Raw genomic sequence first — 57671 nt, forward strand, 5'->3', positions numbered from 1 at the left:
GCGCTGCGCCGGCGCCAAGACCGACAATGACGCGATCCGTAAGCAGATCCACGAGCGGCCGCCGCTGGTGCTGTTCGGCAGCTACAATGAGCGCATGTATGCGGCGGAAGCGGGCAATCGCGCGATCTACATCCCGGCCTCGTTCCCGGGCACGGTGATCCGCCGCCACACCGGCACGCCGTTCATGGGCTATGCCGGCGCGACCTATGTCCTGCAGGAGGTCTGCAACGCGCTGTTCGATGCGCTGTTCAACATCCTGCCGCTCGCCACGCAGCTCGATCAGATCGCGGCGACGCCGGCGCGGCTCGAGCGCGAGCTGCCCTGGGAAGACGGCGCCAGGCTCGCGCTCGATCGGATCATCGAAACGCAGCCGGTGCTGGTGCGGATTTCCGCAGCCAAGCGGCTGCGCGATGCGGCCGAGCGCGGCGCGCGCCAGGCCGGACTCGACAAGGTGACGGAAGACGTTCTCGCGCGCGTGCGGCTGCAGCTCGCAACAGGCCAGGCCGCATGAGCGCGATGGGGTAGAGCGAAGGGAGAGGGACGATGTCGTTATACGAGCGCATGGATCGTGACGTCGCGCCGAGATCGCGCGAGCGGATCGAGTATCTCCTGGTCTACGCAATGTGCTTCGCCGTGCTGATGGTCGAGGGCGTGCTGCGCCGGATCGGCTCGGTCATCACCGGCCACCGGCCGGCGCCGCTCGGCGCCATCATCGGCGAGGCGAGGATCAAGGCCGCGAACTGCGCGACCTCGTCCTTCATGGGGCTGTGAGTTCGAGGGCTGCCGGCTGAGCCCTGCGTGCTCTCTCAAGGAATTCGTGCGGCTCGCCGCACGGATGTCATCCCGGCGACGGGATGGCGCTTCGACGCTGCTCATTCCGGTGAGCGGCATCCGGCCGAAAGGCCAACACCAGGAGGTACCACTATGGTGGACGTACCAAACAAGGGAGGCTCTCTGTCGGGGCTGACCGAAGCGGAGGCTAGGGAATTCCATAGCATCTTCATGACGAGCTTTGTGGTCTTCACGGCGATTGCGATCGTCGCCCACATTCTCGCCTGGATGTGGCGTCCTTGGCTGCCCGGGCCGACCGGCTACAAGGCAGCGGCGCTGGATGGGGTGACCCACTACGCCAATATCGTGCTCTCCTACCTGACCTGACCGAAAGGAGAAAACTATGTGGCGCTTGTGGTTGTTGTTCGATCCCCGCCGGGTTCTCGTGGCTCTCGGCATCTTCCTGTTCGGACTGGCATTGGTGATTCACTTCATCCTGCTCAGCACGAATCGGTTCAACTGGCTGGAGGGACCGCGCGCTGCGAAGACGTCGTCGATCTCCGATCCGGCGACCCCGGTGAAGCTCACCTAACAGCTTCGCGTGACCCAAGGGAAGCGGGCGTGCGTCGGCGACAGACCTCGTTCGCCCGCTTCCCAAATATGGCCGTCAATGAATGCGCGGCCTGACGACATGACGATACGACACGCAGCATATCGAGCGACGGGCAGCGGAGGCAGGACCGATGGCAATGCTCAGCTTTGAACGAAAATACCGCGTCCGCGGCGGCACGTTGATCGGCGGCGACCTGTTCGATTTCTGGGTCGGACCATTCTATGTCGGCTTCTTCGGCGTGACGACGATCTTCTTCACGTTCGTCGGCGTGGCGCTGATCCTCTACGCCACGGCGCTCGGACCGACGTGGAATCTCTGGCAGATCAGCATCAATCCGCCCGACGCCAAATACGGCCTGTCATTCGCGCCACTCACCGAGGGCGGCTTCTGGCAGCTCATCACGGTGTGCGCGCATGGCGCCTTCGTCTCCTGGGCGCTGCGCGAGGTCGAGATCTGTCGCAAGCTCGCGATCGGCTATCACGTGCCTGTCGCCTTCGGCTTTGCGATCTTCGCTTATTTCACGCTGGAGGTGATCCGTCCGGTGCTGATGGGCTCGTGGAGCTACGCCTTCCCCTACGGCATCATCACCCATCTCGACTGGGTGTCGAACACCGGCTATCAGTTCGGCAATTTCCACTACAATCCCGCGCATATGATCGCGATCACGTTCTTCTTCACGACGTGTCTTGCGCTCGCGCTGCACGGCGGACTGATCCTGTCGGCCAGCAACCCCGGCCGTGGCGAGGAGATGAAGTCGCCGGAGCATGAGAACACGATGTTTCGTGATCTCATCGGCTATTCCGTCGGCACCCTCGGCATCCACCGCGTCGGGCTTTTCCTCGCGCTGTCCGCTGTGTTCTTCAGCGCCGTCTGCATCGTCATCTCCGGTCCCGCCTGGCTGCTGCCGGAAGGCAATGCCTGGTCGGATTGGTGGGAATGGTGGCGCAGGGTTCCGATCTGGTCGCCGCCGCAATGAGTTCAAGGAGAGGTCGTCATGGCCCAATACCAGAACATCTTCACGCAGATCCAAGTTCGCAGTAAGATCTATCCGGGCATTCCGATCGAGCCCGGAATCTGGGAGCGGCTCGGCAAGGGCAGCTTCAACTACTGGTTCGGCAAGATCGGTGACGCCCAGGTCGGCCCGGTGTATCTCGGCTTCCTCGGCCTTGCCTCGCTGATGACCGGCTTCGTCGCGATCGAGATCATCGGTCTCAACATGCTGGCCTCGGTGAACTGGAGCCCGCTCGAGTTCATTCGCCAGTTCCCGTGGCTGTCGCTGCAGCCGCCGGCGCCGGAATACGGCCTGCAGATCTTCCCGCCGCTGCAGGAGGGTGGCTGGTGGCTGATGGCTGGCTTCTTCCTGACGACGTCGATCCTGTTGTGGTGGGCCCGCACCTATCGCCGCGCCCGCGCGCTCGGCCTCGGTACGCACGTCTCCTGGGCGTTTGCGGCGGCGATCTGGCTCTATCTGGTGCTCGGCTTCATCCGGCCGATCTTCATGGGGAGCTGGAGCGAGGCGGTGCCGTTCGGCATCTTCCCGCACCTCGACTGGACCAACAATTTCTCCATCACCCACGGCAACCTGTTCTACAATCCGTTCCACATGCTCTCGATCGCCTTCCTGTACGGATCGGCGCTGCTGTTCGCGATGCATGGCGCGACGGTGCTGGCGATCAGCCGCTACGGCGGCGAGCGAGAGCTCGAACAGATCGTCGATCGCGGCACGGCGTTCGAGCGTGGTGCGCTGTTCTGGCGCTGGACGATGGGCTTCAACGCGACCGCCGAATCGATCCATCGCTGGGCCTGGTGGTTCGCCGTGCTTTGTCCCTTGACCGGCGGCATCGGCATCCTACTCTCGGGCACAGTGGTCGACAGCTGGTTCGACTGGGGCGTGAAACACGGGCTGGCGCCGATGCGCTGAAGTCCCTGCAGGTCGAGACATGTTGGACAGAGTTGAGCAGATTGAGATGGCCGGGTGCAGCACGCGCCCGGTCAGTCTTTTGGAAGCGATGCGCGAACGGACCAAGGCGCTGCATGTGACGGCGGAGCGGACCGGGGTCGTCGCCGAGCTGTTGCGCGGCCGCGGCACGCGGCAGGCCTATGCGTTGCTGTTGCGCAATCTATTGCCGGTCTATGAGACGTTGGAGGCCGAGCTTGTCCGCCACCAAAGCTCGCTTGTGCTGAGCCGCATCGTGCGGCCGGAGCTGCATCGCAGTCCGGCGATCAAGGCCGATCTTGCGACGCTCGATGCGACCGGCCTGCCGCTGTTGCCCGAAGCGATCACCTATGTCGGCGCCATCAAGAAGGCGGGATCGGGCTCGGGCCATCCGCTTCTGGCCCACGCCTATACGCGCTATCTCGGCGATCTCAGCGGCGGCCAGATCATCAAGAAGATCCTCGCGCGGTCGCTCGCACTGCCGCCGGAGGCGCTGTCGTTCTACGAGTTTCCTGAGATCGCAGACATTCGGCGCTTCAAGGACGCGTACCGCGACGTGCTGGAGCTGGCCGGCGCTGCGATGGCCGATCCCGGCGCTGTCGTCGAAGAGGCGGCCACGGCGTTCAAGCTGAACATCACGCTGTCGGAGGCGCTGCAGGCCGCGGCGGGGCTCGGCGCCTGAAGATCAGCGCCACACGCCGCGGGACTTGCCTTCACTCCTCGCTCTGCGAGCGATACCACACCAGGTGCTCGAGGATGCCCAGCGTCCGCGCGGTGGAATTCCGGATGCTCTCCAGCATCTCGGGCATGCCGCCCGCTTCGGCGCCATGCGTCACTTCGAGCGCGGCGAGCTGCGCATTCTCCACCGTCGAGGCCGCCAGTTCCTTGTAGATCAGGCTGGCGCGCTGATCGAGCCGAAGACTCGGCCGCCGCGCGCCATCTATCTCCTCCTGGAAGCGCGCGCGGGCCGCCTCGGCCGTCTTGCGTTCCGTCAGGTCTGAGAAGATCAGCACGAAGCCGAGGACGCGGTCGTAGGGCGCAATGACTGGGTCGGCGCGCACCATCAGCGGTCGCTGCGAGGCCGCGCCGCTCAGCGTCAGCTCGCCACGCCAACTGCGCTTGTTGCGCATGAGGTCGTCGAGATTGGCGCGGAATTCCGCCGGGGCCGCGAAGTAGCTGCCGAGATCGCGCAAATGCGGAATGTGCGGATGCGAGGCGCGCAGCTGCTGCTCGAACGCCTCGTTCATGAGCAGGATGCGACCTTCGACATCGGCGATGATCACCGGTTGCTCCGACCGCAGCACCTGGGCGCTGATCGTGGCAAGCTGGTCCTGCGCAATCACCATGCGCACCGAGCGAAGCTGCAGCGCGACGTCGGCCACGGTCTCGCTGATCAACCGCGCCGAGGCCAGCTCGGCCGGTGACCATGGTTCCGACTTGCCTTCGACCAGCTGGTGCCATTGCGCGAAGGAGCGGCGCGGCGACAGATCCGATGGGTCGTCGCCGATGATGACCGCCTTGAGCGGATCGCCGCCCCAGGTCACCGTCCTCACCTGTTCAGGCCTGAACCAGAGCAGGTACTCGCCCTCGCTCGCCGAAAGCGGAGCTGCGATCAGGCCGCTCGCAATCGGGCGGAGATCCATGAAAGACGGTTCGTCCAGCGTCAGCGCGGCCGTCACCGTCAGAGCTTGCGGCGCCGGCTCCGTCGTCTTGCGCCGGCGATCGAGCCAAGCGGCGAGATCGCGGATGCGCTGCGTCGATGGAACGTCGCCGGCGGTGGTGACCTGGCCTTCGAACAGCAGCGCGGCGCCGGTCGCGCCGAGCGGCTGCAGCAGCGACTGTGAGCCGTCGAACAACGCCGCCTGCCATTCGCCGTCCCGCGAGACCGCCTCGACCAGCCGCTGCTCGAGCCGGCGGACGACCAGCTCGGACTGGCTCTGCGCGAAACTTTCGAGCGCAGCGATCCGGATCGCGCAGGTCTCGGCCAGCGCCTCGCAGGCCGCGCGGATATCGAACGGCACGAAGCGCGGCTCGTAGTGATGACAGGCGACCAGGCCCCAGAGCCGGCCGCTGACGATCAGCGAGCACACCAGCGTGGCGCCCACGCCCATGTTCTGCAGATATTTCTGATGAATGGGCGACATGCTGCGCAGGCAGCTCAGCGACATGTCGAGGTCGCGCCCGTTCAGCGGCGAGATACGCGGCTGCAGCGGCACCGGTGTGTAGTTGACGTCGACCAGCAGGCGCACGCGGTTGCGCTCGTAGAGGCGGCGTGCGATCTGCGGAATGTCCGAGGCGGGATAGCGATTGCCGAGAAAGGCTTCGAGCTCGGGCCGCCGCCGTTCCGACAGCACCTCGCCATGGCCCTCGTCGTCGAAGCGGTAGACCATGACGCGGTCGTAGCCGGTGATCTCCTTGAAGATGGTCGCGGTCTCGTCGCTGAGGCCGAGCAGGGACGAGGCAGAGGTGATGCGATGGAAGGCGCCGTCGAGCGCAGGCGCGATGTTGGTCGTTTTCGTCGCCGGTTCCAGCTCGATGATCAGCCCGCCATTTGATGGGCGGTGAATTGTACAGTCGACGCGCCGCGGCGGCGTCCCCACCGCGCAGCGTAGGGTCATCGGCGCCAGATGCAGCGGGCCGTTCAGATGCGGCAGGATCTGCAGCGCCAAGTCGCCGCCGAGATCGCGCAGCGGACGTCCGACAACCGAATTGGTGTTGAGGAAGGCCGCCGCATTGGTGCTGGCCTGGATGACGAGATTGTCGGGCTCCTTGACCGCCAGCAGGATGCCATGCGGCTGGATCGAGCCTGCGAGATGAATCTGTTCGCGCTCGCAATTCGCAAGAGTAGCGTGGCCGAAGGCTGGCGTCGTCAGCGGAACGGGCAACTAGCTCCCCTTTTCGGTTTCCTCGCCGTTTTCTTCGAGTTGGCTCAGATTATACCGATCAAGCTTGGCGTAAAGGCTCTGGCGGCTGAGGCCGAGAATTTCGGCGGCCGAGGTCCGGTTCCCATTGGCCAGCTCGAGCGCGGCGCGGACGTAGTGCTGCTCGACGACCTCGACCGTACTCCTCACGAGATCGCGCAGCGGTGTCTTGCCGACCGATTCGTTGAGGCCGGCGAGCGCTGCTCGCAGATTGTCATGCTCCCCGGTCGGCGACAACCGCCTCGCAATGTTGCGCAGAACGAGGCCGATCCGGCGCTGGCCGTCCTGGCCATGCGCCGCGGCCGAAATCTCGACCTCCGTCTCGGTGCCAAGCTCGCCCTGGATGGTGGTCGACAGCAGCCGAACGGTTCCATGGCGCTCGACATTGGAGATCAGAACCGAGAGGTCGGCGCCTGGCCGCGTCAGCCAGCGGCTCAGCTTTTCGCCGACGAGCGCCTCTTTCGATCCGACCTCGACCAGCTCCAGGAATGCGCGGTTGGCGCGCGTGATGGCGCCGGTGACGTCGATGCTGATGACGGCGTCCGGAAGGTTGTCGATCAGCCGTTCCGGATCGTCCGACACCGGGCCGCGCTGCATGGACTTGCCGATCGGTGCCATCTGCAGCAGGAACATCGGTGCGTTGTCGCTGGTCATCAGCGATCCCCGGAGCATCCAGGGCGCGGCGTCCTCGCCGAGATGGATCACGATGCCTGGCGCCTTGCCCTGGTCGCGGACCCGCCGCAGCATGAGCTCGACCGGCTCGCGGTCCTTCTCCGGAATCTCGTGCAGGAACTCGCGGCCGACCAGATTGTCGCGGCGCCGGTTCGATACGCCGAGCGCGGCGGCTGCCGTTCGGTTGGCCTCGACGATACGCAGATCCGAGACCTTGGTTAGCAGTACCGCCTCGTTGGAATCCTCGATCACCAGCCGGTAGCGCGTCTCGATCTCGCGCAGGCGCCAATAGTCCCGCTCGATGGTCTGCTGCGCCGAGATCAGCCGGGCCTGCAGCTCGGCCACCGCCTGCAGGTTCTTGCCGATCGCCAGCATGCCGGCGCGGCCACCGAGCAGCACGGTGGTGAATTCCATCGGCAGCTCCAGGCCGCTGGGGAACCGCTGGGTGATCTGGCGAAAGGCGGAAATGCCGGTGCGCTTGGTGTCATGCATGATGCGCTCGATCTTCTCGCTCGCATCATCGACGATCTCCGACCAGAGGCGGCCGAGCCAAGCGTCGACATTCTCTGCAGACATGGATGGGGACAGCGTTGCCTCGCGGATCACGCCGTCCATGTCGAGCAGCAACGTCACGTCGGGTCGTGGACCGTGAAACTCGGCCATGGTCTTGGCACCCGTTGGATACGCTCGCTAGGATTGCGTCGCCGTCACTTGGCGCGCATTTTGAAGGTGCCGCGCCGCATCCCGCTAACGTATTGAGAGTCTTGGATATGTCGTTAGCCCACGCAGGGCCCTCAGTGTCAAGGCTTATTTACGAGCATGCAACTTTCGTTGGTATTCCTGCGCCTATTGCATGATCGAAGTGCGACTTAAGCGCCCAGTTTTGTCGTGCTTGTGAATGACAGTCGATCCTGACACTGATAGCTGTAAGGAGCAATTACGTGCATTAACAACCAAGACTATTGGGAGGATCAGGAATGCTCAGAGCGGGTGTGGTTGCGATGGCTCTTACGGTAACATCTGCTGGTGCCGGCTTTGCGCTCGACGGCGGCGACCCGGCGAAAGGCGAACAGATCTTCAAACAATGCATGACCTGCCATCGCATCGGACCCGACGCGAAGAACGCTGTCGGCCCGGTGCTGACCGGCGTCGTCGGGCGCGCCACCGGGACGTATCCAGGCTTTGCCTATTCGGACCTCAACAAGCACGCTGGCGAGGCCGGCTTGGTCTGGACCGAGGACAATATCTTCGAGTACCTCCCCGACCCCAGCGCCTTTCTCAAGAAGTATCTGACCGAGAAGGGCAAGGCGGACCAGGCCACCGGCTCCACCAAGATGGTGTTCAAGCTCGCCAACGAGCAGCAGCGCAAGGACGTCATCGCCTATCTGAAGACGTTCTCCGAGAAGAAGTGATCGAGGGCAGGACGGCGCTCAGGTCCTGAGCGGCGAGCCATCCACACACATGTGTCGTCCCGGCGAACGCCGGGACCCATACCGCGTGATCTTTCTTGAGGCGCGCTGCGCGTTGAAGCGCAACAGATCTCGGCCTGAGGTTATGGGTCCCCGCTTTCGCGGGGACGACGGCTTCGGGTGCCGTCGGCAGCCGGGCATGGGTGAGAGCGTCCCGCCGTCGGCAGAGCGCCTGAAACGACTATCCACTAAGAAGACTATCCACTCAGAAGACTATCACCGCCACCGCTGCCGGAGATCGGCGGCGTTGGCGATGCCGGAGGCGGCGAGGCAGCCTGCGAGCCAGAACCACGGCGCCCCGGTCAGAGCGCAGCGCACAGCGAGCAGCAGGAACACCCCGGCGAGCAGATTGGGCAGCAAGGCCCGCGGGCTGATGCCGCGCCGGCGCCGCCGCCAGATCCATGTCACGGCGATCAACTCCAGGGCGACGACCGCGAGTATCAGATCGACCAGATGCGGACTGCGAAACAGCTCATCCATTGCCCGAGTTGCTACGCCGCCTTCGCGAGCCCGGTGAGGTGGGCGATATTCTTGAAGAAGATCCGGACATGCGACAGCGGCTTGGCCCGCACCAGTTCCTTGTTCATGTAGGCGTCCCAGGTCAGCTGCTGGACGTCGCGGTCGCGGCAGATGGCGACGAAGCGCTCGCGGCGGGCGTCGTTCGTGTACCAGTAGCGCTGCATCATGCCGAGGATGAAGAACACCGCGCCATGCTTGCGCATGAAAGTCTTGCGGGCGGTTGCGAGGGCCGCGGCATCTCTCGTCTTCAGAAACAGCGCCACCGCTTGCGCGGCGGCGCGACCGCCGGCCATCGCATAATAGATGCCTTCGCCGGAGGCCGGCGCCACCACGCCGGCGGCATCGCCGGCGAGCACGACGTCGCGGCCATTGTCCCAGCGCGACAGCGGCTTCAGCGGGATCGGCGCGCCTTCGCGACGGATCGTCTCCAGATCGTCGAGCGCGGCCGCTTTCCGGAACTCGGCGACCGAGCCGCGCAGTGAAAAGCCCTTGCAGGCGCTTCCGGTGCCGATGCTGGTGGTCGGACCGTGCGGGAACACCCAGCTGTAGAAATCGGGGGAGAGCTTGCCGCGATAGACGACGTCGCAGCGGGTCGCGTCGAACACCGGGTGGCTGCGATCCGGCGAGCGGATAATCTCGTGATAGGCGAACACGTAGCGGATCTCACGGACTTCCGGGATGCATTGCCGCGCCACCGCCGACACCGCGCCATCGGCGCCGATCACGGCGCGGGCACGCACGCTGTCCTCGCGCACGCTGCCGTCGTCCATGCGACGCTCGTAATGCATCACGGCCGTACCATCGGCCTCGCGGGCTAGTCTATTGAACGTGCCGGTGCGGCGGACCGCGCCGCCCTCGGCGGCGCGCTGGCGCAGCCATTCGTCGTAATGCTCGCGATCGACCATGCCGACGAAGCCGCCGTCGATCGGCATGTCGACGTCCCTGTTGCTCGGCGACACCATGCGGGCCGACGAGATCCGGGCGACCAGCAGATGATCGGGGATCTCGAACTCGGCGATCAGCCGGGGCGGAATGGCGCCGCCGCACGGCTTGATGCGGCCGGCTCTGTCGAGCAGCAACACATGGTGGCCCTGGCGAGCCAGATCATTGGCGGCGGTCGCGCCGGCGGGGCCGCCGCCGACGACCACCACGTCGAACGTCTCGGAGGAGGACGAGGGGTTCATCGCTAGGCTCCTTGGTTGGCCGGCTGCGCCGGAAGCGTCGATGTCTGCGTGCGCGGACGCTTGATCCAGATCGCCAGCCAGGCGGAGAGCACGAACAGCGCCGCTTCGGCGGCGAATACCGTCGCATAGGCGGAGGCGGTCGAGGGCATGAAGTGGCGCGCGGCGTCCGCGGCGGCCGTGCCGACGAAGCCGCCGATGCCGAACGAGATCGCCTGCGAGGCGCCCCACAGCCCCATGCGCGTGCCCTCGCGATTGTCGCGGCCCTCGCTGACCATGTTCATCATCGCGCCGATCGCCGCGATGGCGTAGACGCCGTTGGTGATGCCGAGCAGCAGCACCGAGCCGCGCAGCGGCCATGACGGGCCGACGGTCGCGGCGGTGGCGAGGCTCAGCAGCGCCAGTGCCGAGGCGAGGCAGCCGCCGATGATCCAGGGCTGCGGCCGCGTCCGCCAGTCCGCGCGCAGGCTCGCCAAGGCCGGCATCAGGATCATGCCGATCAGCGCGCCCATGTGCTGCACGGACGAGAGCTGCGTGGTCTGGCCCGGCGTCATGCCGAACACGCTGCCGGCGAACGGCTCCAGGATCAGGTCCTGGGCGCTGTAGGCCAGCATCGAGACGAAGATGAAGATCGCGAAGCGCCGCGCCTGCGGCTCCCGGCAGATCTCGCGGAAATCCTCCATGAAGCCGCCGCGCTCGGCCTTGGCGGCGGACGCCTCGGCGGAGATCTCCGGCTGCTCGATGCCCCAGACGCCGAGCAAAGTCAGCACCATCGCGATCGCCGAAACGGCGCCGGAGACCAGTATCAGCCGCTCGCCGGAGAATGGATCGAGCGCCTTGCCGGCCACGGCCGTGGTCACGATGAAGCCGGCGATCATCATGATCCAGGCGATCGAGGCGGCGGCGCTGCGCCGCTCCGGCGCGGTGCGCTTGGCGAGCAGCACCAGGAGCGAGGTGCCGGCAGCGCCGACGCCGATACCGATCATGATGAAGGCGATCACGGCGACGACCAGGCCGAGCACGAGCTGGCTCGCCATCAGCGCGGTGGCAACGGCCGCGAGCAGGCCGCCGGCCGCGAGCACCGCCATGCCGCCGACGATCCAGGCAAAGCGCCGTCCGCCGACATCGGAGCCGTGGCCGAGCCAGGGCCTGAGCACCTGCATCGCATAATGGATCGCGACCAGCAGGCCGGGGATCATCGCCGGCAGCGCCAGCTCGATGACCATCACGCGGTTCAAGGTCGAGGTCGTCAGCACCACGACCGCGCCGAGCGCAGTCTGGACCAGGCCGAGCCTGACGATGCCGAACCAGGAGAGCGGGGAGGGCGCGGCGCCGATCATGCCGACATCCCCGCCAGCGCAAAGGCCGTGACCAGCATGCCGAGGACATAGAGCAGCACGCCGGTCCCGTTGTACCAGGGCGCAAGCGCGCGCGGGTCGGTCATCAGCCGCCGCATCAGCACCAGCTGGGCCGCGATCAGCACCGCGATGATCGCGGCATGCAACGGGCGGCTCCAGGCCACGAGCAGCGCGAGCACCGCGATTTGGGCCAGCGCCATGGTGATGCAGGCGAGGCGCGCGGCGCGCTCGGCGCCGAGCAGCACCGGCAGCGAGTTGACGCCGCTGACGCGGTCGCCGCCGATCGACTTGAAGTCGTTCAGGGTCATGATGCCATGGGCGCCGGCGCTATACAGCAGCGCGATCGCGAGCACCTGCCAGGAGGGCGCCTCTGCGCTCATGATCGCAGCGGCCGTGATCCAGGGCAGGCCCTCGTAACACAGGCCGACCGCGCTATTGCCCCACCAGCCGTTCTGCTTCAGCCGGATCGGGGGCGCGCTATAGGCCCACGCCAGCGCAAGCCCGAGCGCCGCTGCGGCGAAGCCCCAGGTGCCGAGCAAAGTGGCGACGCCGAGCGACAGCACGGTCCAGATCAGCGCGACATAGAGGCCCCAGCGCCCGGGAATGCGGCCCGACGGGATCGGCCGGTGCGGCTCGTTGAGCGCATCGACATGGCGGTCGAACCAATCATTGACCGCCTGGCTGGTGGCGCAGACCATCGGTCCGGCCAGCACGAGGCCGGCGACCACGATCGGCCAGCGCGGCGCCAGCGCTGCGCCGGACGAGACGACGCCGCAGCCGAATGCCCAGATCGGCGGAAACCAGGTAATCGGTTTCAACAGCTCGAGAACGGCCGCGGGCTGGATCCGGGGAGCAAGCGGGGCGGGCGCGATCTCGGTCATGGCTGCTCTTCCACTATTCCAACTGGCTGTCTTCTTCGCTCGGCTCGGCGAGGCCGTAGCGCCGCAGCTTGACGTAGAGGCTCTGCCGGCTGAGCCCGAGCATCTCGGCCGCGGTGGCGCGGTTGTCGCCGGTCAGCTTGAGCGCGGTCTCGATGCACATTCGCTCGATCACATCGGTGGTCTCGCGCACGAGCTCTTTCAGCGGCACCCGGCCGATCAGCTCCGCGAGCTGCTCGCGCGAGCGCGGAATGTAGCCGTGGTCGCCGCCGTCGCTGGAGATGCGCGGGCCGACATTGCGGATGGTGAAACCGAGCCGGGCCTGGCCGGGTGCGCCGACCGTGGTGGCGGAAATTTCGACATCGACCGGCGAGCCATGCTCGCCGCGGACGACGCTGGAGAACAGCTTCACGCTGCCGTGCTGGCGCAGATTGGTCAGCATGACCGAGAAATCGATCGCCGACTTGCCGATCCAGCGGTCGATGGTCTCGCCCAGGATCTGATGCATGTTCTCGATCTGGGCGAGTTGCAGGAAGGTGGCGTTGGCGTGCAGCAGTCTGCCGTCCATGTCGGTGATGACGAAGCCGTCGGGCGCCGATTCGACGAACTGCACCAGCTGGGTGTTGACGTCGGACGCCTTGGCGATGGCTGGCTGCGTGGACTGCGGCGAGAACCGCAGCAGGAACAGCGACGAAGTATCCTGGCGGAAGAAGGTGCCGTCGAGCAGATATTCGCGGCCGCCGTCGAGCGTGATCTTGGCGCGCTCGATCTTGCCCTGGGAGCGAATCGCCAGCGACAGCGATTGCGACAGCGCGTTGTCGTCGATCAGCAGGGCGTCGGGAAACAGCTTGCCGATCAGATTGGCTGCGCCATGGTCGAGCAGGGCGGCTGCGGCGGGGTTGGCCTCGACGATGCGATGGCTGACCGCGTCGATGATCAGCACCGGCTCGGAGGTGATCTGGAACAGGATCCGATAGCGCGATTCGGCGTTGCGCATGCGCGAGTAGTCGCGCTCGATCGCCACTTGCGCCTCGATCAGCTTCTGCTGGAGCGCGGCGGTGGCGCGGACATCGCGACCGACGGCGATGAAGCGGGCCGCGCCCTTGATCGCCACGACCGCGAACAGGATTGGAATGTCAGGCCCGCGCGCGGCCGGATAACGCACCTCGCGCCAGCGCGACACCTTGCGCTGGGAGGCTTCGGCGAGCAGCAGCTCTGGCTTGGTCTGGCTTTCCTCGGACACTGTTGCTTGCCAGGATCTGCCGATCCACTCGTCTGTGTTTCTCAATTCAAGCGGTAGACCGGCTTGTTGAAAAGCCAGGTCCTGAATGTTGCCGTCGGCGTCGAGCGCGAGCGCAATGTCGGACGCTGCGGCCACCAGCATGGCCGCGACATCCGCATTGAGATCGCCAAGCGACTCTTTTGGAGCTCTGAACGCCCTCACCAACGCCGTTGTCCTCCCAATCAAGGAGCCCTCGCGCGGCAAGTCTCGTTCCAGCATTCATCTTCACTGCACCCTCAGCTATCGCCGTTCGGTCAGAAGACTGACGACGTGCCGGGCTTGCGAAGCCTCTCTGCTCAGATCGGAGACGACACCGTCGCCGCCGACCAGGAGAACGAGTTCAGGCCGTTCAATAAACGCAGGACCGCAGACCAGCACGCCGATGTCCTGGTTCGAGGACTCGCGCCGGACCATCCTTATGTTTGAGGCGAGATCGTCAAGCTTCTTGTCGCTCGTGGCGAAAAACTCGACGACGTTGAACCATTGCGTGCGAAGCGCCTCGACGAAACCGCGGTCGGTTGTATCGGGCTCGATCCATGTCTCGAAACCGTCGCGACGGAAGAATTCGCTCGCCAGCACGAGGCCGAACATCATGTGGCCCATTTCGCGCCGATCGCCGGGCGCCGTCGTCAACAACACGCGCAGGCCGGTCGGTGCCACTGCGAGCTCGGCGCAGAAGGCCGGGCTGAAATGGCGCAGCAGCTGCTGCAGCCGCCACAGCGCCAGCGTGATGTCGGCGAAATCGCGCTCGTCGTCGGCCCAGAGATGCCGCAGATGGTTCGCGGTCGGCACCAGCAGATCGAGATAGATCCGCTCCAGCGTCTCGCCATGGTCGCGATGCGACTGGATACAGGCGACCGCGCGATCATCATCCGCGTCCAGCACCAGTTCGGCAAAGTCGGCGGCTTCCTGCGCCGAAGCGGTGATGATCGCGGGCACGCGCTCGATGGCTGCGGCGTGGGCCATCACGAGCCGCGGAATGATCTCGGCTTCGATCGCGTCGTTGAGTTGCGGATGACGCGTGCTCTGCAAGGGCACGCTGATGCGCGGCGGCGCCGGCGGGTGAAAGCCGGATTGTCCCCGCTTCGTCCGGAAGCGGGCTCGTGGAAATCGGGCTGTCTCATTGAGCTCGGTCATAAGCGCCTCCCCTCCATATGAGCGCACGTCACTCGTTGCGTCAATATTATTTGACGTCAATTTTGATTGACACTCTTTCTGCCCAGGTCTAGCGTTTCCTCATCGGGCTCGCACTCGGGGATTTGCGATGCGCCACCTGCGAACTGCACAACGTAGCGTTGATCAAACCGAGTGCGGTGCACCAATAATGTCCCTGTGGTTGTCGTCATCGCAGCACCGGGAACTGGTGTTGTCAAATCATCTTTACACATCGTGTGACGCGCAATTCACGTCTGCCGCTGATCCGTCGCTGTGGAGTCAACTCTGCTTCACACCTCGGTCCGCGCCGCGTGCAAAGCGGCAACCGCTTTACACCGCTGAGGAAAAGCGCAGACGCGACGCCACGCCATGGACCCTGGTGCAGGGCGTTCTGGCGCCGCTGCAGTTCCTCGTTTTCCTGATCAGTCTCGGATTGGTGGCGCGCTATCTCGCGACCGGCGAGGGCCTGTGGCTCGCCACCGCCTCGGTCGTTCTGAAGACGGCGCTGCTCTACACCATCATGATCACCGGCTCGATCTGGGAACGGGTCGTGTTCGGGCGCTATCTGTTCGCACCGGCCTTCTTCTGGGAGGACGTGTTCTCGATGCTGGTGATCGCGCTGCATACGGCCTATCTCGCCGCGATCATTGGTCACATCGGCACGGCGCAGCAGCAGATGCTGCTGGTGCTCGCCGCCTACGCGGCCTATGCGATCAACGCTACCCAATTCCTGCTCAAGCTGCGCGCGGCGCGCCTGCAGGAGCAGGCGATGGCGCAGGCTGGTGCGGAGCGCGCGTCATGAACGCTCATGCGCAGGCCTGTGCCGTGACATCAGCCGCTTCGCCGGACGGCGTGCTGCGCGAGCGCGGCCAGCGCGAAGTGTTCTGTGGATTGACCGGCATCGTCTGGCTCCACAGGAAAATTCAGGACGCCTTCTTCCTCGTTGTCGGCTCGCGCACCTGCGCGCATCTGATTCAGTCGGCCGCCGGCGTGATGATCTTCGCCGAGCCGCGCTTCGCCACCGCCATCATGGAGGAGCGCGATCTCGCCGGCCTGGTCGACGCCAATGACGAGCTCGACCGCATCGTCACCCAGCTCCTGGCGCGGCGGCCGGAGATCAAGCTGCTGTTCCTGGTCGGCTCCTGCCCGTCGGAGGTGATCAAGCTCGATCTGTCGCGCGCGGCGCTGCGCCTGTCGCAGCGCTTCTCGCCCGGCGTCCGCGTGCTCAACTACTCCGGCAGCGGCATCGAGACGACGTTCACCCAGGGCGAGGATGCCTGCCTCGCATCATTGGTGCCGGTGCTGCCGGCGGCGGATCGCTCGGCGCGGCCGTCGCTGCTCGTGGTCGGCGCGCTGGCGGATGTCGTTGAGGACCAGTTCAAGCGGACCTTCGCCGCGCTCGGCATCGACCAGGTCGCATTCCTGCCGCCGCGGCGCTCGTCGGAACTGCCGGCGATCGGCCCGGAGACACGCGTGCTGCTGGCGCAGCCGTTCCTCGGCGACACCGCGCGCGCGCTCGAGGAGCGCGGCTGCCGCCGCATCGCGGCGCCGTTCCCGCTCGGCGGCGAAGGCACCGCGTTGTGGCTCGCGGCCGCGGCCGACGCCTTCGGCGTCTCGCACGCCCATGTCGAACGGACCATCGCGCCGCTCAAGGCGCGAGCGGAGCGGGCGCTGGCGCGCTATCGCGCGCAGCTCGCCGGCAAGCGCGTGTTCCTGTTTCCGGATTCGCAGATCGAGATCCCGCTGGCGCGTTTCCTGTCGCGCGAGATCGGCATGGAGCTGGTCGAGGTCGGCACGCCCTATCTGCATCGCGATCATCTTGCTTCCGAGCTGGCGCTGCTGCCGGGTGGCACGCAACTCAGCGAGGGCCAGGATGTCGAGCGGCAGCTCGATCGTTGCCGTGACGCGCGTCCCGATCTCGTCGTCTGCGGGCTCGGCCTGGCCAATCCGCTGGAGGCCGAGGGGCTCACGACGAAGTGGTCGATCGAGCTGATCTTCACGCCGATCCAGGGTTTCGAGCAGGCCGGCGATCTCGCCGAGCTGTTCGCGCGGCCGTTGCTGCGCCAAACCAGATTGGCGGTGTGAGATGCAGCTGTCGGTCTGGACATATGAGGGCCCCCCGCATATCGGCGCGATGCGCATCGCGACGGCCATGCGCGACGTGCACTACGTGCTGCATGCGCCGCAGGGCGACACCTACGCTGATCTGCTGTTCACGATGATCGAGCGCCGCGACCGTCGGCCGCCGGTCACCTACACCACGTTCCAGGCGCGCGATCTCGGCGGCGACACGGCTGACCTGCTGCAGAGCGCGGTGCGCGCCGCCTATGAGCGCTTCCAGCCGCAGGCGATGCTGGTCGGCGCGTCCTGCACCGCCGAGCTGATCCAGGACGATCCCGGCGGGCTCGCGCAGGCCTTGAAGCTTCCGATTCCGGTGATCCCGCTCGAACTGCCGGCGTATCAGCGCAAGGAGAATTGGGGCGCCTCGGAAACGTTCTACCGGATTGTACGGGCGTTGGCTGCGTCTTCCGCTGATGGCTCCCCCCGCCGTGAACGGGAGGCGGGCGCTCGTCCAGTCTGCAACCTGCTTGGTCCGACGGCGCTCGGCTTCCGTCACCGCGACGACCTCGCGGAAGTGACCAGGCAGGTTGTGGAGCTCGGCATCGAGATCAACGTCGTCGCGCCCTGGAACGCGACGCCGGCCGATCTCGCCCGCCTGCCGCAGGCCGATTTCAACATCGTCCTGTATCCCGAGATCGCGCTGACGACAGCGCAGTGGCTCCACCGCCAGTTCGGCCAGCCCTATACGCGCACCATTCCGATCGGGGTCGGCGCGACGCGTGACTTCATTGCGGAGGTTGCGGCGCTCGCCGGTGTCGATGCATCGCCGGTCCTGGCGCGCAGCCAGAGCCGACTGCCATGGTATTCGCGCTCGGTCGACTCGACCTATCTCACCGGCAAGCGCGTCTTCATCTTCGGCGACGCGACTCATGCGGTCGCCGCGGCGCGCGTCGCGACCCAGGAGCTCGGCTTCGAGGTCGTCGGTCTCGGCACCTATGCCCGCGAATTCGCCCGCGAGATCCGCGAGGCTGCGGCCGTCTACGGCGTCGAGCCGTTGATTACCGACGATTACCTGGAGGTCGAAGCCCGCGTCGGCGAGCTGCGGCCGGAGCTCGTGCTCGGCACGCAGATGGAGCGCCATATCGCCAAGCGGCTCGGCATTCCTTGCGCCGTGATCTCGGCGCCGTGCCATGTGCAGGATTTCCCGGCGCGCTACTCGCCGCAGATGGGCTTCGAAGGCGCCAACGTGCTGTTCGACACCTGGGTGCATCCTTTGATGATGGGCCTGGAGGAGCATCTGCTCGGCATGTTCCGCGAGGACCACGAATTCGCCGATCACGCGCCCTCGCATCTCGGCGCCGCATCCGCCGCGCCGGCACCCGCGCCGTTGCGCGTCGTCGAGACCGTCACCTCGACCGAGCTCGCCTGGGCTTCCGATGCCGAGCGCGAGCTGACCAAGATTCCCTTCTTCGTGCGCGGCAAGGCCCGCCGCAACACCGAACGCTTCGCGCGCGAGCGCAACGTCAATCTGATCACACTCGAGACCTTGTACGATGCCAAAGCGCATTTCGGTCGCTGACGTCACACCCATCCGGGTGGTGATCGTGACGATGGACAGCCATCTCGCCTCGGCTGCCGTGCGCGCGCGCACGACCCTGCGGGCGGAGCTGCCGGGCCTCGATCTGAAGGTTCATGCGGCCGACGAGTGGGGCTGCAATCCGACAGCGCTGGAACATTGCCTTGCCGACATCGCCACCGGCGACATCGTCGTCGCGACCATGCTGTTCATGGAGGATCACATCCAGCCGGTGCTGCCTGCGCTGCAGGCCCGCCGCGACCATTGCGATGCGATGATCGGCTGTCTCTCGGCCGGCGAGGTGGTGCGCCTGACCCGTCTCGGCAAGCTGACGATGGCGGGCTCGGCCACGGGCGTGCTCGGCCTCTTGAAGCGTCTGCGCGGCAGCAGCCGGCCCGGTGGCGCCTCCAGCGGACAAGGCCAGATGAAGATGCTGCAGCGGATGCCGCGGCTGCTGCGCTACATCCCCGGCACCGCGCAGGACCTGCGCGCCTACTTCCTGACGCTGCAATATTGGCTCGCCGGCTCCGAGCAGAATTTTGCGAACATGGTACGCTATCTCGTCGGCCGCTACGCCGACGGTCCGCGTGCCTCGCTGCGCGGCAAGCTGAGTGCGGCCGAGCCGGTGACCTATCCGGATGTCGGCCTCTATCATCCGCGGCTGCCGCAGCGGATCGTGGAGCGGGCGGACCAGTTGCCCGCACTGGCGAAGCCGGTCGGCCGCGTCGGCGTGATCCTGATGCGCTCCTATCTGCTCGCCGCCAACACCGCGCATTATGATGGCGTGATCGCGGCACTTGAGGTGCGCGGGCTCACGGTCGTGCCGGTGTTCGCCTGCGGCCTCGATTCGCGCCCGGCGATCGAGGCCTATTTCCAGAAGGACGGCGTCGCGGCCGTCGATGCCGTGGTGTCGCTCACCGGCTTCTCGCTGGTCGGCGGGCCCGCCTACAACGACGCGCGCGCGGCCGAAGAGGTCATGGCCGGGCTCGACGTGCCGCTGATTGCGGCGCATCCGCTCGAATTCCAGACCGTCGAGCAGTGGCACGCCGATGCGCGCGGCCTGACGCCGGTCGAAGCCACCATGATGGTCGCGATCCCCGAGCTCGACGGCGCGGTCGGTCCGACCGTGTTCGGCGGCCGCTCGGCGATGGCCGATGCCGGCCGCGACATGGCCTCGCTGCCGGAGCGCGCGGCCCAACTCGCGGCGCGTGTCGGCCGGCTGGTCGAGCTGCGCCGCTCGGCGCGGGCGGAGCGCAAGATCGCAGCTGTTCTGTTCAACTTCCCGCCGAATGGCGGCGCGGCCGGCACGGCCGCCTATCTGTCGGTGTTCGAGTCCTTGCACAATGTGATGACCTCGCTGCGCGCGGCGGGCTACACGATCGACGTGCCGGCCTCGGTCGATGAGCTGCGTGCGCGGGTGCTGAAGGGCAATGCCGAGCGGTTTGGCACGGCGGCCAATGTCGCGGCGCGCATTCCAGTCGACCAGCATGTGCGGCGCGAGCGGCATCTCGCCGAGATCGAGAAGCAATGGGGCCCGGCGCCCGGCCGCCATCAGAGCGACGGTTCCAGCCTGCTGGTGCTCGGCGAGCAGTTCGGCAACCTGTTCGTCGGCCTGCAGCCCGCCTTCGGCTACGAGGGCGATCCGATGCGGCTCTTGTTCGAGCACAGCTTCGCGCCGACGCATGCGTTCGCGGCGTTCTATCGCTGGCTGCGTGAGGATTTCCGCGCCCACGCGGTGCTGCATTTCGGCACCCATGGCGCGCTCGAATTCATGCCGGGCAAACAGGCCGGCCTGTCGGCCGAGTGCTGGCCGGAGCGGCTGATCGGCGACCTGCCGAACTTCTACATCTATGCGTCGAACAACCCGTCCGAAGGCGCGCTCGCCAAGCGTCGCGGCGGCGCCACGCTGATCAGCTATCTCACGCCGTCGATCACCAGCGCCGGCCTCTACAAGGGGCTTGCCGACCTGAAGTCGTCGCTCGACGCATGGCGCAATCTGTCGCCGGATGCGACCGAGCAGGTGCGCGCGGACAGCGCCGCGCTGATTCAGGCGCAGGCGGCTGCGGTGGATCTCGCCGTCGCCGAGCCGGTCTGGGGCGATGAACGCGACGCGCAGATCGCATCGCTCTCGGCAAGTGTGCTGGAGTTGGAATATTCGCTGATCCCGCACGGCCTGCACGTCGTCGGCTCGCCGCCGCCCGAGGCGCAGCGCGCCGAGCTGCTCGACCTCGCCGGCATCACCGATGTTGGCAAGCGCGCCGAGCTCGACCGGCTGCTGGCGACGGATAGCGAGACACCGGCGATCCTGCACGCGCTCGACGGCGGCTACATTCGTCCAGTGCCGGGCGGCGATCTCTTGCGCAACACCGACGTGCTGCCGACCGGGCGCAACCTGCATGGCTTCGATCCGTTCCGCATTCCCAGCGCCTTCGCGCTCAAGGACGCCGAGCGCCAGGTCGCGCGGCTGCTCGCGCGCCATGCCGGCGAGGGCCATGGGCTGCCGGAGACGATCGCGCTGGTGTTGTGGGGCACTGATAATCTCAAGACCGAGGGGGGCCCGATCGCGCAGGCGCTGTGGCTGATGGGCGCCGAGCCGCGCCACGACTCCTATGGCCGTCTCTGCGGCGCCAGGCTGATCCCCCTGGAGCGGCTCGGCCGCCCGCGCATCGACGTCGTGATCACGCTCTCCGGCATCTTCCGCGACCTGATGCCGCTGCAGACCAGGTTGCTCGCCGAAGCCGCGCTGCTCGCGGCCTCTGCCGACGAGCCAGCCCAGGCCAACTATGTGCGCAAGCACGCGCTCGCCTTCCAGGCCGCCCACGGCGGCGAGCTCGCGGATGCGGCGCTGCGCGTGTTCGGCAATGCCGAGGGCGCCTATGGCGCCAATGTGAACCAGCTGATCGACTGCGGCGCATGGACCGACGAGGACGAACTCGCTGACGTCTACACGCGGCGCAAGGGATTTGCCTACGGCACCGACGGGCGCCCCGTACGCCGAGATGCGCTGCTCGGCCATGTGCTCGCCGGCGTCGATGCCGCCTATCAGAACGTCGATTCGGTTGAGCTCGGCGTCACCACCATCGATCATTATTTCGATACGCTTGGCGGCATCAGCCGCGCGGTGAAGCGCGCCAAGGGCGAGGCGGCGCCGGTCTATATTGGCGACCAGACCCGCGGCGAGGGCACGGTGCGCACGCTGTCGGAGCAGGTCGCGCTGGAGACGCGCACGCGCACGCTCAATCCGAAATGGTACGAGGCGCTGCTCGCCCATGGCTATGAGGGCGTGCGCCAGATCGAATCGCACGTCACCAACACGGTCGGCTGGTCGGCCACCACGGGCCAGGTTGCACCCTGGGTCTATCAGCAGATCACCACGACCTTCGTGCTCGACCCCGCGATGCGCGAGCGGCTCGCCTCGCTCAATCCGGCTGCGTCGGCGAAGATCGCCAACCGCCTGATCGAGGCGCATGAGCGCAATTACTGGACCCCGGACCCCGACATGCTCGACGTGCTGCGCAAGGCCGGTGAAGAGCTCGAAGATCGCCTCGAAGGCGTAGGAGTTGCCGCATGAACGTGACCTTGAGACCGCCGCTGACAACCGCGCCGCGACGCCCCGATGGCGCCGGCAGCGTCCAGGTGCAGCTCGATCCGAACGTCGTCATCGGCACCGCCAAGGTGTTCTCGGTGTATGGCAAGGGTGGCATCGGCAAGAGCACGACGTCGTCGAACCTTTCGGTCGCGCTGTCCAAGCTCGGCAAGCGCGTGCTGCAGATCGGCTGCGATCCCAAGCACGACTCCACCTTCACGCTGACCAAGCGGCTGGTGCCCACGGTCATCGACATCCTCGAGCAGGTCAACTTCCACGCCGAGGAGCTGCGCCCCGAGGACTTCGTCTATCAGGGCTACAATGGCGTGATGTGCGTGGAGGCGGGCGGTCCGCCGGCCGGCACCGGCTGCGGCGGCTATGTCGTTGGCCAGACGGTGAAGCTGCTCAAGGAGCACCATCTGCTCGAGGACACCGATGTGGTGATCTTCGACGTGCTCGGCGACGTCGTCTGCGGTGGCTTCGCTGCCCCCCTGCAGCATGCCGACCGCGCGCTGATCGTGGCCGCGAACGATTTCGACTCGATCTTCGCGATGAACCGCATCGTGGCGGCGATCCAGGCCAAGTCGCGCAACTATCCGGTGCGGCTCGGCGGCGTCATCGCCAACCGCAGCGCCGCCACCGACCAGATCGACAAGTTCAACGAGCGTGCCGGCCTGAAGACGGTGGCGCACTTTCCCGATCTCGACGTCATCCGCAAGAGCCGGCTGAAGAAGTGCACGCTGTTCGAGATGGAGCCCTCGCCCGACGTCGAGCGCGCCCAGAACGAGTATCTGCGCCTCGCGGCGTCGCTGCTCGCCGGCGTCGAGCCGATGCAGGCGGTGCCGCTCAAGGACCGCGACATCTTTGATCTCCTTGGCTTCGATTGAGTGGGGCTACGCGATGACGACAGCGGAATATCTCGCCCGCCGCAGTGAAGTGGAGACCTATTTCGACCGCACCGCGGTCGCCGCCTGGACGCGGTTGACCTCCGATGCGCCGGTCGGCCGCATCCGCGCCACGGTGCGCGCCGGCCGCGACGAGATGCGGCGGACACTCTTGTCCTGGTTGCCGCTCGATCTGCGTGGCGCGCGGCTGCTCGATGCCGGCTGCGGCACCGGCAGCTTTTCGATCGAGGCGGCGCGCCGCGGCGCCGAGGTCGTTGCCGTCGACATCTCGCCGACCCTGATCGAGATCGCACAGCGCCGGCTGCCCGACGACATCAGCCGAAATGCGATCCATTTCGTCGCCGGCGACATGCTCGATCCCCGGCACGGTGGCTTCAACTTCGTCGTGGCAATGGATTCGTTCATTCACTACCGCGCCGAGGATGCCGTGCGGATCGTGGCTGGTCTGGCCGCGCGCACCTCCGAATCCATTTTGATGACCTACGCGCCTCGGACGCCGCTGCTCGCCGTCATGCATGCGGTCGGCGGCGTGTTTCCGCGCGGCAATCGCGCGCCGGCGATCGAGCCGGTTACGGAACAGAAGCTGTACCGCCTCATCGCCGATCACCCAGATCTCGCCGACTGGCGCTGCGCCCGCAACTGCCGCATCGCCAACGGCTTCTACATCTCGCAAGCGCTGGAGCTTCGCCCGTCATGAGCGCGCGCGCACCATCGCTGCTGCAACTGTGGACGCGGCTGTCGTCGCGCTATCTGCCGTTTGCGGATGCCGCCTCGACCGAACTGCCGCTGTCGCGCCTGATGCGGCTGTCGCTGTTCCAGGTCTCGATCGGCATTTCGGTGGTGCTGCTCAACGGCACGCTCAACCGCGTCATGATCGTCGAACTCGGCGTGCCCTCCTGGCTGGTCGCCACGATGGTGGCGCTGCCGCTGGTGTTCGCGCCGCTGCGCGTGCTGATCGGCTTCAAGTCCGACCATCATCGTTCGGTGCTCGGCTGGCGCCGCGTCCCTTACATCTGGATGGGAACCCTGCTGCAGTTCGGCGGCCTCGCGATCATGCCGTTCGCGCTGCTGCTGCTGTCGTCGGGCGATGCGCCGGGCCAGGTGATCGCCGGCCGCATCGGCGCGGCGCTGGCCTTCCTGCTTGTCGGTGCCGGGCTGCACACCACGCAGACCGCGGGCCTGTCGCTCGCCACCGACATCGCACCCGAGCACTCGCGGCCGCGCGTCGTTGCGTTCCTCTATGTGATGCTGATGTTCGGCATGATGGCGAGCGCGCTGACCTTCGGCGGGCTGCTCGCCGAGTTCAGCGAGATGCGTCTGATCCAGGTGATCCAGGGCGCCGCGGTGACCGAGATGGTGCTCAATGTCATCGCGTTGTGGAAGCAGGAGGCGCGTGATCCGTCGCGCACCTCGGCTGCCCGCGAGCGGCCGCGCTTCGGCGATTCCTGGCGTCACTTCCGCGAGGCCGGCGGCTCGCTGCGCGTGCTGGTCGCCGTCGGGCTCGGCACCGCGGGCTTTACGATGCAGGACATCCTGCTCGAACCCTACGGCGCCGAAATCCTGCATCTCACGGTCGGGGAGACCACGGCGCTGACCGCCTTGTTCGCGGCGGGCACGCTGGTCGGCTTCGGCCTTTCGGCGCGCCGTCTCGGCAAGGGCGCCGATCCATATCGGATCGCGGCGCTCGGCGGGCTCGTCGGCCTGTTCGCCTTCTCCTGCGTGATCTTCTCGGCGCCGCTGGCCTCGCCCTTGCTGTTCCGGATCGGCACGACGGCGATCGGCTTCGGCGGCGGTCTGTTCGCGGTGGGCACGCTGACGGCGGCCATGGCGCTCGTGCAGAACGGCGAGAGCGGGCTTGCGCTCGGGGCCTGGGGCGCGGTGCAGGCGACGGCCGCCGGCGTTGCGATCGCCGGCGGTGGCGCCATTCGCGATGTGATGTCGCAGCTCGCGCTGGATGGCCGTCTCGGCGTCGCTCTGGCGGGGCCGGCGACCGGCTACAGCATCGTCTACCACATCGAGATCGGCCTGTTGTTCGTCACGCTCGCGGTCATCGGACCGCTGGTGCGGCGCCACGCGCCGTCATCGCCACAACAGTTGCAATTCGGAATAGCTGAATTTCCAGGTTAGCCCAGTCGGGGAGGAAACCATGCAGACGTCTTTCACGAGCTACATCGATGTCGCCCAGGTGGTACTTTACGGGTTTTGGATATTCTTCGCGGCCCTGATCTTCTACCTGCGCACCGAGGACAAGCGCGAAGGCTATCCGTTGCAGTTCGAGGGCCGGATCGGCCGGCAGACCGCATCGAGCGGTCACGGCTTCCCGACGCCGCCGTCGCCGAAGACCTATCACATGCATGGTGGGCGCACCGCGACCCTGCCGAACCGGGACAATGACCGCGCCGATGCGCCGGTGACGCCGATGTATTCGTGGCCGGGCACGCCCTATCTGCCGACCGGCAATCCGATGCTCGACGGCGTCGGCCCGGGCTCCTATGCCGCGCGCAGGGACGAGCCGGAGCTGACCATGGACAACATCCCGGCGATCGTGCCGCTGCGCGTCGACGGCAGCATCTTCATCGCCTCGGAGGATCCCGATCCGCGCGGCATGCCGGTGTTCGGCTGCGACGGCCAACTCGGCGGCAAGATCCGCGAGGTCTGGGTCGACCGCGCCGAGATGCTGATCCGCTATCTCGAAGTAGAGGTCGAGGGCACCGTCGGCCGCCACGTGCTGCTGCCGATGACCATGGCGGTGGTCGACAAGTCGCGCAAGGCGGTGCTGGTCGACGCCATCCTCGGCTCGCAATTCGCCAACGTGCCCGGCCTCGCCAATCCCGACCAGGTCACCAAGCTCGAGGAGGACAAGATCGTCGGCTATTTCGGTGGCGGACATCTCTACGCGACCGCTGCACGCCAGGAGCCGCTGCTGTGAGTCCGCGTGGGGAGCAAGACCAGCTGTTGCTGCCGCAAGGCGAGCGACTGCTCTGGCAAGGACAGCCGACGGTGAAGGCGCTGCTGCTGCGGGTCTTCCACCTGCGCCTGGTGCTGGCTTATTTCGCGGCGCTGTTCGGCGCGCGGGTGGTGGCGGGCGTGCTCGATCATCAGCCGCTCGCGGCGTCGGTCGCCAGCGCCTCGTCGCTGGTGACGCCGGTGGCCCTGGCGACGCTGCTGCTCACCGGGCTCGCGATACTCTACAGCCGCACCACCCGCTACACCATCACCAGCCGGCGCGTGCTGCTGCAGTTCGGTGCCGTGCTGCCGATGACCTTGAATGTACCGTTCAAGCAGGTCGTCCGCGCCGATGTGAAACTGCATTCCGATGGTTCCGGCGACCTGCCGCTCGGCGTCACCGCCCAGCAGCGGCTGTCCTACCTGCTGCTGTGGCCCCATGCGCGGCCGTGGCGGTTGAACGAGGTCGAGCCGATGCTGCGCGGTGTGCCTGACGCGCGCAACGTCGCCGAGATCCTCGCCAAGGCCTTGGTTGCGGCGTCGGATGGGGTTGGTGCGGCCCAGCCGCTGCCGGCAGGCGATGGCCAGCCGCAGGGTGCGCCTTCGGGCGCGGTCGTCAGCGCGGCGTAACGAGGAGGAGGACGTCATGAGCCAAGCCGAGGGCCATGTCGAGGATCACGGCGAAGCCGAGATCATCATTCCGAAGGGCGCGCTGCGCGCGGCCTTCGCGCTGGTTGCCTTTGCCCTGGTCGCGGCCGGCGTCGGTCGCCTCACGGGGATGGGCACCGTGCGCAACGATCACGTCGCTGCCGTGCAGACGGTGGCGCTGCGGTTCGAGGATCGCCCCGATGGCGGCATCTCCGTCGTGTCGCCTGACAGCGGCAAGGTCGTCGGAGTCGTCGAGGCCGGCGGCGATGGCCTGCTGCGCACGGTGTTGCGCAGCATGGCGTTCGATCGCCAGCGTCACGCGATCGGCTCGGGACCGGCGTTCACGATCAATCGCTGGTCCGACGGTCGTCTGAGCTTGGACGATCCGGCGACCGGGCGGCGCGTCGATCTCGCGCCGTTCGGAGCCGACAACAAGCGCCGCTTTGCGGAGCTGATGACGATGGGAGAGACGCGATGAGAGGATTATGGGCCAGCGAACCGCGCCGCTTCGACATCGGCTGCAGCATCGAGGTCGAGCAGACCTCGGAGACCCTGCATGCGCATGTCACGCTCGACCGTGACGTCGGCATCCGCCCGGGCGACGAGGTCGTGATCCATGGCGAGCCGATCACGGTCAAGTTCGGCGAGCAGCTCAACCTGCGCCGGACCGCGACGGTGGTGCGGGCCGGGCCCTGGAAGCGCGCAATGATGCACGTCGCGGGCTATCTCGAGCTCACGGAATTGTACGACGTCAGCTTTTCGGACGGGAGGGTCAGATGATCGCGATGGAAGGCGGAGCCGGCAACATCTCCACCAAGATGGCGCTGGAGGACACGATCCTCACGCCACGCTTCTACACCACGGATTTCGCGGCCATGGACCGGCTCAACGTCGATCTGGTGCGCCGCGAATGGGATGCGGTCATGGCCGAGCTGCGCGCCGACCACAACCGCAAGCACTTCGTGCGCACGTCGGAATTCGAGAAGGATCTGAACGAACTGCCCGAGGCGCTTCGCCTGGAATTCAAGGACTTCCTGGTGTCATCGCTGACCGCCGAGTTCTCCGGCTGCGTGCTCTATGCCGAGATCAAGAAGCGGATCACCAACCCAGATATCCGCGAGCTGTTCTCCTATATGAGCCGCGACGAGGCCCGCCATGCCGGCTTCATCAACGAGATCCTCAAGGATCACGGCATCGGCGTCGACCTCGGCTTCCTCACCAAGGTGAAGAAGTACACCTATTTCAAGCCCAAGTTCATCTTCTATGCGACCTATCTGTCCGAGAAGATCGGCTATGCCCGCTACATCACGATCTATCGGCAGATGGAGCGCCACCCCGAGCGCCAGTTCCACCCGATCTTCAAGTGGTTCGAGAGGTGGTGCAACGACGAGTTCCGCCACGGCGAGGCGTTCGCGCTTCTGATGCGCGCCGATCCGAAGCTGCTCAGCGGGCTCAACAAGCTCTGGATCAAGTTCTTCCTGCTCGCGGTGTTCGCCACCATGCATGTGCGCGACCACATGCGGCCGGCCTTTTATGAAGCGCTCGGCATGCCCGTGGACGAGTACGACATGCGCGTCTTCCGCATCACCTCGGAGATCTCGCGCCAGGTCTTCCCGGTCATGCTCGACATCGACAATCCGCGCTTCTGGGCCGGCTTGAACCAGCTGCGCAAGGTGTCGGAGGCGATTGCCGATGCGAAGGCGCAGGGCGGGGTCATGGGGGCGATCAAGCGTGCCGTGCTGCCGCTCAAGGCGGCGCTGACCTTCGGCCGGCTCTATATGCTGCCGGCCAAGAGCAACGAGCTGCCACGGGAGATCAGGCTGCAACCCGCCTGGTGACAAGGAGCCGGACATGGGCGCGACCGCGATTGCCATTCCCTATGTCGTGTTCGTCTGGTGGTTCTCGACCGGCGCCGTGCTGGCGCTGGTCGGGCTCGCCGCCCGTCATCCGGCCGCGTTCAAATGGGGCACGGCCGCGGCCTTCGTCGCGGCCCTGTCGGGGGTGGCGGTCTCCAGCCAAGCCGCCGAGGATGCCAACGCCTATTGCGCCTTCACCTGCGCGATCCTGCTGTGGGGCACGGTGGAGATGTCGCTGCTCGCCGGCTGGATCACCGGGCCGCGGCCGGAGCCGTGCCCTGGTGACTGCACGCCGGCGTCCCGCATCGGCTTCGCTCTGCAGGCGATCGCCTATCACGAGCTGGCGCTGATCGCGACCGCGGGTTTGGTGTTCGCGGTCACGTCAGGCGCGCCGAACCGCCTGAGCTGGTGGACCTTCGCCGCGCTGCTGGTGCTCAGGCAGAGCGCCAAGATCAATTTGTTCCTCGGGGTCCGCACGTTGAACGACGAGCTCCTGCCGCAACAGGTGCGCTTCATGCGCAGCTACTTTGCGAAGAAGTCGATCAACCTGCTGTTTCCGTTCTCGCTCGCGGCAGCTTTCGCTGCGACGGTGCTGGTCGCGGCCGCCGCGCTCGGCGCGAAATCCTCGTTCGACGGCGTGGCGCTGTCGCTGCTCGCCTCGCTGATCGCGCTCGGCCTGCTCGAACACGGCTTCATGGCGCTGCCAATGCCGGTCATCAACCTCTGGCGCTGGAGCGCGCCGGTCGAGCCGGTCATGCCGGCGATCGCTGCCGTTGCTGCCGCGCCTGCGCCTGTTCCTGTCACGCCGATGGTGCGGCCCGTGCTTGCCGTCGTGCCGACGCCACCGGAGCGCCCGGTCTCGGCGCAGAAGACCGCCGCAGCCCAGGCCCGCCAACGGCTCGAAGAGCAGTTTCGCCAGGCCTATCGCCAAGCCCGCGCCGAGGCGCAGGCGCAGACCATCACCGGACTGGCCGCAGCATCCATCACGACACCGGTCGATCCGAATACGACAGCACAGGGGGGAGTACCATGAACTACGAAGACTATTTCCGCCGCCAGCTCGACGGCCTGCGGCGGGAAGGGCGTTACCGCGTGTTCGCCGACCTCGAACGCAAGGCGGGCGCCTTCCCGATCGCGACCTACCGCGGTCCCCATGGCGAGCGCGACGTCGCCGTGTGGTGCTCGAACGACTATCTCGGCATGGGTCAACATCCGAAGGTGCTGGAAGTCATGCACGAGGCGCTCGACCGCTGTGGCGCCGGCGCCGGCGGCACCCGTAACATCAGCGGCACCAATCATTATCACATCCTGCTCGAGGACGAACTCGCCGATCTCCACGGCAAGCAGGCGGCGCTGCTGTTCAACTCCGGCTACGTCTCGAACTGGACCTCGCTGTCGACCCTGGCGGCACGCATGCCCGGCTGCGTGATCCTGTCCGACGAGCTCAACCACGCCTCGATGATCGAAGGCATCCGCCACAGCCGCTGCGAAACCCGCATCTGGCGCCACAATGACGTCGCCGATCTCCGCGACAAGCTGTCGGACCTCGATCCGAAGGTGCCGAAGCTGATCGCGTTCGAGAGCGTCTATTCGATGGATGGCGACATCTCGCCGATCTCGGATATCTGCGACGTCGCCGATGAATTCAACGCGATGACCTATCTCGACGAGGTCCATGCCGTCGGCCTGTACGGCCCGCGCGGCGGCGGCATTTCGGAGCGCGACGGCGTCGCGGATCGGCTGACCGTGATCGAGGGCACGCTGGCGAAGGCGTTCGGCGTCATCGGCGGCTACATCACCGCGTCCAACACGGTCTGCGACTTCGTGCGCAGCTTCGCTTCCGGCTTTATCTTCTCGAGCTCGCTGCCGCCGGCGGTGGCCGCGGGCGCGCTGACCAGCATCCGCCACCTCAAGGCCAGCCATGTCGAGCGCGCCCGGCACCAGGATCGCGTCGCGCGGCTGCGCCGCCGCCTCGACGAGGCCGGCGTCAGCCACCTCGACAATCCCAGCCACATCGTTCCGGTGATGGTGCGCGATCCCGTGCTGTGCAAGCGGATCAGCGACATCCTGCTCGATCGCTACGGCATCTATGTGCAGCCGATCAACTATCCGACGGTGCCGCGCGGCACCGAGCGGCTGCGCATCACGCCGTCGCCCTATCATAGCGACGCCGACATCGAGCATCTGGTCTCGGCGCTGTCGGAAATCTGGGCCGAGATGGGGCTGGCTCAGGCGGCTTGAGGTGACACTTTCGCGCGGCGTTTGAGCCAGATCAATTTGTCAATTTAGCCTGACGTTAGGCTGTAATAACAAGTTGACAATCGGGGAGGGCGCCGTGCGGATTTTGTTGCTGCATCCGAATTATCACTCCGGCGGCGCTGAGATCGCCGGCAACTGGCCACCGGCCTGGGCGGCCTACATCTCCGGCGCCCTGAAGGCCGCTGGCTTCACCGATCTCCGCTTCATCGACGCGATGACCAACGACCTCTCCGAGGAGCAGGTCCGCGCCATCCTGCGCAGCGAAAAGCCCGACGTGATCGGCTGCACCGCGATCACCCCCTCGATCTACAAGGCCGAGCGGCTGCTGGAGATTGCCAAGGAGGAGCACCCTGAAGCACTCACGGTGCTCGGCGGCATCCACGCCACCTTCATGTATCAGCAGGTGCTGACCGAGGCGCCGTGGATCGACGCCATCGTGCGCGGCGAGGGCGAGGAGATCATCGTCGACCTGATGCGGGCGCGCGAGGACGGCCGCTGGGAACGCGATCGCCGCAGCATCAAGGGCATCGCCTATCGCGACGGCACCGAGGTCGTGGCGACCGTGGCGGCGCCGACGGTGAAGAACCTCGATGCGATCACGCCCGACTGGAGCGTGCTCGAATGGAGCAAATATATCTACATCCCCATGAATAAGCGCGTCGCTATTCCCAACATGGCGCGCGGCTGTCCGTTCACCTGCAGTTTCTGCTCGCAGTGGAAGTTCTGGCGCGACTATCGCATCCGTGACCCGAAGAAGGTGGTCGACGAGATCGAGACCTTGATGCGCGAGCACGATGTCGGCTTCTTCATCCTGGCCGACGAGGAGCCGACCATCAACAAGAAGAAGTTCGTCGCGTTCTGCGAGGAATTGATCCGCCGCGACCTCAAGATCCTCTGGGGTATCAACACCCGCGTCACCGACATCCTGCGCGACGAGGCGCTGCTGCCGCTGTACCGCAAGGCCGGCCTGATCCATGTCTCGCTCGGCACCGAAGCCGCGGCGCAGATGAAGCTCGACCGCTTCAACAAGGAGACCACGGTCGCGCAGAACAAGAAGGCGATCCAGCTCCTGCGCGACGTCGGCATCGTCGTCGAGGCGCAGTTCATCGTCGGGCTGGAGAACGAGACCCGCGAGACGCTGGAAGAGACCTACCAGATGGCGCGCGACTGGAAGCCGGATCTCGCCAACTGGGCGATGTATACGCCGTGGCCGTTCTCCGACCTGTTTCGCGACCTCGGTGACAAGGTCGAGATCTTCGACTATGAGAAATACAATTTCGTCACGCCGATCATGAAGCCGGACGCGATGGATCGCGGCGAGCTGCTCGACGGCGTCATGAATAACTATCGCCGCTTCTACATGCACAAGGCGCTGTTCTCCTATCCCTGGGCCGGCTCCGGCGAGCGCCGCCGCTATCTGCTTGGCTGCCTCAAGGCGTTCCTGAAGTCCGGCTTCGAGCGCAAATTCTACGATCTGGGTCGGGTCAATTATTGGGGCCCGCAGTCGAAGGGCAAGGTCGATTTCGGCTTCGACACCTCGCGCAAGCGGGCCGAGCCCGGCAAGGTCGAATGGAAGACCAGCCATAATCGCAAGCTGACCGGACCGCAGCAGGCGCAGGTCATGGCCTGCGGCGGCGGCACCGAGCAGATGAGCGAAGAGGCCGAGACGAGGGTGCATTGAGATGCATGGTACGCGCGCTCAGCACACTCAGCTGCCGCGCGCTGGCGCCGTGCGCGGCCGCGTCTCGCTTGCTGCTGCACGGTCTTCGCGCCTGGGGCCGTTCCAGGCCTCATGGGCCTCCCGGCCATGCGAAGCATCGTCGGGTGGGGGCTTCACCCGGGGCGCCCCGTCATGAGCGGCGTCGGTCGTGCCGCAAGACCAGCTGTCGTTCCGAGCAGCCCGGCGGAGGCGGGCGTCTCGGCGGACGATGACGGGCCTGCGGCCCCTTTCAAGCACCAATCCTACGGCCTGTGCCCCGCTGGGCGCATCGGCCCCAATGCGATCATCCAGACCGCGGAGGCCTTGCGCCTGCTGCGAGGCGATGCGGCCGCGCGCAGCGTGTTCGCGACCGCGGGGCTCGAGGCGTATCTGACCGCGCCGCCGGCCGACATGGTCGATGAGGCCGAGGTCATCCGCCTGCACCGCGCGCTCCGCGCCGCGCTGGACGAGGATTCGGCCCGCGCGGCCAGCATCAAAGCGGGGCAACTGACGGCGGCCTATCTGCTCGCTTATCGCATCCCGCCGGCAGCCCAGCGCCTGCTTCGCCTGCTGCCGGCGCGGCTCGCCAGCCATGCGCTGTCGCGCGCCATCTCGGCCCATGCCTGGACCTTTGCCGGCACCGGGCGCTTCACCGCCCGTCCCGGAAAGCCGACGATCTACGACATCGGCCATTGCCCGCTGTGCCGGGGGCAGAGCGCCGACCATGCCCTCTGCGACTTCTACGCCGCGACGTTCGCGACGCTGTTCGCCGAACTGGTACACCCCCATGCGCGTGCCCGCGAGATCAGTTGCCAGGCGACCGGCGCCTCCGCCTGCCGGTTCGAGATCGACTGGTGAGACGACATCATGCCCGAAGCGAGGATGCGCCAGCTTCGGACATGGTTCTCATCGCGGCAGGAAGCGTGCGCCCTCCTTGCCGAAGAAATCCAGCATCGCCTGGGCCGGCGGCAGCAGCAGCTTGTCGGCGCGCCGCACCGCATGCCATTGCCGGATGATCGGCAGGCCGGTGACCCGCAAGGTGACCAGCCGCCCTTCGCTCAGCTCATGCGACACGGTATGCTGCGAGATGAAGGCGATGCCGAGACCGGCGATGACGGCCTGCTTGATCGTCTCGTTGCTGTCCATCTCCATGCTGGTCTTCGGATGCAGCCCCTTCTTCTCGAAAAAGGTCTCCATCAGCAGCCGCGTCCCGGAGCCAGGCTCACGCGTGATGAAAACCTCGTCTGCGAGGTCCTCGGCGGCAATTCGCTTGCGGCGTGCAAGGCGATGGCCCGCCGGGGCGATGATGATGTGCGGATGCTGGCCGAACGGCCGCATGTCGACCGGAATGTCGGCGGGCGGCCGGCCCATGATGGCAATATCGAGATCATAGCCGCGCAAGGCCTCGCGCAGGCTGTCGCGATTGCCGATCCGCAGGGTGACGTCGATCTTGGGAAAACGCCGCGAAAATTCCGCAATCGCAAACGGCACGAAATATTTCGCGGTGCTGACGGCGCCGATTGCGACGCGGCCGCCGCTGCGGCCCGCCAGGATGTCGAGGGCCTGCTCGCAATCCAGCAGCGCCGCCTCGACGCGTTCGGCCAGAGCCAGCACGCTGAGCCCGGCTTCGGTCAGGATCATGCCGTCGGCGGTGCGCTGGATCAGCGGCAGCCCGGCGAGCTCCTGAAGATTGCGAATTTGCAGCGTGACCGCCGGTTGTGTGAGATGCAACCGGCCGGCCGCCGAGGTCACTGACCCAGAGTTTTGCACCGCGACGAGCGCGCGAAGCTGGCGAATGGTGAGGTCGCGGGAGAAGCGCCGGCTCATGGAACTCTCGACATAAGGAAAACTTTGGCCGATCCAAAGATATTGAAATTTCCCTAATCGTGCAATTCGAGTGTTCATAGCAGCGCCGCACGACGCCTTCGTGCAGCTTCATCAAGCTCCCCCCATAGAGGAGCTGATGGCAAGGGAGTGGCCCATGGAACAAAGCCCAACATTGCAGGCTCATCTCGCATTGCAGAATGCAGACGCCGACTGCGCCGCCGTCATCGAGGCTCTCGCCGACGCCGCGCGGGAGCTCGCCCGGCAGATCGCGATCGCGCCGCTTGCGGGATTCGATGAGGGCGCCGCGACGGTGAACGCCGACGGCGACGTGCAGAAGGCACTGGATATCGTCGCCGACAATCTGATGCGTGACGCGCTCCGAAAGGCGCCGGTGGCAGGCATCCTGTCCGAAGAGGTCGATCGGCCGGAAACGGTCAATGCTGCTGCCCCACTTTGCGTGGCGATCGATCCGCTCGACGGCTCCTCCAATCTGCAGAACAACATTTCGGTCGGCACCATCTTCTCGATCCGGCCCAGGGGACGCGACGTTCTCTCCAGCTTCTTCGAGCCGGGCACGGCCCAGCGCGCCGCCGGGTTCTTCGTCTACGGACCGCAGACCTGCCTGGTGCTCGCGATCGACCATCGCGTCGACCTGTACGTGTTGCACCCGACGCTGCGCGAGTTCGTGCTGGCGAGGTCCGGCCTGCGCATTCCGCAGGATACGCCGGAGTTTGCGATCAACGCCTCGAACCGCCGGCACTGGAGCGGCACGGTGCGCAATTATGTCGACGAGTGCCTGGCCGGTGCCGCGGGTCCGCGCGGCCGCGACTTCAACATGCGCTGGATCGCTTCGCTGGTGGCGGAGGCCTATCGCATCCTGATGCGTGGCGGCGTCTTCCTCTATCCAGCCGATTCCCGCCCCGGCTATCGCGAGGGCCGGCTGCGGCTGGTCTACGAAGCCCATCCGATGGCGTTGATCATGGAATGGGCCGGTGGCTCGGCGTCGAGCGGCCGCTCGCGGATTCTCGAATTGTCGGCGCGCTCACCGCATCAGCGCGCGCCGCTGATCATGGGCGATGTTCGCCTCGTTCGTGACGTCGACCAGTTGCATGAGGGCGTCGAGCCGCTGTTCGAGACCAGCGATGCGCCTTTGTTCGCGCGGCGCGGCCTGTTCCGCTGAGCGGCCACCGAGCGAGACTTCCGGAGAAAGTTCATGTCACGTCGTCATCCCATCATCTCGATCACCGGCTCGTCGGGAGCCGGCACCACCTCGGTCAAGAAGACCTTCGAGAACATCTTCCGCCGCGAGAACGTCAAGGCCGCCTATATCGAGGGCGATGCGTTTCACCGCTACAACCGCGAAGAGATGCGCCGCAAGATGGTCGAGGAGGCTGAACGCGGCAACAAGCACTTCAGCCATTTCAGCCCGGATACCAATCTGTTCGAGGAGCTCGAGAAGACGTTTCGCGATTACTCCGAGACCGGCACCGGCATGACCCGCCATTATGTGCACGACGAGGAGGAGGCGCGGCTTTACGATACGAGGCCGGGCAATTTCACCGAGTGGAGCCGGCTGCCGGACGATTCCGATCTTCTGTTCTACGAGGGCCTGCATGGCGCCGTCGTCACCGAGAAGGTGAACATCGCGCAGCATGCCGATCTGAAGATCGGCGTCGTCCCGGTGATCAACCTGGAATGGATCCAGAAGCTGCATCGCGACCGCGCCTCGCGCGGCTACACCACCGAGGCCGTGACCGACACGATCCTGCGGCGGATGCCGGATTATGTGAACTACATCATCCCGCAATTCTCGGAGACCGACATCAACTTCCAGCGTGTGCCGACGGTCGATACGTCCAATCCGTTCATCGCGCGCTGGATCCCGACGCCGGACGAATCGATGGTCGTGATCCGTCTCAAGAACCCGCGCGGCATCGACTTCCCCTATCTGCTCTCGATGATCCAGGGCAGCTTCATGTCGCGCGCCAATTCGATCGTGATCCATGGCTCGAAGCTCGATCTCGCCATGCAGCTCATTCTCACACCGATGATCATGCAACTGATGGACCGAAAGAGGCGCACGCTATGACCGCCACTGCTCTGCAAAAGCCTGCCGCAAAGGCTGATCCGGCTCACGCCGAGATGGCGAACGCCATCCGCTTTCTGGCGATCGATGCCGTGGAGAAGGCGAAGTCGGGTCATCCGGGCATGCCGATGGGCATGGCCGACGTCGCCACCGTGCTGTTCTCGCGCTTCATGAAGTTCGATCCGGCCGATCCGGCCTGGCCCGATCGCGACCGCTTCGTGCTGTCGGCCGGTCATGGCTCGATGCTGCTCTATGCGCTGCTGCATCTGACCGGCTACGAGGCGGTCACGATCGACGAGATCAAGCGATTCCGGCAGTGGGGCGCCAAGACGCCCGGGCATCCGGAATATGGTCACACGCCCGGCGTCGAGACCACGACCGGCCCGCTCGGGCAGGGCATCGCCACGGCTGTCGGCATGGCGCTGGCCGAGCGCCTGATGAACGCGCGCTATGGCGACGAGTTGATCGATCATTACACCTACGTCATTGCCGGCGACGGTTGCCTGATGGAGGGCATCAGCCACGAGGCGATTTCGCTCGCCGGGCATCTGCGGCTCAACCGCCTGATCGTGCTGTTCGATGACAACGGCATCTCGATCGACGGCTCGACCGGACTGGCCTGTTCGGACGATCAGCTCGGCCGCTTCGCCGCCTCGGGCTGGGCGACGTCCCGTATCGACGGCCATGATCCCGAAGCGATTGCGGCTGCGATCGCCGCGGCCCGGCAGAGCGACCGGCCCACGATGATCGCCTGCCGCACGACGATCGGCTTCGGCTCGCCTGGACGCCAGGGTTCGGAGAAGGCGCATGGCGCGCCGCTCGGGCCGGAGGAGGTCGAGAAGACTCGCGCCGCCCTGCACTGGCCGCACCGGCCGTTCGAGATTCCGGCCGATGTGCTGGTGAGCTGGCGCGAGATTGGCGCGCGCGGCCACAGCGTGCGGCAGGCCTGGAAGGAGCGGGCGCGAAAGCTGTGCACTGCGGACCGCTCGCCATGCCACGATGCGCTGAACAAGAAGCTGCCGGCGGCCTATACCGAGCGCATGGCGCAGTTCATCGCGCAGCTCACGGCCGAGCGGCCGAAGATCGCGACGCGCCAGGCCTCGCAGAACGTCATCGATGTGATCGCGACGGTGCTACCCAATCTGCTCGGCGGCTCCGCGGATCTGACCCACTCGAATTTGACCAAGGCGAAGACACACAAGTCGGTGACGCCGGCGACCATGGACGGCAACTACGTGCATTACGGCGTTCGTGAGCATGCAATGGCGGCGGCGATGAACGGTATCGCGCTGCATGGCGGCTTCATTCCTTATGGCGGCACCTTCCTGGCCTTTGCCGACTACAGCCGGCCGGCGATCCGCCTCGCTGCGCTGATGGGCATCCGCGTCATCCATGTGATGACTCACGATTCCATCGGCCTCGGTGAGGACGGGCCCACGCATCAGCCGGTCGAGCATGTCGCCAGCCTGCGTGCCATTCCCAATCTCCTGGTGTTCCGTCCGGCTGATGCGGTCGAGACGGCGGAAGCCTGGGACTGCGCGCTGCGCGCCGAAACCTCGCCTTCGGTGCTCTGCCTGTCGCGCCAGGCGCTGCCGGCCTTCCGCACCGAGGCATCCGACCACAACAAGGTGGCGCTCGGCGCCTATGTGGTTGTGGAGCCGGAAACTCGCCGCGACGTCACTCTGATCGCGACCGGCTCTGAGGTGGCGATCGCGCTGGAGGCGGCGAAGCTGCTGGCGGCCGAAGGCGTGCATGCTGCAGTGGTGTCGGCGCCGTGTTTCGAACTGTTCCGCCAGCAGACGGCGGAGTATCGCGCTCAAGTGCTCGGTAACGCGCCGCGCATCGGCGTCGAGGCTGCCATCGAGGGCGACTGGGCGCGCTGGCTCGGCGACAGCGGCGAGTTCGTGGGCATGCAGGGCTTCGGCGCCTCGGCGCCTGCCGATGTGCTGTACCGAGAGTTCGGCATCACGCCCGCGGCGGTGGCCGATGCCGCCATGCGCAACATCATCCGGGCGCGGGCGTCCTGAGCGGACGCCCGAGAGCGACACGACACAACACACGAACAGGGACGGAGACGAACCATGGCGCGGATCACGCTCAGACAATTGCTGGACCATGCCGCCGAGCGCGGCTACGGCGTGCCGGCTTTCAACATCAACAACATGGAGCAGGGGCTCGCGATCATGGAGGCGGCCGCTGCCGTCGACGCCCCCGTGATCATCCAGGCCTCGCGCGGCGCGCGCTCTTACGCTGGCGACATCATGCTGTCGAAGATGATCGACGCGCTCGAGGAAATGTATCCGCAGATCCCGCTGTGCCTGCACCAGGACCACGGCAATGACGAGGCGACCTGCGCGACGGCGATTAAATACGGCTTCACCTCTGTCATGATGGACGGCTCGCTCAAGGCCGACGCCAAGACCGCCGCGGACTATGAATACAATGTCGACATCACACGGCGGGTCGTCGAGATGGCGCATTGGGTCGGTGCCTCGGTGGAGGGTGAGCTCGGCGTGCTCGGCTCGCTGGAACACGGCGGCGGCGAGCAGGAGGACGGCCACGGTCTGGAGGGCAAGGTCAGCCGCGAGCAACTGCTGACCGATCCCGACCAGGCGGTCGATTTCGTCCGCGCCACCAAGGTCGACGCGCTGGCGATCGCCATGGGGACCTCGCATGGCGCCTACAAGTTCTCGCGCAAACCGGATGGCGAGATCCTCGCCATGAACGTGATCGAGGAGATCCACCGCCGGCTGCCGAACACGCATCTTGTGATGCACGGCTCATCCTCGGTGCCACAGGCGCTGCAGGACATGTTCAACCAGTTCGGCGGCGAGATGCCGCAGACCTGGGGCGTGCCGGTCGAGGAGATCGTACGAGGCATCCGTCACGGCGTACGCAAGGTCAATATCGACACCGATTGCCGGCTGGCGATGACCGCGATCTTCCGCAAGGTCGGTGCGTCGTCGAAGGTCGAGTTCGATCCGCGCAAATTCCTGAAGCCGGCGATGGATTCGATGCGCGAATTGTGCCGCGAGCGCTTCGAGCAGTTCGGCGCCGCCGGCAATGCCTCGAAGATCAAGGTGCTGCCGCTGTCGGAGATGGCCAAGCGCTATCGCTCCGGCGCGCTCGATCCACGAATTGGGGGAATGACTGCGGCCGCGTGAGACCCACACCACAACGACAATCAGGAGGAACACATGAACGATCAATCCATCACCGTGCGCGGCAAGGATCGCTACAAGTCCGGCGTCATGGAATACAAGAAGATGGGCTATTGGGAGCCGTCCTATCAGCCCAAGGACACCGACGTGATTGCGCTGTTCCGCGTCACGCCGCAGGACGGTGTGGATCCGGTCGAGGCCTGCGCCGCGGTCGCCGGCGAGTCGTCGACGGCGACCTGGACCGTGGTGTGGACCGATCGCCTGACTGCCGCGGAGAAGTATCGCGCCAAGTGCTACCGGGTCGAGCCGGTGCCGGGCTCGCCGGGCAGCTATTTCGCCTACATCGCCTATGATCTCGACCTGTTCGAGCCGGGTTCGATTGCCAACCTCACCGCCTCGATCATCGGCAATGTGTTCGGCTTCAAGCCGCTCAAGGCGCTGCGTCTGGAGGACATGCGGCTGCCGGTCGCCTATGTGAAGACGTTCCAGGGCCCGGCCACCGGCATCGTCGTCGAGCGCGAGCGGCTCGACAAGTTCGGCCGGCCGCTGCTTGGCGCCACTGTCAAGCCGAAGCTCGGCCTGTCCGGCCGCAACTATGGCCGCGTGGTCTACGAGGCGCTGAAGGGCGGTCTCGACTTCACCAAGGACGACGAGAACATCAACTCGCAGCCCTTCATGCACTGGCGCGAACGCTTCCTGTATTGCATGGAGGCGGTCAACAAGGCGCAGGCGGCCACCGGTGAGATCAAGGGCACCTATCTCAACGTCACCGCGGCGACCATGGAGGACATGTATGAGCGTGCCGAGTTCGCCAAGGAGCTCGGCTCGACGATCATCATGATCGATCTCGTGATCGGCTACACCGCGATCCAGTCAATGGCGAAATGGGCGCGCCGCAACGACATGATCCTGCACCTGCATCGCGCCGGACACTCGACCTACACGCGGCAGCGCGCGCACGGCGTGTCGTTCCGCGTGATCGCCAAATGGATGCGGCTCGCCGGCGTCGATCACATCCATGCCGGCACCGTGGTCGGCAAGCTCGAGGGCGATCCGAACACCACGCGCGGCTATTACGACATCTGCCGCGAGGACTTCAATCCGATGCGGCTGGAGCATGGCGTGTTCTTCGACCAGCATTGGGCCAGCCTGAACAAGCTGATGCCGGTGGCGTCCGGCGGCATTCATGCCGGCCAGATGCACCAGCTGCTCGATCTGCTCGGCGAGGATGTCGTGCTGCAGTTCGGCGGCGGCACCATCGGCCATCCGCGCGGCATCGCCGCCGGTGCGACCGCCAACCGCGTCGCGCTCGAAGCGATGATCCTCGCCCGCAACGAGGGCCGCGACTACGTGCATGAGGGCCCGGAGATCCTGGCCAAGGCGGCGCAGACCTGCACGCCGCTGCGCGAGGCGCTGGAGATCTGGAAGGACGTGACCTTCAACTACGAATCCACCGACTCGCCGGACTTCGTGCCGACCGTCACTCCCGCCGCTTAACCCGGTTCGAACCGCCGCCGCGCTGCGGGCCGGACACCGGCTCGCCAGGCTGCGCCACATCAGGAGATATCAACATGCGCGTGACCCAAGGCTGCTTCTCTTTTCTTCCCGATCTGACCGACGACCAGATCGCGGCCCAGGTCCAGTACTCCCTCGAAAAGGGCTGGGCCGTGAACATCGAGTTCACCGACGATCCGCACCCCCGCAATACCTATTGGGAGATGTGGGGCCTGCCGATGTTCGACCTGCGCGATGCGGCCGGCATCATGCACGAGTTGGCCGAGTGCCGGAAGATCTATGGCGACCGCTACATCCGCATCTCGGCGTTCGATTCCAGCCACGGCTGGGAATCGACCCGGTTGTCCTTCATCGTCAACCGGCCGAAGCATGAACCTGGCTTCCGGCTCGATCGTCAGGAAACCGTCGGCCGCAATCTGCGTTACTCGACGCGGTCCTACGCGGCCGAGCGCCCGGAAGGCGAGCGCTACTCATAACGACGGAAGCGCTGAAGTCCCCCGGGAAGAGCGGGACTTCAGCGCCGACTCTGCCGCAACGACGAAATCCGATTTGACGGCGTCCCCTGTTTGCCGGAGTTCGCGGGAGGAGCTGCCGCCAGTGCATGCGAACTTCGGCAAGCGGAGCACGGATCCATGATGCAGGCTACGCAGGCGGACGCCAGCCAGGCGACTCCGGTCGATACGATCGACTTGCGCCGCGAGTTCGAGAGCGTCGAGATCGCCCCCGTCCTGGAACAGCTCGACCGTGAGCTGGTCGGTCTTGCGCCGGTCAAGACGCGGATCCGCGAGATCGCCTCGCTGCTGCTGATGGAGCGCATCCGGCGCAAGATGGGGCTGGCGACGACCTTTCCGACGCTGCACATGTCGTTCACCGGCAATCCCGGCACCGGCAAGACCACGGTCGCGCTGCGCATGGCCGGCATCCTGCACCGGCTCGGCTTCGTCCGCCGCGGCCACGTGATCAGCGTCACCCGCGACGATCTCGTCGGTCAATATATCGGCCATACCGCACCGAAGACCAAGGAGGTGCTGAAGAAGGCGATGGGCGGCGTGCTGTTCATCGACGAGGCCTATTATCTCTATCGGCCCGAGAACGAGCGGGACTACGGCCAGGAATCGATCGAGATCCTGCTGCAGATCATGGAGTCACAGCGTGAGGACCTCGTGGTGATCCTCGCCGGCTATGCCGATCGCATGGAAAAGTTCTTTCAGAGCAATCCCGGCTTCCGCTCCCGCATCGCCCATCATATCGACTTCCCGGACTATTCCGAGGGCGAGCTGCTGACGATCGCCGAGATGATGCTGGAAGGGCAGAACTACCGCTTCTCGCCGGAGGCGCGCGCAGCATTCGAAAAATATATCGCGGTGCGCCGCACGCAGCCGCTGTTCTCCAATGCGCGCTCCATCCGCAATGCGCTGGATCGCGTCCGCCTGCGTCAGGCCAACCGCCTGGTGTCGCGGCTCGACCGTGTGTTGACGTCCGATGAAGTGATGTCGATCGAGGCCAGCGACGTGCTGGCGAGCCGCGTGTTCGCGCACGGGCAGGGTAAGACGGAGGCGCAGCCATGAGTCTCGCGCTGGTGAAAAACGCCCCGCTCGACGACCTCAAGCGCCGGATCGCCGATGCCGGTGCGCTGATCTTCGATGTTGACGGCACGTTGGCGGAAACCGAGGAGCTGCATCGCGAGGCCTTCAATGAAGCCTTCGTGGCGACCGGCATCGATTGGCACTGGGGACGCCGTGTCTACAAGGAATTGTTGCGGGTGGCTGGCGGCAAGGAACGTATTCGCGCCTTCGACCAGATGCGACGGACGGGGCCGCCATTGAGCGATGCCATCATTGCCCGGCTGCATCGGGTCAAGACCGAGCGTTTTGCCGCGCTGATGGCCGACAAGGGCTGTCCATTGCGCCCAGGAGTGAGGGCGCTGCTCGACGCGGCAATCGGTCGCGGGCAGCGGATGGCAATTGCGACCACCACCACGCGGGTCAATATTGATGCGCTGCTGGCCCCCGTCTTGGGGCAGGATTGGGAGACGATGTTCGCAGCGGTCGTTGCTGCCGACGACGTCGCGCGGAAGAAGCCGGCGCCGGACGTCTACATCGAGGTGCTGTCACAACTCGATCTGCCTGGTGCAAGCTGCCTGGCGATCGAGGATTCAGGCAATGGGCTTATGGCGGCGACCCGCGCCGGCGTGCCGGTGCTCATCACGCGGAGCCTCTACTTTCACGATGATATTTTCGACGGCGCGCTCGCAGTGCTCGACGACCTCAGCGAGCTCGGCGTTTGAGGTCTTTCGATGAAGTGAGCGTCTTCAAGGGTTTCCGATGTTGTACGCCACTATGCGTGCGCATAGCTGCTCCCACAATCGCGTTCTATCGCGGCGGCGCCCAGACCGTGTAATGCGTTATCGACATGTTCACATGTCGACTCGAGGTCCGGGAGTATGGCCCGCACGCTGGCCAAGGTTAAGCGAAGTGCCGTAGCGCGGGATGCCGTGCGCGGTCGGGTGGGCCGGCCTCCGAAGGCATTGGCCGGCGACATCGAAGCGCGGATCCTGGATGCCGCGCGCGAGGTTTTCCTGGAGCGCGGTTTCGACGGCACCAGCATCGATGAGATCGCGGAACGGGCGCCGGCGTCCAAACCGACCATCTATGCGCGATACTCCGGCAAGCCGGCCTTGTTTGCGGCCATCATCGAGCGCTCCCTCAATGAACTGATGAATTTCGGCTCCTACACGGCGCCCGCCGGAACTGTTCAGGAGAAACTGGTCGGGCTGGCGACGACCATCGTCAATCGCGGGTTGAAGGAGACGCTCGGCCTGTTGCGCGTAACGATCGGAGAGGCCTATCGCTTTCCCGATCTCAGCTGCGAGGTTCACGAGGTCACGCGCAAACGTGCGGCGCACGCGGTGGCCGTGCTGCTGGCCGAAACGTTTCGCTCCCCCGGAAGCGGGGCGAGACGCCCGCCTGCAAAGGCCTGGGAGGCCTCTGCGGAGATCTTCATCGATCTGACCGTCCTGCCGCTGATGATGCGCGCGCTGATGGGATTGGACGAGAAAACCCTTCGCAAGCAGATGCCCGTCTTCATTCGCGAGCGGGTCAAGATCTTCCTCGCCCTGCAAGGCAAGGATTAGGGAGCGCGATCAGCGCCGCCGTGGCGACGTGGGCTCCAGCGTGACTTGCTTCAGATCCTTGCCGCTGACCACCACCACGACAAAGGCGAGCTTGCCGTCCTTGGTCATCAGGCCACCGCTGATGGCCTTGCCTGCCGCGGATCGCTCGGCGATCCGGATCGCATCCGACATCTTCAGAGACACCGTATCGAGCGCGGTCAGGCTGTTGCGGTCGCTTTCATTCAGCCCCTGGACCGTCGAGAACAGCACGCTATTCAGCACCTTGGCGGTGGAGCAGTCGATATCGGACTCCCAGATCTGTCCGCTTTGCAGCGTCCGGACCTTGTAGACAGGCACGTCGAGTCCGCCTTCGAAGCTGATGTCTGCGGTTTTCGAGCCGGGATGAATCTTCTCGGCGATCCGCAGCGCCTGGTGCAGCGACACCTCGGTGCGGCGGAACCGGTCGAGCTCGCGGTCGATGGTTTCCTGGCTCAGCGCCGGATCATTCGAGCTGGAGGTTTGCGGATCCGAGGCTTGCCCCCCCGCCGTCGAGGCGTCGGGGACGGCATGGGCCAGGGAGCTCCACGACAACAGCATCAAAGTGAACAGAATGATTCGTCTCATGGCTCCCCGCTGTCTCGGACATCGGTCGGTGCTTGTAGAGGATTCCCCGCCAAAGCAGTAAGATAAAACGAAACTGTATAGTTTTATAATTCCTTTCCTCGCCGCTGTCAAGATCGCGGCGGAGTGGGGGTCTGGACCCAGAACTGCCCGGAGCGGGCGCTGTCATAGCCAAGTGCATATAACGAGCGCATATAGTCGGTATCGAATCCCACTCCCGGGCCTTCGGGAACGGATGAGTCGATCGCGGTCATGTTGAAGGCGAGCCCGTTGTGCTTGGCAAATTGATAGGTCGCCGACAGATAGCCCTGGATCTCGCGCTTGCTCTTCATTCCCAGTGAGCGGATCGCGATTGCCTTGGTGCTGTTCTCGACGGGCTGGAATTCGGTCGAGATCCGGCCGTTCATGATGATGTAAATCGCCGGTTTCGGTGCCGCCATGCGCCGAGAGGTGTCGGGCTGCATCAGCAGGCGATCGGGAAAGGTGAAGACCTGCGTCGAAACGCCGCCGTCGACATGCATCTCCTCGATCGGCTTGCCGTCGGAGGAGGCGGCGATCAGCGATGGCGGGAAGGCGACGGGAACGCTGGCCGATGCCGTCAGCACCTGCCGGAATAAAGCGAGCGCCTGCGGCGTTCGCGCCGACGCGATTTCACCCATGTTCCATAGCACCGGGCGGCCCGCATCCAGATCGGTGGTCACGACGAACAGCCGTCGCCCCTTTGCGTGTTCCTTGGCAATCGCTTCCAGCAGTTCGGCCGTTGCATACCGGCTGATGGCGTCGCGAAGCGGCTGCTTATCGAACAGTGCGGAGCCAAATACCGCCCCCAGCGCATTGGGAGAGGCGGCGAACGAACTGGCGAGGCCGCTCGTATACATCTCCTTCAGCGTCGGATCGTAAGCCGGTCCGAGAAACGCAAACGGCGCGATCAGGGCGCCAGTGCTCACGCCCGAGACGACCGTGAATTCAGGACGCGCGCCGCTCTCGCTCCAGCCGTTCAGAATTCCGGCGCCGAACGCGCCGTCGCCGCCGCCGCCCGACAGCGCAAGATAGGCGAAGGGCCGGTTCGGCTGTGGCCTCGGCGTGAACGACGCCACGTTGAAGGTCTCGGGGGGCGCATCGGCCCACATGCGGATTGCGCCGAAGCCGTCGATGCGGGCCCGCTTGGCCTCATCCGCCGAGTAGGTCGCGCGCTGAACGGACGCGCAGGCCGAGAGCAGCAGCGCGGCAACGCAGATTGCGACGGCCACGCTGCCCGCCTGCTTGGAACCTGGTTTCACGCCGCACTCCACCTGTTAAAAACGATACCGTATAGTATCGTTCATGTATATTAATCAAGCCTGAAAGGAGCGCCGCCCATCGTGGCGCGCAGACCGGACCTCGATCGCATAAGCAGGCTGTTGAGCCCAGCGATGCATGCGCCGCGACAGCCACCGCGTAGATGGGAACCGGCCTGGGTGCGATCCAACGCCTGCGGCTAGGACATGGACGTCATTTCCGATAGGTTGCGGCGGTTCAACAGCGCGGCACAGCAATGCCGATCACCGCGTTGATCGCGCGTGCAGGCGCATGAGTCGCTCATGGAAACACAAGAGCGCTCGTGCCACAGACCAGAGAAGAGGACGGCGGAATGACCAAGGGCCAGGCCATGATCAGGACGGCTTTGACCGCGATGGTGCTGCTTGCGGGACTGAGTGGTGCGCAGGCGGCGCAGTGCGGTACGTCGCCTGCGGGCTTCGATGCCTGGAAGCGCGAGTTCAGCGAGGAGGCGAGGGCCAAGGGCGTCGGCGGCACCGCGATCGCGGCGCTGATGCAGACCAACTACGCGTCCGCCACCATCGCCGCCGATCGCGGTCAGCGCAGCTTCCAGCTGTCGCTCGACCAGTTCCTGGCCAAGCGCGGGGCCGCTGCGATCGTTGCGCGCGGCCGGCAGCTGAAGCAGTCGCAGGCGGCGATGTTCGCCTCCATCGAGCAGCGCTACGGCGTACCGCCGGGCCCGTTGATCGCGATCTGGGGCATGGAGAGCGCGTTCGGCAGCCAGCGCGGCAACCAGCACATGCTGTCGTCGATCGCCACGCTCGCTTACGACTGCCGCCGTCCGGAATTCTTCACCGAGCAGCTCTATGCCGCGTTGAAGCTGATCGACCGCGGCGTGCTGTCGGGCGCCACGCGCGGCTCGATGCATGGCGAGGTCGGGCAGACCCAGTTCATGCCCAAGAACATCCTGGCCTATGGCGTCGGCAATCTCGACGTCGCCGCCAACGCGCTGGCCTCCACCGCCAACTTCCTGCGCGCCAATGGCTGGAAGGCCGGCGCTGGCTATCAGCCCGGCGAGCCGAACTTCGCCGCCATCGAGGCCTGGAACGCCGCCGGCGTCTACCAGAAGGCCATCGCCCTGATGGGCCGCCAGATCGACGGTGGTGGCTCAGCCGCGCAGCGGTAAGACGTGCCCTCAGCGCCGGGTATGTAAACATGAAAAAGCGGCGCTTCATCGCTGAAGCGCCGCTCTTCTCTGATCCGATCGGCCGTGACGCTAAACTCAGGCCTTCAGATCGAAGCGGTCGAGGTTCATCACCTTGGTCCAGGCGGCGACGAAATCCTTGACGAACTTCTGCTTGGCGTCCGAGCTGGCATAGACTTCAGCCAGCGCGCGCAGCTGCGAGTGCGAGCCGAAGATCAGGTCGGCGCGGGTCGCGGTCCACTTCACGGCACCGGACTTGCGGTCGCGGCCCTCGAAAGTGTGCTCGCCCTTGTCGACCGGCGTCCAGGCCACGCCCATATCGAGCAGGTTGACGAAGAAGTCGTTCGAGAGCGTCTCGGTCTGCGCCGTGAACACGCCATGCTTGGAGCCATTGGCATTGGCGCCGAGCACGCGCAGGCCGCCGACCAGCACGGTCATCTCCGGCGCGGTCAGCGTGAGCAGCTGAGCCTTGTCGACCAGGAGCTCCTCGCCGGACAGCCACTGCTTGCCGCTGAGATAGTTGCGGAAGCCGTCATGGGTCGGTTCGAGCACCGCGAACGATTCGACGTCGGTCTGCTCCTGCGAGGCGTCGGTGCGGCCCGGTGCGAACGGCACTGCCACCTCGACGCCGGCCTTCTTGGCCGCGGCTTCGACACCCGCATTGCCGGCCAGCACGATCAGGTCGGCAATCGAGATCTTCTTGCCACCGGTGGCCGATGCATTGAACTCCTTCTGGATACCCTCGAGCGTCGAGAGCACCTTGGCGAGTTCGGCCGGGTTGTTGACCGCCCAATCCTTCTGCGGAGCAAGACGGATGCGCGCGCCATTGGCACCGCCCCGCTTGTCCGAGCCGCGGAACGTGGAGGCCGAGGCCCAGGCGGTCGAGATCAGCTGCGCGACCGACAGGCCCGAAGCGAGGATCTTCGACTTGAGCGTCGCGACATCCTTGTCGTCGACGACGGGATGATCGAGCGCCGGCACCGGATCCTGCCAGACCAGATCTTCCTTCGGCACCAGCGGGCCGAGATAGCGCACCTTCGGACCCATATCGCGGTGGGTCAGCTTGAACCAGGCGCGGGCGAAGGCGTCGGCGAACTGATCCGGGTTCTCCAGGAAGCGGCGCGAGATCTTCTCATAGGCCGGGTCGAAGCGCAGTGCGAGGTCGGTGGTGAGCATCGACGGCGCGTGGCGCTTCGACGGATCATGCGCATCCGGCACGGTGTTGGCGCCAGCGCCGTGCTTCGGCTTCCACTGGTGTGCGCCGGCCGGGCTCTTGGTCAGCTCCCATTCATAGCCGAACAGGTTCCAGAAGAAGTTGTTGCTCCACTTGGTTGGCGTCGTCGTCCAGATCACCTCGAGACCCGAGGTGATGGCGTCGCCGCCCTTGCCCGAGCCATATTTGCTGGCCCAGCCGAGGCCCTGCTGCGCGATGTCGGCGCCTTCCGGCTCCGCACCGACCAGCGACGCGTCACCGGCGCCGTGGGTCTTGCCGAAGGTGTGACCACCGGCGATCAACGCCACCGTTTCCTCGTCGTTCATCGCCATGCGGGCGAACGTCTCGCGGATGTCGCGCGCGGCAGCCAGCGGGTCGGGGTTGCCGTTCGGGCCTTCCGGGTTGACGTAGATCAGGCCCATCTGCACGGCGGCCAATGAGCCGGCGAGCTCACGATCGCCGCTGTAGCGCTCGTCGGCGAGCCACTTGCCTTCCGGACCCCAATAGATGTCCTGCTCCGGCTCCCAGGTATCGGCGCGACCGCCGCCGAAGCCGAAGGTCTTGAAGCCCATCGATTCCAGCGCGACGTTGCCGGTCAGCACGAACAGGTCGGCCCAGGAGATCTTCTGGCCGTATTTCTGCTTGATCGGCCACAGCAGGCGACGGGCCTTGTCGAGGTTGGCATTGTCTGGCCAGCTGTTCAGCGGGGCGAAACGCTGCTGACCGGTCCCGGCGCCGCCGCGGCCGTCGCCGATACGATAGGTGCCGGCGGCATGCCAGGCCATGCGGATGAACAGCGGGCCGTAATGACCGAAATCGGCCGGCCACCATTCCTGCGAATCCGTCATCAGCGCGTGCAGATCCTTCACCAGCGCGTCGAGATCGAGGCTCTTGAATTCCTTGGCGTAATCAAACGCCTCGCCGAGCGGATCGGACAGGTTCGAGTGCTGATGCAGCACCGACAGATCAAGCTGGTTCGGCCACCAATCCTTGTTCTTGAATCCCTTCACGCCGCCCGAAAACGGGCACTTGCTGACATCATCCATTTTTGCCTCCTGACCTGATCGGCATGGTTTCCCCCTACGGGCGCGGCCGGACCCTACGCGGTGAGATCGATCAGGGGAAATTGACTTTGGTGATTGTCACGATAAGATAATCTGATGATACATTTGACGATGCGACAGCTCCGTTATTTCGATGCGCTGGCGCGTCTCGGCCATTTCGGCCGCGCGGCCGAAGCCTGCTCGATCTCGCAACCGGCGTTGTCGATGCAAATCAAGGAGATGGAGGACGCGCTGGGCGGCGTCCTGCTCGAGCGCAATGCGCGGCAGGTGGTGCTGACGCGTTTTGGCGAGCAACTCGCGGAGCGCGTGCGCGAGATTTTGCGCTCGGTCGACGAGCTCGGCGATTTCGCCCGCGCGTCTCGCGATAAGTTGATCGGCCGACTCCGCCTCGGCATCATCCCGACAGTCGCGCCCTATCTGCTGCCGCGGGTGATCGGGAGCCTGATGCGCAAGCAACCTGAGATCGACATTCATGTGCGGGAATCGAAGACGCCGACCCTGCTCGAAGAGCTGTTGGAGGGGCGGCTCGATGCCGCCATTCTCGCGCTTCCGGTGTCCGAGCCGTCACTGACCGAGGTCGCGCTGTTTGCGGAGAATTTTCTGCTGGTGCGGCCGCCCGAGTTTGAAGGCGCGCCGGTGCCGAGCAGCGAGAGCCTGCGTGAGATGCGACTGTTGCTGCTGGAGGAGGGGCACTGCTTCCGCGACCAGGCGCTGTCATTCTGCAATATGCAGGCGCCGCGCGAGATGCTCGATGCGTCCTCGCTCTCGACACTGGTGCAGATGGTCGGCGCCGGCATGGGGGTGACCTTGATCCCGGAGATGGCGGTCGGCGTCGAGACGCGCTCGGCCGCGGTATCGCTGGCGCGCTTTGCCGAGCCGCAGCCCTCGCGAACCATCGGCATGGTCTGGCGCAAGACCAGCCCGCTGGCCAAGCAGTTGCTGCAGATTTCAGAGATCGTGGGCAGCGCCGCAGAGGGCCTGCGCAAACAGGCCAATGTGGGGCAGGGACGTAAGCGGCGGAGGTGAGCCGCTGATCGTATCGACCTCCCCCGCCTTGCTTGCCGCGAGGCTGTGACGCGGTGGGCATGTTCTCAGGGTCGCCTTATCTGACGGCCGCCGCGCCGCGCACACATATCACTGACCCAGCGGCCGCCGCACGCCATCGCGCAGGACGCGACCGGCGCGCTCAGAACCGAACGTGCCAGCACCGGCCTTGATCGTTCCGGCGGTTCGAGCAGTCCGCGTCGGCACTGCGCGGATAGCCGCTATGCGCGCGGGCTGATCAGCTTTCTCCATTGGAACCCGGGTGCGTACCGGCGGTTCGTAGCGTTGAGCAACTCACGTGCTCGAGGCCGTCGCCGTCGCGACGGAGGACCGTGGCGGATGATTTTCGGCGCACGGTCAAGCGTGATGACCTTCGGTCGAGGAGTGTTGCAATGCGAAGCTTCAACTATGTTGCGGCGCTGGCCCTGTCGGGCGCGCTGCTGGCCGGTGCGAGTGCGCCGGCCTCATCTGCGCCCATGACCGGGCTGTCCGCGGCCGCCAAGCCTGACGCCGCCGCCTCTGGCACGGTTGCGGTTCGCTATGGCGGTCGCGGTTTCGGCGGCGGATGGCATGGTGGCGGATGGCACGGCGGTGGCTGGCGCGGTGGCGGCTGGGGCTGGGGCTGGGGTGGTGGAGCACTCGCCGCCGGCGCCTTGTTGGGCGCAGGGATTGCCGCGACGACAACGCCCTTTGCCTGGGGTGACCCCTATGATTATTACGACGGCCCAGGCTACGGCTATGTCGGCATTGGCTATGCGCCGTATTACGCCCGCCCCTATTACGCTAGGCCCTATTACGGCCGACCCTATTGGCACCATCGCTATTATGGTGGCTGGGGCGGCCCCTGGTGGTGATCTCGGCGCTTTAATCTGATGATGATGCGAGACTGCGCGAGCCGTCACAGTCTCGCATCTCGAAGTTTGGGGCAGGACGCTTGGGCAGATGCTCATTAGGCGGTGCGCCGCCTGACGTCTGGTTCGCCGTCGACAGCGGTTGAAGTATGAATGGTCTCCGAGGTTGCATTGTCTAACGCAGCGGACAACCTGGCTACAACGTCCCCTAACCGGCAAGATCTTCTGTCGGCGCTTAGGATGCAGAACGGCGATGGGCCAAGCAGGTGACTTTTCATGAGCACATTCTATACCGACGAACAAATCCGAGAAGCTATCTTGGCCTTGGAGAATTACTCGCCGGGAATCTGGGAGATCATGAAAAAAAACCGAAATCGCTGAGCCTGACCTCGAAATTTACGAGCAAGAGCAGCTCGCCATTGTACGTGCCCTGACTGTTGTCTTGCTCAGAATGCCATTTGTCTCTCAAGCCGAGAAGCCGCACTCAGCCGAGGTTCGTTTACTCATAGACGTGCGTAAGGCCGTTCGAGGTGCGGTCAATCCCAAGCGAACTAATTGCGGGCAATGCGGCGGAAGACTCACCTAAGCCACCGACACCTCGAGCTTTCGCAGAACGTCGGCGATCTTGGCCACGGCAATCGCCGAGTTGGTATCGGACGTGACGCCCGCGAAATGGATTCCGAAGCCGGGCATCTCCTGGTCCGTCCAGGCCAGCACGAACGAGCCCGAGGCGCCGCCGAATGTCGTTGCGTCATGCCCGAACACCGAGCCGAGTGTGTCGTGCTCGTCGAAACCGAGGCTGCGCCTGAATTTGCCGGGCGCGAGCCGCTTGAAGCCGAACAGGTTGCCGAACAGCGCATTGGTGACGAAATTCCAATCGACGTCCGTGCCGCCGCTCATGGGCGCGGGGCCGGGGAAACCGATCACCGCCAGGGACGGAACGCCACCATTGGCGAAGGCCGCGCGCGCGTCGAGATGGACCTGTCCTGCCGGCAGACGATCGCCCGCCGTGATCGGCTCAAGCCGCAGCAGAGCCGCGTCAACGCTGCCGAAACCTCGCCCGAAGCCGTCGGGCAGGATGGCCTCGACCACCTTGAACCGCCTCTGGTCGAGCGTCGCCGCTTCTCCGGCGAAATCGACTTCCAATCCGGCCGGTATCGACAAGCGGTTGCCGTTGGCGGTCATTGGAATCAGCCACTTCCGTCTGGCATCGTCGACGACGTGATAGTTGGTGAGCGCGAGGCCTCGTGCCGCGTCGACGATGGTGGCGGTGCCGATGAAGTTGGACGCATTGCCGTGCGTCGGCTGCACGCGTCCGACGCATCCGGCGACGCGCTGAATGTCCTCGCGCCGTGCGGCCATCGTCGCGGCCCAGATTCCGAGGAACGGATGCGACGCCGGCGGCAGCCCGTTCTCCAGCAGAAAGCTGGGCCGCGAGCCGTCCGCGATCACGATCGCCTCGAGCGCCATGCGCTCGCTGGCGGCGAAGTGCTGCGGCGGGCCGAGCCCGACGTCGGGAAGCTTGCTGAGCGCCTGGCCGCCGTGCCGGTACATGACCTCCAAGGCTTGGCCAAAGGCGACGGGGTCGCCGATTTCGCGGGGCGGCATCGCGGCCATGACCGCTGATACACGTTGAAGGATGTCGTCGGGATGCGGCATGGGTGCGTCCGGCGGCAAGGATGATTCGAGATCGATCGCATCGGCGAGCCGCAGGTCGCCGGCCCCGGCACTCTCCAGATTTCCGGTTGAGCGCTCGGCGGCATGGCGCGCCGCAATCATCTGCTTCAACTGGACGATGCGCCCGTCAGCGGGCTGTCCGGCATCGCTCCGCGCAGGACGGATCGCAGGCGCGATGCTGCTGTCGGTGACGGCCTCGAGCGCCTGCCGCACTTTGAGCGGGACCTCGACCTCCGCGCCGGCCGCCGACTCCAGACCCGGCGCGGTCCCTCTCAGTTTCTGCTGAAGAACGGCAAGGCTGGTCTCGCCGCCGAATTTCATCCAGTCGACATCAGCCTTCAGGGCCGGCGGACCGAAGGCTTCGAGGGCGAATTGCCGGAGCGATTCATCGCCCCGACGGACCATGTCGGGCGCGCGCGGCGCCTCGATGCCGATGCCGGCATCAAGACCGGCTTGCAGCAGAGCAAGCGCATCGGCGATGCCGACGCCCATGTTGAATGAATCCCAATCCGGGGCCGGCTTGCGCGCCGTGGCGCGCAGCAGCCGCCGGAACATCTCCTGCACGGTCTCCTTGCGACGGCGCGCTTCGGCGATGATGGTGCCGCGACCATGATGTGCCAGCCAGCAGGCGGCAACACCTGCGATCAGCGCCACCGCGAAACTGGTGCCTTGCCCCTGGCCGGATCGTCCAGTGGTCGCAGCGGCGCGATAGACATTCTGTCCCGGCGCCGAGATCGCGACCGTGGGGCCCCGGCAGGAGCCGATCCATGGCTTGTCGTGGAAGTCCGTTCCGGCCACGGCAATGCAGTCGTCGAAGCGCGCCGGCCAGACGACGAGCCCGACGCAATTGCCGGCCGCTGCGACCACGATCACATCGGCGGCGACGGCGCGCTCAAGCGCGCGCTGCAGCGCCCACGACCAGATGCCGCCAAGCGACAGCGAGATCACGTCCGCGCCCAATGCGACGGCCCGATCCATCGCCTCGGCGACGCTGGTCTGCGAGATGCGGACGACATTCTCGATCGCGCGAATGGGAATGTGCCTGGCCTTGGGAGCCGCGCCGACGACGTCGAGAGATTCCGGACTGATCGCGACGCTGGCGGTGGCGGTGCCGTGGCCGGGATTGCCCGCGTAGTTCAGCGGATCGGTCGGATCTTCCGGCGTCGTGCCGTCGCCGATCACGTTGTAGGAGCCTGCGCGAACGACCCCCGCCAGCTCCGGGTGGCTGATGACGCCGGTATCGATTTGACAGATCGCCACGCCCGCGCCGCGGCTGGGCCGTCCCAACTCGTCGGAAAGCTTCCATGCGTCTTGCAGCCGCAAGCGGCTGACGGCCCATGACTTGTTCTGCTCAATCTCGGATTCCTCGTCGACCCAGCAGCCTGGCGGGAATTTCTCGACCGCCTCCAGCTCGCGCCGGTCGTCGAGCTGATCGATCGGCATGATTGCGTGAATCAGCTCAGGCTCGATCGGTGCAAGGCCGAGCGCGTCTTCGAGCGCGTGCGCGGCGAGGAAAGCGCCCTGAGCGGGACCGACGAAGGTGCGGTCCGGAATGGTGATGACAAGATCGCGCGGCGCGGCGCTGGACAGCGCCGACACGGTGGCGTGCAGCGGAGCAAGCTGGGATGCGATCTTGGTCTTGGTCGCGGCGATGTCATCTCCCGCGGGCGCCACCAGGAAGAAGCGGGCAGGGGGCGCTTGCGGCTTGACGACATTCGGCGAGGTGGCCGACATGATCGCGACGATGGCGGTATCGGCTGACATCGCAAGCTCCCCGTGGCTCGACCGTTCAGGTCGAGGGGTAAATCTGAAGTCCGAGCATGCCGTCCATGACCGGCGCGTAGATCCCGTCGGCCCATCCCAATTTGCTGACCTGTCGCGCGATGAGGGCCTGCCGCGTCTTCGGTCCGAGCTGAGCGTTCGCTTGCGGCGCGATGCCGAGCGCCTGCTGGAGCGCGGCGACCCGCGCGCCGGACGAGCCGTGGCGCAGCCGGCTGATGTCCGCGCTGGTTCGCGTCCCGGCCCTGACCTGTGCGGCGACGGCGGCGTCGAGCCCGGTGAGGAGCATCATGGAAAACTGCTTGCCGTTCGAGCCGGAGGTAACTCCGAGGGCCACCCGGAAGTCGCTCCAGATGCCGGTATGCTGGCCGTTCGCATAGAAGCCCGGCAGCGTCAGGCAGCCGGCCGACGAGAAGCCGCGTGACATCTGGCCGGGATGAACATTGTCCGCCGGCGCCGTGATCATGAACGCATCGAGCCGGTCGTAGATCGTGTCGGTCAGCGAACGGAGCACGACGGCGGATGACGCGCCGCTGGCGCTGTCCGACAGCCGCAACGCGGTGGGTATTTCCCGATTGGTGCCGGGATGATGTGTGCCGACCGTGTAGGTATAGCAGCCGGTCGGCAATATGTTGCCGGTCAGGTTGGCCGTGCTCGCGCCGACCTGAGCCATCGCATAGCATTTGAAGACATAGGCCGCGTTGGGAACGGTCGAGGCCTGATAGGCGCTCAGCGTCTTCCGCTCGCGATCATAGACGCCGATGATGCAACGGAAGTTGCGGTGATCCGGTCGCTGGTCCGTGATGACGATGCTGGTCGCGTCCTCGCGCTTGGCCGCGCCCAATGAGGCGCCGCGCAGCGCGAACATCATCTTGCCCGGCAGCGGCGCGAATTCATTGGCGGCGATCAGCGCATCGAGATCGCCGGGTGTGAGCTCGAAGGCCCTGCCGGCCAGCGACGTGTCGAGGTGCCGATAGTCCGGCTGCTCGTCATCCTTCGGGTTCCAGCGCACCGACGCCACAGTCAGGCCTGCCGCTTCGAGGTCCTGGTCGGCGAGGATCGCATTGATCTCCGCGACGTCGGCGTCATCGCTCTGAGTGGCCTCAGCGCTCTCGAACGTCTCCACGATCGGGGCGCTTTCGAGCGCGCTCTCGGTCGTCCCCGTCGCATGGGCCGCGATCCGCGCGGCCATCCGCATTTCGGCGAGCCCGGCTTCGAACAAGCGAGCCTCGCCTTCTCTCCGTTCGGAAAGGCTGGAGCTGGCGCCCCAGAGGCGCTTCATGCCGCGGATCAGGTCCGGAATCCGGGCGACATCGTCCAGGCTGCCTGCGCGCATCGCGGCTCCGATCTCGCGCATCTCGGTGAAGCGCGGACCGGGCGCAGCAAAAGCCGCGCCACGATTGAATGTCAGGCTCAGCAGCGCGCCCCTGCAATGCGGATGGAGCCGGTCGAGATTGTCGAGCGCCTGATAGAACTGACGGATCAGGGCGGGATATTTCACATTGTCGAACTGGTCGATCGCCACCGACCAGGGCACGACGATATCGCTGAGGCTGCGGATCAGGGCTTGCGCCTGCGTCACCTTCGCGGCGCGACCAGGCTCGACCGTGCGAAAGCCGATGGTTGGGGCAAGACGGTCGAAATCGGCGCGCGCCATCTGCGCGCCCCATTGCGACAGGAACTCCTGCTTCGTGTGGTAGCCGAGATCCCAGCCGCAGCCGATCGTAATGCCGGACGAATAGCCAGGCCAGATCGGGCGGCCCTTGATGACGTTCTCATAATAGGATCGTCCGCCGGTCTCCCAACGAACGATGAATTGGTATCCTGTGAGCGAGATGGTCGCACGCCAGTCCGCCGGCAGTTCGGTGGACTCGAGCTGTGGCGCGCCTGGCAGTTCGGTAATGGGGTCCTCGCGGAATCCGGCAGCCTCCGTCACGGCCTCATCAGTGATATTTCCGAGCAACTGCTCGGACAGCGGCGACAAGCTCTCCAGGGAGTCCCGTGTGGGGATCGGAGGAGGCCGACGGAGCACGCTCAGGTCCGGCAGCTTTCGAACGTAGCTGGCGACGTGATCGGCGAGCTTTGACTTGATGTCTCCGCGCACGCCGGCGAGCACGTCCGCGTCGATCGTGACCTTCCCTTCGAAATGCTTGAGCTCGGCCTCGCTGGTGCGGAACTTGAAGAACAGAACCTGGGTGAGGGTCGAGCGGGCTTCCAATCCGAACGCCATCAGCGTCACCAGGAAGCCGTGCTTGTCATCGGGCTCGGCCAGCGTCACCTGGAACCGCGCTGTCTTGCCGGTCTGGCTCTCGCGATTGAAGATCGTCATCCACGGACTGTTCGCATCCATGCTCTTGAGGGCGTCGAGCGTGGCCTTCACGACGGCGAGCGCGCCTGTGCCCGGTCCCAGCAGCGTCGTCGCAAGGCCGATGATCGCTTCATGCGCCTGAAAGCCGGCGCTGTCGGTGTGGTAGGTTGCGAACTGATCGACCTGAACGACCCAGCCGATGTTCTTCAACACGGTGAAATATGACTGGTACCATTCATAGATCCTGTTCGCGTCGGGCACCTCCACCTTGGCGACCAGCTGCGCCAGCAGCGCCGAGTTGATCAGATCCTGTCGCTGTTCGGTGGTCACGCCGTTGACGAAGGAGATGACGTCAGAGCCGACCACGGCCGCTTGATCCTTCGCCCGCGACAGCGCCTGATCGACCGGAGAGGCAGCGTCTTCCAGAACGGCAAGGCGAGGCGGCAACGGAGCGGCCTGGACGAAGTCACGCGCCTTTGAAACGGCTTCGAGACTCATGGCGTGGTCCTCCCAATGTTGAGGCTGCCTCACTTCTCCAGCGTCCAGGCGGGAGCATTAATCGACAAATGAAAAGGAATTTGCGGCCGTCAGCCAAGCATGTCGCAAAATGATAATGCAAATTGTAGTTGTAGACAATACAGAAGCCCGTGCTGCAGATGCG

At 65.7% G+C, this 57671-nt stretch carries 50 protein-coding genes (1 of these 50 only partly in view); 36 read left to right on the forward strand and 14 right to left on the reverse strand.

The window, feature by feature from the left end; genetic code table 11:
* From bchZ to HL671_RS18980, 7 genes are all read left to right on the forward strand, one after another.
* Nucleotides 1-511 carry the 3' end of a chlorophyllide a reductase subunit Z gene (bchZ, locus tag HL671_RS18950; protein WP_012046286.1) on the forward strand. The gene continues 941 nt to the left of window position 1, outside the view, so 511 of the gene's 1452 nt are visible here — the last part of the coding sequence; its start codon lies off the left edge, out of view; the stop codon is at nt 509-511.
* A 32-nt stretch (nt 512-543) separates the two neighbouring features.
* Nucleotides 544-771: a hypothetical protein gene (locus HL671_RS18955; protein ID WP_012046285.1), complete on the forward strand. Its 228-nt coding sequence runs from the start codon at nt 544-546 to the stop codon at nt 769-771.
* A 153-nt stretch (nt 772-924) separates the two neighbouring features.
* Nucleotides 925-1158, forward strand: a complete 234-nt coding sequence (gene pufB, locus HL671_RS18960; protein WP_012046284.1) for a light-harvesting antenna LH1, beta subunit — start codon at nt 925-927, stop codon at nt 1156-1158.
* Between the two features lie 16 nt (nt 1159-1174).
* Complete coding sequence (gene pufA, locus HL671_RS18965) at nt 1175-1363, forward strand: light-harvesting antenna LH1, alpha subunit (protein ID WP_012046283.1); 189 nt, start codon at nt 1175-1177, stop codon at nt 1361-1363.
* 151 nt (nt 1364-1514) lie between these two features.
* Complete coding sequence (gene pufL, locus HL671_RS18970; protein ID WP_172237511.1) at nt 1515-2360, forward strand: photosynthetic reaction center subunit L; 846 nt, start codon at nt 1515-1517, stop codon at nt 2358-2360.
* An 18-nt stretch (nt 2361-2378) separates the two neighbouring features.
* Nucleotides 2379-3305, forward strand: coding sequence for a photosynthetic reaction center subunit M (pufM, locus tag HL671_RS18975; protein WP_012046281.1), 927 nt, complete (start codon nt 2379-2381; stop codon nt 3303-3305).
* A 19-nt stretch (nt 3306-3324) separates the two neighbouring features.
* Entirely contained in the window at nt 3325-4002 is a 678-nt protein-coding gene (locus tag HL671_RS18980) for a biliverdin-producing heme oxygenase (protein ID WP_083780718.1), read from the forward strand.
* Between the two features lie 31 nt (nt 4003-4033).
* On the opposite strand, the gene HL671_RS18985 is transcribed toward HL671_RS18980, so the two are convergent.
* Complete coding sequence (locus HL671_RS18985) at nt 4034-6205, reverse strand: GAF domain-containing protein (protein ID WP_012046279.1); 2172 nt, start codon at nt 6203-6205, stop codon at nt 4034-4036.
* Complete coding sequence (gene ppsR, locus HL671_RS18990) at nt 6206-7576, reverse strand: transcriptional regulator PpsR (RefSeq protein ID WP_012046278.1); 1371 nt, start codon at nt 7574-7576, stop codon at nt 6206-6208.
* Between the two features lie 314 nt (nt 7577-7890).
* Between ppsR (HL671_RS18990) and HL671_RS18995 the strand changes: the two genes are divergently transcribed.
* Nucleotides 7891-8325 (forward strand): c-type cytochrome, encoded by a 435-nt coding sequence (locus HL671_RS18995; RefSeq protein WP_172237513.1) that lies wholly within the window; start codon nt 7891-7893, stop codon nt 8323-8325.
* A gap of 273 nt (nt 8326-8598) precedes the next feature.
* Here HL671_RS18995 and HL671_RS19000 read toward each other — a convergent pair whose 3' ends face one another.
* The 6 genes from HL671_RS19000 to HL671_RS19025 form a co-directional block, all read right to left on the reverse strand.
* On the reverse strand, nt 8599-8862 hold the full coding sequence (locus tag HL671_RS19000; protein WP_012046276.1) for a hypothetical protein: 264 nt from the start codon (nt 8860-8862) through the stop codon (nt 8599-8601).
* 11 nt (nt 8863-8873) lie between these two features.
* A complete protein-coding gene (locus HL671_RS19005) occupies nt 8874-10085 on the reverse strand; it encodes a geranylgeranyl diphosphate reductase (protein WP_172237515.1) in 1212 nt (403 codons plus the stop codon).
* A gap of 2 nt (nt 10086-10087) precedes the next feature.
* The gene (locus tag HL671_RS19010; protein ID WP_012046274.1) at nt 10088-11422 is read right to left on the reverse strand and encodes a BCD family MFS transporter; all 1335 of its coding nucleotides are present in this window, start codon (nt 11420-11422) and stop codon (nt 10088-10090) included.
* Entirely contained in the window at nt 11419-12321 is a 903-nt protein-coding gene (gene chlG / locus HL671_RS19015; protein ID WP_172237517.1) for a chlorophyll synthase ChlG, read from the reverse strand. Before chlG ends, HL671_RS19010 begins: the two co-directional genes overlap by 4 nt.
* 13 nt (nt 12322-12334) lie before the next feature.
* Entirely contained in the window at nt 12335-13702 is a 1368-nt protein-coding gene (gene ppsR, locus HL671_RS19020) for a transcriptional regulator PpsR (protein ID WP_210263960.1), read from the reverse strand.
* A gap of 138 nt (nt 13703-13840) precedes the next feature.
* Entirely contained in the window at nt 13841-14737 is an 897-nt protein-coding gene (locus HL671_RS19025; protein WP_012046271.1) for a cobalamin B12-binding domain-containing protein, read from the reverse strand.
* Nucleotides 14738-14966: 229 nt separating this feature from the next.
* Between HL671_RS19025 and bchF the strand changes: the two genes are divergently transcribed.
* The 16 genes from bchF (at nt 14967) to bchJ (ending at nt 33149) form a co-directional block, all read left to right on the forward strand.
* A complete protein-coding gene (bchF, locus tag HL671_RS19030; RefSeq protein WP_172237519.1) occupies nt 14967-15557 on the forward strand; it encodes a 2-vinyl bacteriochlorophyllide hydratase in 591 nt (196 codons plus the stop codon).
* Complete coding sequence (locus tag HL671_RS19035; RefSeq protein WP_012046268.1) at nt 15554-16840, forward strand: ferredoxin:protochlorophyllide reductase (ATP-dependent) subunit N; 1287 nt, start codon at nt 15554-15556, stop codon at nt 16838-16840. Before bchF ends, HL671_RS19035 begins: the two co-directional genes overlap by 4 nt.
* Before the next feature lies 1 nt (nt 16841).
* Nucleotides 16842-18395, forward strand: a complete 1554-nt coding sequence (bchB, locus tag HL671_RS19040; RefSeq protein ID WP_172237521.1) for a ferredoxin:protochlorophyllide reductase (ATP-dependent) subunit B — start codon at nt 16842-16844, stop codon at nt 18393-18395.
* Entirely contained in the window at nt 18370-21963 is a 3594-nt protein-coding gene (locus HL671_RS19045; protein ID WP_172237523.1) for a magnesium chelatase subunit H, read from the forward strand. The genes bchB and HL671_RS19045 overlap by 26 nt, the downstream gene beginning before the upstream one ends.
* On the forward strand, nt 21960-22865 hold the full coding sequence (gene bchL / locus HL671_RS19050; RefSeq protein ID WP_012046265.1) for a ferredoxin:protochlorophyllide reductase (ATP-dependent) iron-sulfur ATP-binding protein: 906 nt from the start codon (nt 21960-21962) through the stop codon (nt 22863-22865). Before HL671_RS19045 ends, bchL begins: the two co-directional genes overlap by 4 nt.
* Before the next feature lie 13 nt (nt 22866-22878).
* Nucleotides 22879-23580: a magnesium protoporphyrin IX methyltransferase gene (gene bchM, locus HL671_RS19055; RefSeq protein WP_172237525.1), complete on the forward strand. Its 702-nt coding sequence runs from the start codon at nt 22879-22881 to the stop codon at nt 23578-23580.
* The gene (locus HL671_RS19060) at nt 23577-25010 is read left to right on the forward strand and encodes a BCD family MFS transporter (protein ID WP_012046263.1); all 1434 of its coding nucleotides are present in this window, start codon (nt 23577-23579) and stop codon (nt 25008-25010) included. Before bchM ends, HL671_RS19060 begins: the two co-directional genes overlap by 4 nt.
* 19 nt (nt 25011-25029) lie before the next feature.
* A complete protein-coding gene (puhA, locus tag HL671_RS19065; protein WP_012046262.1) occupies nt 25030-25812 on the forward strand; it encodes a photosynthetic reaction center subunit H in 783 nt (260 codons plus the stop codon).
* On the forward strand, nt 25809-26459 hold the full coding sequence (puhB, locus tag HL671_RS19070; RefSeq protein WP_172237528.1) for a photosynthetic complex putative assembly protein PuhB: 651 nt from the start codon (nt 25809-25811) through the stop codon (nt 26457-26459). Before puhA ends, puhB begins: the two co-directional genes overlap by 4 nt.
* A 16-nt stretch (nt 26460-26475) precedes the next feature.
* The gene (gene puhC / locus HL671_RS19075) at nt 26476-26955 is read left to right on the forward strand and encodes a photosynthetic complex assembly protein PuhC (protein ID WP_012046260.1); all 480 of its coding nucleotides are present in this window, start codon (nt 26476-26478) and stop codon (nt 26953-26955) included.
* Nucleotides 26952-27257: a hypothetical protein gene (locus tag HL671_RS19080; RefSeq protein ID WP_012046259.1), complete on the forward strand. Its 306-nt coding sequence runs from the start codon at nt 26952-26954 to the stop codon at nt 27255-27257. The genes puhC and HL671_RS19080 overlap by 4 nt, the downstream gene beginning before the upstream one ends.
* Nucleotides 27254-28315 (forward strand): magnesium-protoporphyrin IX monomethyl ester (oxidative) cyclase, encoded by a 1062-nt coding sequence (gene acsF / locus HL671_RS19085; protein WP_172237531.1) that lies wholly within the window; start codon nt 27254-27256, stop codon nt 28313-28315. The genes HL671_RS19080 and acsF overlap by 4 nt, the downstream gene beginning before the upstream one ends.
* 13 nt (nt 28316-28328) lie before the next feature.
* Entirely contained in the window at nt 28329-29366 is a 1038-nt protein-coding gene (gene puhE / locus HL671_RS19090; protein ID WP_172237534.1) for a putative photosynthetic complex assembly protein PuhE, read from the forward strand.
* Complete coding sequence (gene hemA, locus HL671_RS19095) at nt 29363-30574, forward strand: 5-aminolevulinate synthase (RefSeq protein ID WP_012046256.1); 1212 nt, start codon at nt 29363-29365, stop codon at nt 30572-30574. Before puhE ends, hemA begins: the two co-directional genes overlap by 4 nt.
* Nucleotides 30575-30668: 94 nt before the next feature.
* Nucleotides 30669-32273, forward strand: a complete 1605-nt coding sequence (gene bchE, locus HL671_RS19100; RefSeq protein WP_172237537.1) for a magnesium-protoporphyrin IX monomethyl ester anaerobic oxidative cyclase — start codon at nt 30669-30671, stop codon at nt 32271-32273.
* Between the two features lie 171 nt (nt 32274-32444).
* Nucleotides 32445-33149 carry a bacteriochlorophyll 4-vinyl reductase gene (bchJ, locus tag HL671_RS19105; protein ID WP_172237540.1) on the forward strand — a complete coding sequence of 235 codons (705 nt, stop codon included), beginning with the start codon at nt 32445-32447 and terminating at the stop codon, nt 33147-33149.
* 48 nt (nt 33150-33197) lie between these two features.
* On the opposite strand, the gene HL671_RS19110 is transcribed toward bchJ, so the two are convergent.
* Nucleotides 33198-34118 carry a LysR family transcriptional regulator gene (locus tag HL671_RS19110; protein ID WP_172237543.1) on the reverse strand — a complete coding sequence of 307 codons (921 nt, stop codon included), beginning with the start codon at nt 34116-34118 and terminating at the stop codon, nt 33198-33200.
* Between the two features lie 136 nt (nt 34119-34254).
* On the opposite strand from HL671_RS19110, the gene HL671_RS19115 reads away from it, so the two are divergent.
* From HL671_RS19115 to HL671_RS19155, 9 genes are all read left to right on the forward strand, one after another.
* A complete protein-coding gene (locus tag HL671_RS19115) occupies nt 34255-35298 on the forward strand; it encodes a class 1 fructose-bisphosphatase (RefSeq protein ID WP_012046252.1) in 1044 nt (347 codons plus the stop codon).
* 33 nt (nt 35299-35331) lie between these two features.
* A complete protein-coding gene (locus tag HL671_RS19120; protein WP_012046251.1) occupies nt 35332-36207 on the forward strand; it encodes a phosphoribulokinase in 876 nt (291 codons plus the stop codon).
* Entirely contained in the window at nt 36204-38231 is a 2028-nt protein-coding gene (gene tkt / locus HL671_RS19125; protein ID WP_041750977.1) for a transketolase, read from the forward strand. Before HL671_RS19120 ends, tkt begins: the two co-directional genes overlap by 4 nt.
* Before the next feature lie 54 nt (nt 38232-38285).
* Nucleotides 38286-39368 (forward strand): class II fructose-bisphosphate aldolase, encoded by a 1083-nt coding sequence (fba, locus tag HL671_RS19130; RefSeq protein ID WP_012046249.1) that lies wholly within the window; start codon nt 38286-38288, stop codon nt 39366-39368.
* 33 nt (nt 39369-39401) lie between these two features.
* On the forward strand, nt 39402-40862 hold the full coding sequence (locus HL671_RS19135) for a form I ribulose bisphosphate carboxylase large subunit (protein ID WP_012046248.1): 1461 nt from the start codon (nt 39402-39404) through the stop codon (nt 40860-40862).
* Between the two features lie 74 nt (nt 40863-40936).
* Complete coding sequence (locus HL671_RS19140) at nt 40937-41356, forward strand: ribulose bisphosphate carboxylase small subunit (protein WP_012046247.1); 420 nt, start codon at nt 40937-40939, stop codon at nt 41354-41356.
* A 159-nt stretch (nt 41357-41515) separates the two neighbouring features.
* Nucleotides 41516-42448 (forward strand): CbbX protein, encoded by a 933-nt coding sequence (cbbX, locus tag HL671_RS19145; protein WP_012046246.1) that lies wholly within the window; start codon nt 41516-41518, stop codon nt 42446-42448.
* The gene (locus tag HL671_RS19150; RefSeq protein ID WP_172237546.1) at nt 42445-43167 is read left to right on the forward strand and encodes an HAD-IA family hydrolase; all 723 of its coding nucleotides are present in this window, start codon (nt 42445-42447) and stop codon (nt 43165-43167) included. The genes cbbX and HL671_RS19150 overlap by 4 nt, the downstream gene beginning before the upstream one ends.
* 156 nt (nt 43168-43323) lie before the next feature.
* Nucleotides 43324-44013 (forward strand): TetR/AcrR family transcriptional regulator, encoded by a 690-nt coding sequence (locus tag HL671_RS19155; protein ID WP_012046244.1) that lies wholly within the window; start codon nt 43324-43326, stop codon nt 44011-44013.
* Between the two features lie 9 nt (nt 44014-44022).
* Here the strand turns inward: HL671_RS19155 and HL671_RS19160 are convergent, their stop codons facing one another.
* Nucleotides 44023-44616: a PepSY domain-containing protein gene (locus HL671_RS19160; RefSeq protein ID WP_172237549.1), complete on the reverse strand. Its 594-nt coding sequence runs from the start codon at nt 44614-44616 to the stop codon at nt 44023-44025.
* Between the two features lie 107 nt (nt 44617-44723).
* Nucleotides 44724-45893 (reverse strand): patatin-like phospholipase family protein, encoded by a 1170-nt coding sequence (locus tag HL671_RS19165; protein ID WP_172237552.1) that lies wholly within the window; start codon nt 45891-45893, stop codon nt 44724-44726.
* A 350-nt stretch (nt 45894-46243) separates the two neighbouring features.
* On the opposite strand from HL671_RS19165, the gene HL671_RS19170 reads away from it, so the two are divergent.
* On the forward strand, nt 46244-47056 hold the full coding sequence (locus HL671_RS19170; RefSeq protein ID WP_172237606.1) for a lytic murein transglycosylase: 813 nt from the start codon (nt 46244-46246) through the stop codon (nt 47054-47056).
* A 96-nt stretch (nt 47057-47152) separates the two neighbouring features.
* Here HL671_RS19170 and katG read toward each other — a convergent pair whose 3' ends face one another.
* Nucleotides 47153-49333 (reverse strand): catalase/peroxidase HPI, encoded by a 2181-nt coding sequence (katG, locus tag HL671_RS19175; protein ID WP_172237555.1) that lies wholly within the window; start codon nt 49331-49333, stop codon nt 47153-47155.
* A 114-nt stretch (nt 49334-49447) separates the two neighbouring features.
* Between katG and HL671_RS19180 the strand changes: the two genes are divergently transcribed.
* Together HL671_RS19180 and HL671_RS19185 are read left to right on the forward strand one after the other, a co-directional pair.
* Nucleotides 49448-50377 (forward strand): hydrogen peroxide-inducible genes activator, encoded by a 930-nt coding sequence (locus tag HL671_RS19180; RefSeq protein ID WP_172237558.1) that lies wholly within the window; start codon nt 49448-49450, stop codon nt 50375-50377.
* A gap of 410 nt (nt 50378-50787) precedes the next feature.
* A complete protein-coding gene (locus tag HL671_RS19185; RefSeq protein ID WP_172237561.1) occupies nt 50788-51249 on the forward strand; it encodes a hypothetical protein in 462 nt (153 codons plus the stop codon).
* Between the two features lie 579 nt (nt 51250-51828).
* On the opposite strand, the gene HL671_RS19190 is transcribed toward HL671_RS19185, so the two are convergent.
* A complete protein-coding gene (locus HL671_RS19190; RefSeq protein ID WP_172237564.1) occupies nt 51829-54687 on the reverse strand; it encodes a S8 family serine peptidase in 2859 nt (952 codons plus the stop codon).
* A gap of 25 nt (nt 54688-54712) precedes the next feature.
* Nucleotides 54713-57508 carry a lysozyme family protein gene (locus HL671_RS19195; protein ID WP_172237567.1) on the reverse strand — a complete coding sequence of 932 codons (2796 nt, stop codon included), beginning with the start codon at nt 57506-57508 and terminating at the stop codon, nt 54713-54715.
* Nucleotides 57509-57671: the final 163 nt, after the last annotated feature.

Source organism: Bradyrhizobium denitrificans (genome assembly GCF_013179005.1).
In the GTDB taxonomy this organism is placed as follows: Bacteria; Pseudomonadota; Alphaproteobacteria; order Rhizobiales; family Xanthobacteraceae; genus Bradyrhizobium; species Bradyrhizobium denitrificans.

Bases quoted from the DNA above. Each gene is read 5' to 3' on its own strand.
- HL671_RS18955 (WP_012046285.1), top strand. From the start codon at position 544: ATGTCGTTATACGAGCGCATGGATCGTGACGTCGCGCCGAGATCGCGC.
- pufB (WP_012046284.1), top strand. From the start codon at position 925: ATGGTGGACGTACCAAACAAGGGAGGCTCTCTGTCGGGGCTGACCGAA.
- pufA (WP_012046283.1), top strand. From the start codon at position 1,175: ATGTGGCGCTTGTGGTTGTTGTTCGATCCCCGCCGGGTTCTCGTGGCT.
- pufL (WP_172237511.1), top strand. From the start codon at position 1,515: ATGGCAATGCTCAGCTTTGAACGAAAATACCGCGTCCGCGGCGGCACG.
- pufM (WP_012046281.1), top strand. From the start codon at position 2,379: ATGGCCCAATACCAGAACATCTTCACGCAGATCCAAGTTCGCAGTAAG.
- HL671_RS18980 (WP_083780718.1), top strand. From the start codon at position 3,325: ATGTTGGACAGAGTTGAGCAGATTGAGATGGCCGGGTGCAGCACGCGC.
- ppsR (WP_012046278.1), bottom strand. From the start codon at position 7,576: ATGGCCGAGTTTCACGGTCCACGACCCGACGTGACGTTGCTGCTCGAC.
- HL671_RS18995 (WP_172237513.1), top strand. From the start codon at position 7,891: ATGCTCAGAGCGGGTGTGGTTGCGATGGCTCTTACGGTAACATCTGCT.
- HL671_RS19000 (WP_012046276.1), bottom strand. From the start codon at position 8,862: ATGGATGAGCTGTTTCGCAGTCCGCATCTGGTCGATCTGATACTCGCG.
- HL671_RS19005 (WP_172237515.1), bottom strand. From the start codon at position 10,085: ATGAACCCCTCGTCCTCCTCCGAGACGTTCGACGTGGTGGTCGTCGGC.
- HL671_RS19010 (WP_012046274.1), bottom strand. From the start codon at position 11,422: ATGATCGGCGCCGCGCCCTCCCCGCTCTCCTGGTTCGGCATCGTCAGG.
- chlG (WP_172237517.1), bottom strand. From the start codon at position 12,321: ATGACCGAGATCGCGCCCGCCCCGCTTGCTCCCCGGATCCAGCCCGCG.
- ppsR (WP_210263960.1), bottom strand. From the start codon at position 13,702: ATGCTGGTGGCCGCAGCGTCCGACATTGCGCTCGCGCTCGACGCCGAC.
- HL671_RS19025 (WP_012046271.1), bottom strand. From the start codon at position 14,737: ATGACCGAGCTCAATGAGACAGCCCGATTTCCACGAGCCCGCTTCCGG.
- HL671_RS19035 (WP_012046268.1), top strand. From the start codon at position 15,554: ATGAACGCTCATGCGCAGGCCTGTGCCGTGACATCAGCCGCTTCGCCG.
- bchB (WP_172237521.1), top strand. From the start codon at position 16,842: ATGCAGCTGTCGGTCTGGACATATGAGGGCCCCCCGCATATCGGCGCG.
- HL671_RS19045 (WP_172237523.1), top strand. From the start codon at position 18,370: ATGCCAAAGCGCATTTCGGTCGCTGACGTCACACCCATCCGGGTGGTG.
- bchL (WP_012046265.1), top strand. From the start codon at position 21,960: ATGAACGTGACCTTGAGACCGCCGCTGACAACCGCGCCGCGACGCCCC.
- bchM (WP_172237525.1), top strand. From the start codon at position 22,879: ATGACGACAGCGGAATATCTCGCCCGCCGCAGTGAAGTGGAGACCTAT.
- HL671_RS19060 (WP_012046263.1), top strand. From the start codon at position 23,577: ATGAGCGCGCGCGCACCATCGCTGCTGCAACTGTGGACGCGGCTGTCG.
- puhA (WP_012046262.1), top strand. From the start codon at position 25,030: ATGCAGACGTCTTTCACGAGCTACATCGATGTCGCCCAGGTGGTACTT.
- puhC (WP_012046260.1), top strand. From the start codon at position 26,476: ATGAGCCAAGCCGAGGGCCATGTCGAGGATCACGGCGAAGCCGAGATC.
- HL671_RS19080 (WP_012046259.1), top strand. From the start codon at position 26,952: ATGAGAGGATTATGGGCCAGCGAACCGCGCCGCTTCGACATCGGCTGC.
- acsF (WP_172237531.1), top strand. From the start codon at position 27,254: ATGATCGCGATGGAAGGCGGAGCCGGCAACATCTCCACCAAGATGGCG.
- puhE (WP_172237534.1), top strand. From the start codon at position 28,329: ATGGGCGCGACCGCGATTGCCATTCCCTATGTCGTGTTCGTCTGGTGG.
- hemA (WP_012046256.1), top strand. From the start codon at position 29,363: ATGAACTACGAAGACTATTTCCGCCGCCAGCTCGACGGCCTGCGGCGG.
- bchJ (WP_172237540.1), top strand. From the start codon at position 32,445: ATGAGCGGCGTCGGTCGTGCCGCAAGACCAGCTGTCGTTCCGAGCAGC.
- HL671_RS19110 (WP_172237543.1), bottom strand. From the start codon at position 34,118: ATGAGCCGGCGCTTCTCCCGCGACCTCACCATTCGCCAGCTTCGCGCG.
- HL671_RS19115 (WP_012046252.1), top strand. From the start codon at position 34,255: ATGGCAAGGGAGTGGCCCATGGAACAAAGCCCAACATTGCAGGCTCAT.
- HL671_RS19120 (WP_012046251.1), top strand. From the start codon at position 35,332: ATGTCACGTCGTCATCCCATCATCTCGATCACCGGCTCGTCGGGAGCC.
- tkt (WP_041750977.1), top strand. From the start codon at position 36,204: ATGACCGCCACTGCTCTGCAAAAGCCTGCCGCAAAGGCTGATCCGGCT.
- fba (WP_012046249.1), top strand. From the start codon at position 38,286: ATGGCGCGGATCACGCTCAGACAATTGCTGGACCATGCCGCCGAGCGC.
- HL671_RS19135 (WP_012046248.1), top strand. From the start codon at position 39,402: ATGAACGATCAATCCATCACCGTGCGCGGCAAGGATCGCTACAAGTCC.
- HL671_RS19140 (WP_012046247.1), top strand. From the start codon at position 40,937: ATGCGCGTGACCCAAGGCTGCTTCTCTTTTCTTCCCGATCTGACCGAC.
- cbbX (WP_012046246.1), top strand. From the start codon at position 41,516: ATGCAGGCTACGCAGGCGGACGCCAGCCAGGCGACTCCGGTCGATACG.
- HL671_RS19150 (WP_172237546.1), top strand. From the start codon at position 42,445: ATGAGTCTCGCGCTGGTGAAAAACGCCCCGCTCGACGACCTCAAGCGC.
- HL671_RS19155 (WP_012046244.1), top strand. From the start codon at position 43,324: ATGGCCCGCACGCTGGCCAAGGTTAAGCGAAGTGCCGTAGCGCGGGAT.
- HL671_RS19160 (WP_172237549.1), bottom strand. From the start codon at position 44,616: ATGAGACGAATCATTCTGTTCACTTTGATGCTGTTGTCGTGGAGCTCC.
- HL671_RS19170 (WP_172237606.1), top strand. From the start codon at position 46,244: ATGACCAAGGGCCAGGCCATGATCAGGACGGCTTTGACCGCGATGGTG.
- katG (WP_172237555.1), bottom strand. From the start codon at position 49,333: ATGGATGATGTCAGCAAGTGCCCGTTTTCGGGCGGCGTGAAGGGATTC.
- HL671_RS19180 (WP_172237558.1), top strand. From the start codon at position 49,448: ATGATACATTTGACGATGCGACAGCTCCGTTATTTCGATGCGCTGGCG.
- HL671_RS19185 (WP_172237561.1), top strand. From the start codon at position 50,788: ATGCGAAGCTTCAACTATGTTGCGGCGCTGGCCCTGTCGGGCGCGCTG.
- HL671_RS19190 (WP_172237564.1), bottom strand. From the start codon at position 54,687: ATGTCAGCCGATACCGCCATCGTCGCGATCATGTCGGCCACCTCGCCG.
- HL671_RS19195 (WP_172237567.1), bottom strand. From the start codon at position 57,508: ATGAGTCTCGAAGCCGTTTCAAAGGCGCGTGACTTCGTCCAGGCCGCT.